The organism is Cupriavidus sp. 10L43_2, assembly GCF_056395265.1.
Genome location: NZ_JBFTJE010000019.1, coordinates 1 through 56785 on the forward strand (window position 1 = coordinate 1; position 56785 = coordinate 56785).

The 56785-nt window shown below is 69.1% G+C and carries 50 protein-coding genes and 1 pseudogene (1 of these 51 cut by a window edge); 17 read left to right on the forward strand and 34 right to left on the reverse strand.

The window, feature by feature from the left end:
• Together AC1DEL_RS22495 and AC1DEL_RS22500 are read right to left on the reverse strand one after the other, a co-directional pair.
• Positions 1–198: pseudogene (locus AC1DEL_RS22495) on the reverse strand (DUF3108 domain-containing protein); the annotation flags it as partial.
• 40 nt (positions 199–238) lie between these two features.
• Complete coding sequence (locus tag AC1DEL_RS22500) at positions 239–1111, reverse strand: IclR family transcriptional regulator (RefSeq protein WP_092291291.1); 873 nt, start codon at positions 1109–1111, stop codon at positions 239–241.
• Positions 1112–1225: 114 nt separating this feature from the next.
• On the opposite strand from AC1DEL_RS22500, the gene AC1DEL_RS22505 reads away from it, so the two are divergent.
• The 6 genes from AC1DEL_RS22505 to rfaE2 all read left to right on the forward strand — a co-directional run bounded on the left by AC1DEL_RS22505 (position 1226) and on the right by rfaE2 (position 6949).
• Complete coding sequence (locus AC1DEL_RS22505) at positions 1226–2206, forward strand: fumarylacetoacetate hydrolase family protein (RefSeq protein WP_092291289.1); 981 nt, start codon at positions 1226–1228, stop codon at positions 2204–2206.
• A gap of 88 nt (positions 2207–2294) precedes the next feature.
• Entirely contained in the window at positions 2295–3134 is an 840-nt protein-coding gene (locus AC1DEL_RS22510) for an enoyl-CoA hydratase/isomerase family protein (protein ID WP_092291287.1), read from the forward strand.
• A 59-nt stretch (positions 3135–3193) separates the two neighbouring features.
• Positions 3194–4099, forward strand: a complete 906-nt coding sequence (locus AC1DEL_RS22515) for a PhaM family polyhydroxyalkanoate granule multifunctional regulatory protein (protein WP_477126249.1) — start codon at positions 3194–3196, stop codon at positions 4097–4099.
• A gap of 70 nt (positions 4100–4169) precedes the next feature.
• On the forward strand, positions 4170–5360 hold the full coding sequence (locus AC1DEL_RS22520; RefSeq protein WP_477126278.1) for a patatin-like phospholipase family protein: 1191 nt from the start codon (positions 4170–4172) through the stop codon (positions 5358–5360).
• 217 nt (positions 5361–5577) lie between these two features.
• Positions 5578–6432, forward strand: a complete 855-nt coding sequence (locus tag AC1DEL_RS22525) for a ferritin family protein (RefSeq protein WP_092291283.1) — start codon at positions 5578–5580, stop codon at positions 6430–6432.
• A gap of 22 nt (positions 6433–6454) precedes the next feature.
• Positions 6455–6949, forward strand: coding sequence for a D-glycero-beta-D-manno-heptose 1-phosphate adenylyltransferase (rfaE2, locus tag AC1DEL_RS22530; RefSeq protein WP_092291281.1), 495 nt, complete (start codon positions 6455–6457; stop codon positions 6947–6949).
• A 13-nt stretch (positions 6950–6962) separates the two neighbouring features.
• Here the strand turns inward: rfaE2 and AC1DEL_RS22535 are convergent, their stop codons facing one another.
• From AC1DEL_RS22535 to AC1DEL_RS22545, 3 genes are read right to left on the reverse strand one after another with little or no spacing between them, the layout of a single operon-like run.
• Complete coding sequence (locus AC1DEL_RS22535; protein WP_441591468.1) at positions 6963–7787, reverse strand: SPOR domain-containing protein; 825 nt, start codon at positions 7785–7787, stop codon at positions 6963–6965.
• A 45-nt stretch (positions 7788–7832) separates the two neighbouring features.
• A complete protein-coding gene (locus tag AC1DEL_RS22540) occupies positions 7833–8663 on the reverse strand; it encodes a type III pantothenate kinase (protein WP_092291277.1) in 831 nt (276 codons plus the stop codon).
• Positions 8660–9568 (reverse strand): biotin--[acetyl-CoA-carboxylase] ligase, encoded by a 909-nt coding sequence (locus AC1DEL_RS22545; RefSeq protein WP_092291275.1) that lies wholly within the window; start codon positions 9566–9568, stop codon positions 8660–8662. Before AC1DEL_RS22545 ends, AC1DEL_RS22540 begins: the two co-directional genes overlap by 4 nt.
• A gap of 198 nt (positions 9569–9766) precedes the next feature.
• Between AC1DEL_RS22545 and AC1DEL_RS22550 the strand changes: the two genes are divergently transcribed.
• Genes AC1DEL_RS22550 through AC1DEL_RS22570 form a run of 5 tightly spaced genes read left to right on the forward strand, consistent with a single transcriptional unit; the run spans position 9767 to position 14761 of the window.
• The gene (locus AC1DEL_RS22550; protein WP_092291273.1) at positions 9767–10897 is read left to right on the forward strand and encodes an MlaE family ABC transporter permease; all 1131 of its coding nucleotides are present in this window, start codon (positions 9767–9769) and stop codon (positions 10895–10897) included.
• Positions 10894–11736: an ABC transporter ATP-binding protein gene (locus AC1DEL_RS22555; RefSeq protein WP_092291271.1), complete on the forward strand. Its 843-nt coding sequence runs from the start codon at positions 10894–10896 to the stop codon at positions 11734–11736. Before AC1DEL_RS22550 ends, AC1DEL_RS22555 begins: the two co-directional genes overlap by 4 nt.
• Positions 11736–12677 (forward strand): MlaD family protein, encoded by a 942-nt coding sequence (locus AC1DEL_RS22560; RefSeq protein ID WP_177219855.1) that lies wholly within the window; start codon positions 11736–11738, stop codon positions 12675–12677. The genes AC1DEL_RS22555 and AC1DEL_RS22560 overlap by 1 nt, the downstream gene beginning before the upstream one ends.
• 50 nt (positions 12678–12727) lie before the next feature.
• On the forward strand, positions 12728–13429 hold the full coding sequence (locus AC1DEL_RS22565; RefSeq protein ID WP_092292083.1) for an ABC-type transport auxiliary lipoprotein family protein: 702 nt from the start codon (positions 12728–12730) through the stop codon (positions 13427–13429).
• A 21-nt stretch (positions 13430–13450) separates the two neighbouring features.
• Positions 13451–14761 (forward strand): VanZ family protein, encoded by a 1311-nt coding sequence (locus AC1DEL_RS22570; RefSeq protein ID WP_092291267.1) that lies wholly within the window; start codon positions 13451–13453, stop codon positions 14759–14761.
• A gap of 16 nt (positions 14762–14777) precedes the next feature.
• On the opposite strand, the gene pcp is transcribed toward AC1DEL_RS22570, so the two are convergent.
• The 9 genes from pcp to AC1DEL_RS22615 all read right to left on the reverse strand — a co-directional run bounded on the left by pcp (position 14778) and on the right by AC1DEL_RS22615 (position 22319).
• Positions 14778–15440 (reverse strand): pyroglutamyl-peptidase I, encoded by a 663-nt coding sequence (pcp, locus tag AC1DEL_RS22575; protein WP_092291265.1) that lies wholly within the window; start codon positions 15438–15440, stop codon positions 14778–14780.
• Positions 15441–15458: 18 nt separating this feature from the next.
• Positions 15459–16409 carry a DUF979 domain-containing protein gene (locus AC1DEL_RS22580; RefSeq protein WP_092291263.1) on the reverse strand — a complete coding sequence of 317 codons (951 nt, stop codon included), beginning with the start codon at positions 16407–16409 and terminating at the stop codon, positions 15459–15461.
• Between the two features lie 3 nt (positions 16410–16412).
• Positions 16413–17153 carry a DUF969 domain-containing protein gene (locus AC1DEL_RS22585; protein WP_092291261.1) on the reverse strand — a complete coding sequence of 247 codons (741 nt, stop codon included), beginning with the start codon at positions 17151–17153 and terminating at the stop codon, positions 16413–16415.
• A gap of 66 nt (positions 17154–17219) precedes the next feature.
• Positions 17220–17960: a 5-oxoprolinase subunit PxpA gene (pxpA, locus tag AC1DEL_RS22590; protein ID WP_092291258.1), complete on the reverse strand. Its 741-nt coding sequence runs from the start codon at positions 17958–17960 to the stop codon at positions 17220–17222.
• Positions 17961–17994: 34 nt separating this feature from the next.
• On the reverse strand, positions 17995–19014 hold the full coding sequence (locus tag AC1DEL_RS22595) for a 5-oxoprolinase subunit C family protein (protein ID WP_092291256.1): 1020 nt from the start codon (positions 19012–19014) through the stop codon (positions 17995–17997).
• Positions 19011–19661, reverse strand: a complete 651-nt coding sequence (gene pxpB / locus AC1DEL_RS22600; RefSeq protein ID WP_477159184.1) for a 5-oxoprolinase subunit PxpB — start codon at positions 19659–19661, stop codon at positions 19011–19013. The genes AC1DEL_RS22595 and pxpB overlap by 4 nt, the downstream gene beginning before the upstream one ends.
• 337 nt (positions 19662–19998) lie before the next feature.
• The gene (gene lipA / locus AC1DEL_RS22605) at positions 19999–20991 is read right to left on the reverse strand and encodes a lipoyl synthase (RefSeq protein ID WP_092291252.1); all 993 of its coding nucleotides are present in this window, start codon (positions 20989–20991) and stop codon (positions 19999–20001) included.
• Positions 20992–21073: 82 nt separating this feature from the next.
• Positions 21074–21832, reverse strand: coding sequence for a lipoyl(octanoyl) transferase LipB (gene lipB, locus AC1DEL_RS22610; protein ID WP_477126250.1), 759 nt, complete (start codon positions 21830–21832; stop codon positions 21074–21076).
• Positions 21833–21950: 118 nt separating this feature from the next.
• On the reverse strand, positions 21951–22319 hold the full coding sequence (locus AC1DEL_RS22615; RefSeq protein WP_092291248.1) for a DUF2917 domain-containing protein: 369 nt from the start codon (positions 22317–22319) through the stop codon (positions 21951–21953).
• A 195-nt stretch (positions 22320–22514) separates the two neighbouring features.
• On the opposite strand from AC1DEL_RS22615, the gene AC1DEL_RS22620 reads away from it, so the two are divergent.
• Positions 22515–23474, forward strand: a complete 960-nt coding sequence (locus AC1DEL_RS22620) for a transcriptional regulator GcvA (protein ID WP_092291246.1) — start codon at positions 22515–22517, stop codon at positions 23472–23474.
• A gap of 9 nt (positions 23475–23483) precedes the next feature.
• On the opposite strand, the gene AC1DEL_RS22625 is transcribed toward AC1DEL_RS22620, so the two are convergent.
• From AC1DEL_RS22625 to AC1DEL_RS22655, 7 genes are all read right to left on the reverse strand, one after another.
• On the reverse strand, positions 23484–24527 hold the full coding sequence (locus AC1DEL_RS22625) for a tyrosine recombinase XerC (protein WP_477112763.1): 1044 nt from the start codon (positions 24525–24527) through the stop codon (positions 23484–23486).
• Between the two features lies 1 nt (position 24528).
• Entirely contained in the window at positions 24529–25200 is a 672-nt protein-coding gene (locus tag AC1DEL_RS22630) for a DUF484 family protein (RefSeq protein ID WP_092291242.1), read from the reverse strand.
• A gap of 49 nt (positions 25201–25249) precedes the next feature.
• The gene (rodA, locus tag AC1DEL_RS22635; protein WP_092291240.1) at positions 25250–26392 is read right to left on the reverse strand and encodes a rod shape-determining protein RodA; all 1143 of its coding nucleotides are present in this window, start codon (positions 26390–26392) and stop codon (positions 25250–25252) included.
• 14 nt (positions 26393–26406) lie between these two features.
• Positions 26407–28782, reverse strand: a complete 2376-nt coding sequence (gene mrdA / locus AC1DEL_RS22640; protein WP_092291238.1) for a penicillin-binding protein 2 — start codon at positions 28780–28782, stop codon at positions 26407–26409.
• 85 nt (positions 28783–28867) lie between these two features.
• Positions 28868–29380, reverse strand: coding sequence for a rod shape-determining protein MreD (gene mreD / locus AC1DEL_RS22645; protein ID WP_092291236.1), 513 nt, complete (start codon positions 29378–29380; stop codon positions 28868–28870).
• Positions 29377–30348, reverse strand: coding sequence for a rod shape-determining protein MreC (gene mreC, locus AC1DEL_RS22650; RefSeq protein ID WP_092291234.1), 972 nt, complete (start codon positions 30346–30348; stop codon positions 29377–29379). The genes mreD and mreC overlap by 4 nt, the downstream gene beginning before the upstream one ends.
• Positions 30349–30475: 127 nt before the next feature.
• Positions 30476–31519, reverse strand: coding sequence for a rod shape-determining protein (locus AC1DEL_RS22655; RefSeq protein ID WP_011296266.1), 1044 nt, complete (start codon positions 31517–31519; stop codon positions 30476–30478).
• A gap of 767 nt (positions 31520–32286) precedes the next feature.
• Between AC1DEL_RS22655 and gatC the strand changes: the two genes are divergently transcribed.
• The 5 genes from gatC to gatB all read left to right on the forward strand — a co-directional run bounded on the left by gatC (position 32287) and on the right by gatB (position 37236).
• Positions 32287–32586, forward strand: a complete 300-nt coding sequence (gene gatC / locus AC1DEL_RS22660) for an Asp-tRNA(Asn)/Glu-tRNA(Gln) amidotransferase subunit GatC (protein WP_092291232.1) — start codon at positions 32287–32289, stop codon at positions 32584–32586.
• A 66-nt stretch (positions 32587–32652) separates the two neighbouring features.
• On the forward strand, positions 32653–34152 hold the full coding sequence (gatA, locus tag AC1DEL_RS22665; RefSeq protein WP_092291230.1) for an Asp-tRNA(Asn)/Glu-tRNA(Gln) amidotransferase subunit GatA: 1500 nt from the start codon (positions 32653–32655) through the stop codon (positions 34150–34152).
• A complete protein-coding gene (locus AC1DEL_RS22670) occupies positions 34152–34616 on the forward strand; it encodes a hypothetical protein (RefSeq protein WP_092291228.1) in 465 nt (154 codons plus the stop codon). Before gatA ends, AC1DEL_RS22670 begins: the two co-directional genes overlap by 1 nt.
• 76 nt (positions 34617–34692) lie before the next feature.
• On the forward strand, positions 34693–35721 hold the full coding sequence (locus tag AC1DEL_RS22675; RefSeq protein ID WP_177219854.1) for a dienelactone hydrolase family protein: 1029 nt from the start codon (positions 34693–34695) through the stop codon (positions 35719–35721).
• A gap of 60 nt (positions 35722–35781) precedes the next feature.
• Complete coding sequence (gatB, locus tag AC1DEL_RS22680; protein WP_092291224.1) at positions 35782–37236, forward strand: Asp-tRNA(Asn)/Glu-tRNA(Gln) amidotransferase subunit GatB; 1455 nt, start codon at positions 35782–35784, stop codon at positions 37234–37236.
• A 98-nt stretch (positions 37237–37334) separates the two neighbouring features.
• Here gatB and AC1DEL_RS22685 read toward each other — a convergent pair whose 3' ends face one another.
• The 13 genes from AC1DEL_RS22685 to kdpA form a co-directional block, all read right to left on the reverse strand.
• Complete coding sequence (locus AC1DEL_RS22685; protein WP_477126251.1) at positions 37335–38453, reverse strand: hypothetical protein; 1119 nt, start codon at positions 38451–38453, stop codon at positions 37335–37337.
• A gap of 123 nt (positions 38454–38576) precedes the next feature.
• Positions 38577–39470 carry a hypothetical protein gene (locus AC1DEL_RS22690; protein ID WP_092291220.1) on the reverse strand — a complete coding sequence of 298 codons (894 nt, stop codon included), beginning with the start codon at positions 39468–39470 and terminating at the stop codon, positions 38577–38579.
• A 145-nt stretch (positions 39471–39615) separates the two neighbouring features.
• Positions 39616–40491: a hypothetical protein gene (locus AC1DEL_RS22695; RefSeq protein ID WP_441591489.1), complete on the reverse strand. Its 876-nt coding sequence runs from the start codon at positions 40489–40491 to the stop codon at positions 39616–39618.
• 103 nt (positions 40492–40594) lie between these two features.
• Entirely contained in the window at positions 40595–41461 is an 867-nt protein-coding gene (locus AC1DEL_RS22700; RefSeq protein WP_441591491.1) for a hypothetical protein, read from the reverse strand.
• Positions 41462–41595: 134 nt separating this feature from the next.
• Positions 41596–42546, reverse strand: coding sequence for a transglutaminase family protein (locus AC1DEL_RS22705; RefSeq protein ID WP_477112767.1), 951 nt, complete (start codon positions 42544–42546; stop codon positions 41596–41598).
• On the reverse strand, positions 42543–45179 hold the full coding sequence (locus AC1DEL_RS22710) for a circularly permuted type 2 ATP-grasp protein (protein WP_441591494.1): 2637 nt from the start codon (positions 45177–45179) through the stop codon (positions 42543–42545). The genes AC1DEL_RS22705 and AC1DEL_RS22710 overlap by 4 nt, the downstream gene beginning before the upstream one ends.
• 30 nt (positions 45180–45209) lie before the next feature.
• A complete protein-coding gene (locus tag AC1DEL_RS22715; RefSeq protein ID WP_477126252.1) occupies positions 45210–48749 on the reverse strand; it encodes a transglutaminase family protein in 3540 nt (1179 codons plus the stop codon).
• 152 nt (positions 48750–48901) lie between these two features.
• A complete protein-coding gene (locus AC1DEL_RS22720) occupies positions 48902–49591 on the reverse strand; it encodes a tetratricopeptide repeat protein (protein ID WP_369823465.1) in 690 nt (229 codons plus the stop codon).
• Positions 49592–49771: 180 nt separating this feature from the next.
• Positions 49772–50467: a two-component system response regulator KdpE gene (gene kdpE, locus AC1DEL_RS22725; protein ID WP_092291206.1), complete on the reverse strand. Its 696-nt coding sequence runs from the start codon at positions 50465–50467 to the stop codon at positions 49772–49774.
• Between the two features lie 5 nt (positions 50468–50472).
• Positions 50473–53358, reverse strand: coding sequence for a DUF4118 domain-containing protein (locus AC1DEL_RS22730; protein ID WP_477126253.1), 2886 nt, complete (start codon positions 53356–53358; stop codon positions 50473–50475).
• A 67-nt stretch (positions 53359–53425) separates the two neighbouring features.
• On the reverse strand, positions 53426–54061 hold the full coding sequence (gene kdpC, locus AC1DEL_RS22735; RefSeq protein WP_441591499.1) for a potassium-transporting ATPase subunit KdpC: 636 nt from the start codon (positions 54059–54061) through the stop codon (positions 53426–53428).
• Between the two features lie 25 nt (positions 54062–54086).
• Entirely contained in the window at positions 54087–56267 is a 2181-nt protein-coding gene (kdpB, locus tag AC1DEL_RS22740) for a potassium-transporting ATPase subunit KdpB (protein ID WP_092291202.1), read from the reverse strand.
• Between the two features lie 14 nt (positions 56268–56281).
• Positions 56282–56785, reverse strand: the final stretch of a protein-coding gene (gene kdpA / locus AC1DEL_RS22745; protein WP_441644158.1) for a potassium-transporting ATPase subunit KdpA. The gene runs 1323 nt beyond the window's last position; only the last 504 of its 1827 coding nucleotides appear in the window; its start codon lies off the right edge, out of view; it ends in the stop codon at positions 56282–56284.

The window sequence follows — 56785 nt, forward strand, 5'->3', positions numbered from 1 at the left end:
CTGCGGGGCAGGCTGGGTCTTGGGCACCGGGCGGGGCCGGGGGCGCGGGGCCGGGGCAGGCGGCGCGGGCGGCGGCAGCAGCACCGCCTCCATCGATGGCGGAATGCTGATCTCGGGCAAGCCCGGCAACGGCATGCGCAGCAGCCCGAGCAGCACCAGCAGGTGCGCAATCACCACGCACACCACGACCGCGATCACCGCGACCCAGCGCCGCCTGAGTCGCCTGCGTGGCTTCGTGCTATCGCGAGGGGTGGCCGGCGGGTCCGGCCGAGTGGCTTGCGCCAAGGTATCCGAGTTCCGAAGAGATCTGTCGGGCGATGTCCCGCACGCGGCGGTCCACCGAACCGCCCCATTCTGCATCGAATACGCGCTGCGCGCCGAGCACAATCAGCGCCATCGACAAATGCCCGTTGGCATCGAACACCGGCAGCGAGATCGCGTTGATGCCCGGCAGCACGCCGCCGCGCGTGCGCGCCGCGCCCTGGGCGCGCACTTCGGCGCAGATCGCGTCGTAGTCGGCCAGCGAGGCGGGCATGTCCGGCAGCGGCGTGGCGCCGCGCGTGGCGAATTCCCGTTCGATCAGCGGCAGCGTCTGGCGCCGCGACAGGTAGGCGCCATACAGCCGCCCCGTGGCCGAGTTCAGCATCGGCATGACATCGCCCAGCCGCAGGCTCACGCTGACCGGATGGCTCGATTCTTCCCAATGGACGATGGTCGGCCCGTGGTTGCCCCACACGGCGATGCCGACGGTCTGGTCGATCTCGTCGCGCAACTGGGACAGCACCGGCCGCGCCTTGCGCACCGGATCGAGCCGGTTCAGCCCCGCCAGACCCAGTTGCAGCGCGAACGGCCCGAGGTCGTAGCGCCCGCTCACGGCGTCCTGCGCCACCGCGCCAAGGCGCTGGAAGCTCACCAGGTACCGGTGGGCCTTGGCCGGCGGCATGTCGGCGGCGGCGGCCAGGTCGCGCAGCATCATCGCGCGCGGCGAGGCCGCCAGCGCCTGGAGCAGCCGGAAGCCGACCTCGATCGACTGGATACCCGCGCGCTTGCCATCGTCCTCATTGGAAGGATCGGCGGCGTCATCGAGGCGGGAATCGTCGGGTGCGGTCATGCGGGGCGAAGGTGGAAGCGGCGTTGCCGGCCATTCTATACGGCAGCCGGCGGCCCGGCGCCCCGGGTCCGGTAGACTACCGGCCACCGCACATCGACGATTGCCCGCACCCCCATGAAACTCGCAACCCTGAAGGACGGTTCGCGCGACGGCCAGCTCGTGGTCGTCTCCCGCGACCTCAAGACCGCGCACTTCGCCACCGACATCGCCGGCACGCTGCAGCGCGCGCTCGACGACTGGGCTTTCCACGCCCCCCAGCTCCAGGACCTCTACGATGCCCTGAACGCCGGCCGCGCCCGCCACCCGTTCCCGTTCCAGCCGAAGGACTGCATGGCGCCGCTGCCGCGCGCCTACCAGTGGGCCGACGGCTCGGCCTACGTCAACCATGTGGAACTGGTGCGCAAGGCGCGGGGCGCCGAGATGCCGCCCGAGTTCTGGACCGATCCGCTGATGTACCAGGGCGGCTCGGACGACTTCCTCGGCCCGCAGGACGACATCGTCTGCGCCAGCGAGGCGTTCGGCATCGACTTCGAGGCCGAGGTGGCCGTGATTACCGGCGACGTGCGCATGGGCGCCACGCCCGAGCAGGCCGGCGAAGGCATCCGCCTGGTGATGCTGGCCAACGATGTCTCGCTGCGCAACCTGATTCCGGCCGAACTGGGCAAGGGCTTCGGCTTCTTCCAGAGCAAGCCGGCCACGGCGTTCTCGCCGGTGGCCATCACGCCGGACGAACTGGGCGAAGCCTGGCACGACCGCAAGGTGCACCGGCCGCTGACCGTGCACTGGAACAGCAAGAAGGTGGGCGCGCCCGACTGCGGCACCGACATGGTGTTCGACTTCGGCCAGCTCATCGCGCACATCTGCAAGACGCGGAACGTGCGCGCGGGCAGCATCGTCGGCTCCGGCACCATCTCGAACGTGGACCGCAGCAAGGGCTACTGCTGCATCGCCGAGCAACGCATGATCGAGACCATCGAGGGCGGCCAGCCGGTCACCGCGTTCATGAAATATGGCGATGCGGTGCGCATCGAGATGCTCGACGCCCAGGGCCAGTCGATCTTCGGCGCCATCGACCAGCTCGTGGCGCCGCGCTGACGCGCAATGTGCCTATAATTGTCCGACCGACCGGTCGGACAATTGATCCCATGCCGGCGGAACCCTCCCTTGCCACGGAAGCCGCCCCATGACCGCAGAGACCCCCGAGACCCCGGACACCACCCTCTCCCCGCGCCTGGCGCGCTACGCGTCGCTGACGCTGCGCCGCCACGGCCCCGTGCTCGAGGTCATCATGGGCGCGGCGCAGTCCGCCAACCAGAAGCTGGCCACCGCCGACGCCGGCATGCACCGCGAGCTGGCCGAGATCTGGCGCGACATTTCCGCCGATCCGGACATCCGCGTCGCCATCATCCGGGGCGAAGGGCGCGGCTTCTCGGCTGGCGGCGACCTGTCCCTGGTCGAGGAGATGGCCAACGACTTCGCCACCCGCACGCGGGTCTGGCACGAAGCGCGCGACCTGGTCTACAACGTCATCAATTGCGACAAACCCATCGTCTCGGCCATGCACGGCCCGGCCGTGGGCGCCGGGCTGGTGGCGGGGCTGCTGGCCGACATCTCGATTGCCGCCAAGACCGCGCGGATCGTCGACGGCCATACCCGGCTCGGGGTGGCGGCGGGCGATCACGCCGCCATCGTGTGGCCGTTGCTGTGCGGAATGGCCAAGGCCAAGTACTATCTGATGCTGTGCGAGTCGCTCAGCGGCGAGGAGGCCGAGCGCATTGGCCTGGTATCGCTGGCAGTGGACGAAGACCAGCTGGTGGCCAAGGCGTTCGAGGTGGCGAACCGGCTCGCGACGGGGTCCCAGACGGCCATCCGCTGGACCAAGTACGCGCTGAACAACTGGCTGCGCATGGCCGGCCCGGCGTTCGATACCTCGCTGGCACTCGAATTCATGGGCTTTGGCGGCCCCGACGTACATGAAGGCATGGCGAGCCTGCGCCAGAAGCGGCCGCCTGAATTCCAGTAACCGGCCAGCCAAGGTGGAATGATCGGCCCTGGCGGCCCCCCCACGGAGAGCGCGCGACCATGTTCGGACAGATCCCCGATTTCACCAATGGCTTCGAATTCCTGCGCCGCATCTGGAGCGCCGGCGGCAGCCTGCCGGGCGGCGGCATGATGCCCGGCCTGAGCGCGATGACCCCGCCGATGGACCTCGACGAGGTCGACAAGCGCATCCACGACCTGAAGGCTGTGGAAGGCTGGCTGCAACTGAACGCGAGCCTGCTGCGCACCACCATCCAGGGGCTGGAGGTACAGCGCGCCACGCTGGTGGCCTTGCAAACCTTCGGCAACTCGCTCTCCCCGGAAGCCATGCAGACCGCGATGGAGAACGTGGCGCGCGCGGCCAACGCGCCGAGCACCTCGCCGCCGCACCCGTTCCGTCCGTCCCCCGCCTCCGAGACCGCCTCCGAGACCGTCTCCGAAGCGGAAGCCGACGCGGCCAATGCCGAGGACGACGAGGACTTCGACGCGCCGCCTGAAGTGACCGCCGGAGCTGCCGAGGGCGAGGAACCCGAAGCCGCCCCATCGCCCGAATCCGCCGGTCCCGCCCCACTGCCGCCCAACGCGAGCCTGTGGTGGGACCTGCTCCAGCAACAGTTCAGCCAGATCGCAGGCAGCGCGACGGCGGCCACCGCAGCGCCGTTCGGCAACCTGGGCGGATTCGGCGCGATGGGTGGCATGGGTGGGACGGCCGCCCCGGGCGCGGAGGGCGTGGCGCCCGCCGCACGGGACAATCCCGCCCCGAACGGCAAGGCAAGCCCGAAGCCGGCGGCCAAGCGCGCGGCGGCGAAGAAGCCCGCCGCGAAGAAGGCTGCCACCAAGGCTGCGAAGCCCGCCACCAAGACGTCCGCCACGAAAAAGCCGTCGACCAAAAAGCCCGCCGCGAAGGCACCCGCCGCGCCGGGCACCCCCAAGGACAGCGTCGAGTGAGCCGCCTGTGAGCGTCAAGCACGCCGACCCGGCCCTCCGCGCCAGCCAGCGCCAGCGCACGGCGCTGGTCATGATGGGCGGCGGCGCGCGGGCGGCCTACCAGGCCGGCGTACTGGCCGGCATCGCCCGCATCGCCACGCGGCATGGGCTCGGGCATTGCCCGTTGCCGTTCGGCATCGTCACCGGCACCTCGGCCGGGGCGATCAACGGCGCCGGCATGGCGGTGGGCGCCGCGGACTTCCAGGCCGCCACCGACCGCCTCGCCGCGCTCTGGCACGGCATTCATGCCGATGACGTCTATCGCACCGGCGTGCTGGGCGTGGGCGCCTCGGGCGCGCGCTGGCTCTCGTCGCTGGCGTTCGGCTGGATCACGCGCCAGGCCCCGCGCGCGCTGTTCGACAGCGCCCCGCTCGACAGCTTCCTGACCGAGTTGTTCGAACCCGGCCGCGTGCAGGCCAGCCTGGACGCCGGCGTGCTCCAGGCCTTCGCCGTGACCGCGCTGTCGTACAGCACCGGCCGCCATGTCACGTTCTACCAGTCGCACCGGCGCATCCACCCATGGCAGCGCAACCAGCGGCTGGCCGTGGAAGCGCCGATCGGCGTGGACCACCTGCTCGCTTCCTCGTCGATTCCGTTCCTGTTCCCGGCCGTGCCGCTCGAGATCGAGGGCCATCACGAGTGGTTCGGCGACGGCACGATGCGCCAGATGTCGCCGCTCTCGCCGGCCATCCACCTCGGCGCGTCGCGCATCCTGGCCATCGGCGCGGCGTCGCGCCCGCGGCCGGGCTGGTTCGATACCGTGCCGGCCGGCGGCTATCCGTCGCTCGCGCAGGTGGGCGGGCAGGCGCTGGCCAGCATCTTCCTCGATGGCCTGCAGGCCGACATCGAGCGGCTGATGCACATCAACCGGCTGCTCGCGCGCATGCCCGAGGCTGCCGGCGACACCGACGGCTGGCGCCCGGTGGAAGTCATGACGATTTCTCCGAGCGAACCGATCGAGTCCATCGCCGCCCAGCATGTGCACCGGCTGCCGCGCACGGTGCGCGCGATGCTCGCCCCGCTCGGCGGTACCGAGGCGCGCGGCGCCGCGTTCGCGAGCTACCTGCTGTTCGAGCCCGAATTCACCCAGGCCCTGCTGGCGCTGGGCGAGCGCGATGCCGCAGCGGAGGCGGACGGCATCGCGGCCTTCCTCTATGGCGTGGTGCCCGAAACCGGCCACGCCACCGCGCGCGCCACCGATCCCGCGCTGACGCCCTACTAGCCCCCTGAGCAGCCGTCCCGGCGTCGCTTTTCGGCCTCTCAGGTCGCAATTCGTCCACTTTCCTGGGGCCAGCCCCGCTGGTTCCTCAGCCGGCACAGCGCAAGAAAAGGGCAACGTCTGTTGCAATCCCTAGTAATCGCACTAAAAAGGAACTAGAGAAAAGATTCGAGAATAATTCCCATCTGGTAGAATCCGCCCGTAATTTCAAAGGCTTACCATGCTCTACCCCGAACTGTTCAAATCATTGGAATCGGTCCGCTGGCACATGGACAAGGACATCCCCTGGGATTCCTTCGACCCCAGCCTGYTGACGGACGACCAGGCGAAGACCATCCGCATGAATGCCATCACCGAATGGTCCGCCCTGCCGGCCACGGAGATGTTCCTGCGCGATAACCGCCACGATTCCGACTTTTCGGCGTTCATGAGCATCTGGTTCTTCGAGGAACAGAAGCACTCGCTGGTGCTGATGGAGTACCTGCGCCGCTTCCGCCCGGACCTCGTGCCGACGGAAGAAGAACTGCATGCCGTGCGCTTCGAGTTCGATCCGGCCCCGCCGCTGGAGACACTCATGCTGCACTTCTGCGGCGAGATTCGCCTGAACCACTGGTATCGCCGTGCTGCCGAATGGCACACCGAGCCGGTGATCAAGCACATCTACCGCACGCTGTCGCAGGACGAAGCCCGCCATGGCGGCGCCTACCTGCGCTATATGAAGAAGTACCTGGCGCAGTTCGGCGACTCCGCGCGCGCCGCCTTCGCCAAGATCGGCGTGCTGATGGCTTCGGCCCGCCGCACGGAAAAGCCGCTCCACCCGACCAACCTGCACGTGAACAAGGCGTTGTTCCCCAACGACACCGTGCAGTCCCGCCTGCCGGACCCGGACTGGCTCGAGCACTGGCTCGACGAGCAGATCCGCTTCGACGAAGTGTGGGAAAAGAAGGTGATCGAGCGCATCCTGCACAACATGTCGCTGCTGTTCGAACGCACGTTCGACACCGTGCAGGAACTGAACCGCTACCGCAAGGAACTGAACGCCAGCCTCGTGGCAGCAGGCCAGCAACCGGCCTGATCCCCGCGACCCACGCCGTTCAATGACCGCTCCCGCTTTCGAATCGAAGCTCGTTCCCGCTGACGACGCGGCCGCGCTGCGCGCCGCCGTGGCCGCCCTGCCGCGCCCGCTGGTCTTCACCAACGGCGTGTTCGACATCATGCACCGTGGCCACGCCACCTACCTCGCGCAGGCGCGCGAGCTGGGCGCGGCGCTGATCGTGGGCGTGAATAGCGACGGTTCGGTGAAGATGCTGGGCAAGGGCGATGACCGCCCGCTGAACCATGAGTCGGACCGCATGGCGCTGCTCGCAGCGCTGACCTCGGTCGATCTGGTGGCGATGTTCCGCGAAAAGACGCCAGTGGAGCTGATCCGCCTGGTGCGCCCCGACATCTATGTGAAGGGCGGCGACTACGACATCGACACCCTCGAGGAAACCCGCCTCGTCCGTAGCTGGGGCGGCCAGGCCTACGCCATCCCCTTCCTGCACGACCGCTCCACCACCAAGCTGCTGACCAAGGTGCGCCAGCAGGGCTGATCAGCCTCGCTGTTCAACCTTCGGCGCCCGATCCGGGCTGTTTCGCGCCGCGCGCCTGCGTGCCGGCCCGGCACGCCTGGAGCGACTCCGCGCCATACCGCAGGCGCACTTCATCCATCCTTGCCCGCACCGCATCGTCCGAGGACGTCACGCGCAGCCATTGGCGCGAGACCGGCCGCGGCGCGTCCGTAATCAGCGCCGTGCGCACGCCCTGGGCGCGCAGGGATTCGAGGAAGCGGTCGGCGCGCTCGCGCTCCCGGAACAGCCCCAGCGACACGGTATAAGACGCCGACGACGCCTCATCGTCCTCGTTGCTCACCACGGACACATCGGTCACCTTGCGGCGCTTCAGCTCCGCCAGCTTGCGGTCGGCGTTCTCGCGCGTGGGCTGGGCCGGCAGGTGGACCCACCAGCGCACCTGTTCGGTCCGTTCGAACTGCTGCACCGGCAGCGAAGCCCCGGCGGCGATGGCGGCGAGGTCTTCACGCGCCCGCGCCACGGTCTGGGCCGAGAAACCGCCGATCTCGAAGCAGGCATCGGCGCGCGGGGCCGGCTGGGCCACGGCCAGCGAGACCGTGCCGGCGGGGGTGGGCGTCAGCGCGCCGCGCGGGGAGCCTGCCGGAGCGCCCGGGGCCGGGCGTACGGTGGCGGTATCGGCAGGCGGCTCAAGCCGCATCCGCTCGCCGCGCACCTGCTGGGACACCCGCTGCGGCTCGCGCGGGCTTTCCATCCAGCCAGCCAGCGGGTCCGGGCCGAACCCGCCCAGCACGGCGGCCAGCAGCAGCGCGTTGACGAGCAGCAGGATCAGCAGCAGGGCGGTCGGGCCTTTCTGGGACATGGAAGACGATTCGGTTGGGCGATGCAGGATCGCCTGGCGGCTGCCTCAGGCCCCGGTGGCCATCGCGTGCAGTCCAAGCAGCACGAGATTATCGTGCATCTCGAACGGCATCGCGAGTGCGCCGGAGAGCGCCTGTCGCGCCCCGCCCGAAAGCAGGCAGCGCACCGGCCCGCGTTCGGCCAGCGCCCGCCAGGAGCGCTCCACGGCGCCAGCCTGGGCGGCCAGACAGCCGGCGGCAATGGCGTCGTGAGTGTTGTCAGCGCCCAACGCTCGCACCGCCCGCGCGGCGCCCGCGCCGGTGTCGAGCACGTCGAGCGCCGGCAGTTGGGCCGTGTTGCGGGCCAGCGAGCCGAGCATCAGCGCCACCCCGGGCAGGATCAGCCCGCCCTCGAAGCGTGCCCCGCCATCGGCCTGCGTGGTGACGATGTCCAGCGTGGTGGCCGTGCCGGCCGTGACGATCAGCAGCGTCTCGCCGGGCAGCCAGCGATGCGCGCCGATGCTGCCGACCCAGCGGTCCACACCCAGTTGCGTGGGTTCGCGGTAGCCGTTGGCGAGGTCGCCGTGGGCGGCCGTGGTGCGTACCCATTGCAGCGTGGGGGCGGCCCCGAAGGCGTCGGCCAGCGTCGCCGCCACTGCCTTGCCAATCGCCGCCCCGGCCACATTGGCGATCCAGACCGACGGCACGCCGCCATCCGCCAGCCCCCGCCATGTGCCGACCAGCGCCGCCAGTTCCGCCGGCGCGGCGTGCGTGGCGGCGCCCGCGTGGCGCCACGGGGTGGGCAGGGTGCCGGCCGGCGCGGTCGCGTCGGTGTCGTCCGTGCTCCACGCCCACTTGAGCCGGGTATTGCCGATATCTATCAGCAGGCGCGCGCTCATGCCGCCGCTCCGCGCAAGGACACCTCGCCGCTGGCGATCCGTTGCAGCCCGTCCGCCGTCTCCAGCAGCAGGTGGCCGTCGCCGTCCACACCCCGGGCGAGGCCCTCGGCCAGCAGCGTGCCGTCGTGCAGCAGGCGCACCGGCTCGTCGCGGAAGGCATCGCGCGCAGACCAGCGGGCCGCCATCGGCGCGAAGCCTTCGGCCAGGAACACGGCGCGCATCGCCGCCAGCCGGTTCAGCACGGCGCCGAGGATCTCGGTGGGATGGTGGGCGGGGTCGAAGCCCGGCAGCGCCTCGGCCACACCGGCCAGCGGGCGGCCCAGCGCGGCTTCCATACGGGCATCGCGCACCAGGTTCAGGCCGATGCCGATCACGGCCCAGAGCGCGCCGGGCCGCGCCGGCACCGATTCGATCAGGATGCCGGCCAGCTTGCGGCCGTCGATCTGAAGGTCATTGGGCCATTTCAGGCCCACGCGGGTGCCGAGCGCGGGGTTCACGTCCTCGAGCGCCTCCGCCAGCGCCAGTCCCACGGCCAGGCTCAGGCCACTCAGGCGGGCCGGCGGCAGCGCCAGCGGCATGGCCACCGAGAAGGTCAGCCCCGCCTGCCCCTGCCAGGGCCGGCCCTGACGGCCGCGCCCGGCGGTCTGGCGATAGGCCACGCGCACCTGCGCGCGCTCGTCCCCCTCCACCCAGCCCTCCACCCAGCCGGCGCTGCGGCAGGCCTGGGTCAGGTCGGCGTTGGTCGAGCCGGTTTCCTCCACCACCTCCACGGTCCAACCCCGTGCGGGGCCGGTGTCCAGCGCGGTGCGCAGCGCGCCGGCGTCGATGTGCCACGCGGGCAGCGCGGCGGCATCGTCGGCAAGGCTGGGAATGCTGGGGTGGGGGCGGTCGGGAGGCGCGGTCATGCGGGGCGGGTCAGGGTGGCTTGGGGCAGTTAGCCGCGATTGTAGCCGCGTCGCCCGATTTGGCCGGATTGGCCCGATCCCGTGGCTGTCGGACAGCCCTGCGTGGCCGTGTCAGAGGATGCCCGGTCGCCACGTCACGGCCGGTAGCATAGAATCGAGACTCCCCCATCACATCGCCGCCCCCCTTTGGATTCACCCTTGGATCGCCCATCGACGCCGGCCATCGAGATTTCGCGCCAGGACGGAGCCTGCAGCATCGCGCTGCAGGGGGACTGGACCGCACTCGCGCTCGCCGGCTGCCACGAAGCCCGTGGGCTGCGCGCGCAGTTGCACGAATTGACCGAGGCGCCCCAGCACGCCGCGTGGTCGCTGGCCGGGGTGAACCGGCTCGACCATATCGGCGCGCAACTGATCTGGCAGGCCTGGAACAGCAAGATGCCGGCGAACGTCGAACTCAACGACGGCCAGCGCCGCGTGTTCGACCGCATCGCCGCGCTGCGCCGCGACGGCTGGAAGAAGCGCATGGTGGATCGCTTCAACCCGGTCACCATCCTCGGCGCGAGCCTGCTGTCGTTCTTCGCCCAGTTCGCCATCGGGGTGACCATGCTCGGCCAGCTCACCTTCGACCTGCTGCGCTTCGCCCGCGCGCCGCACCGGGGGCCATGGCGCGAGATTTCGGCCAACGTCTATAACGTGGGATACAAGGCGCTGGGCATCACGGCGCTGGTGGGCTTCCTGATCGGCATCGTGCTGTCCTACCTGTCGGCCAACCAGCTGCGCACCTTCGGCGCCAGCACGTTCATCGTCAACATTCTGGGCATGGCCGTGATCCGCGAACTGGGGCCGGTGCTGGCCGCCATCCTGATTGCCGGGCGCTCCGGGTCCGCCATCACCGCGCAGATCGGCGTGATGCGCGTGACCGAGGAACTCGATGCGATGCGGGTGATGGGCATCTCGCACGGCTTCCGGCTGATCATGCCGCGCGTGATCGCGCTGGCCGTGGCCATGCCGCTGCTGGTGGCCTGGACCGACCTGATGGCGCTGCTCGGCGGCATGACCGCCGCCCAGTTCCAGCTTGGCATCAGCTACGCCTTCTTCCTGCGCCAGCTGCCCGAGGCGGTGCCGGTGGCCAACCTCTGGCTCGGGCTGGGCAAGGGCGTGGTGTTCGGCATGCTGATTGCGCTGACGGCCTGCCACTTCGGCCTGCGCATCCGGCCGAACACGCAGAGCCTGGGCGAAGGCACGACAGCCTCGGTGGTCACGTCGATCACCGTGGTCATCATCGCCGACGCCATCTTCGCCATCCTGTTCAAGGACGTAGGCCTATGAACCATCCGGCCAATCCCTCCCCGGCCCGCCGCGAGGCGATCATCGAGGTGCGCGACCTGGTCAAGCGCTACGGCGACAACGTCGTGCATGACCATCTCAACCTTGATGTCTATCGCGGCGAGGTGCTGTCCATCGTGGGCGGCTCCGGCACGGGCAAGACCGTGCTGCTGCGGCAGATCGTGGGGCTGGAGCGGCCCACGTCGGGGACCATCAAGGTCTTCGGCGAAAGCCCCGCCAAGCTCAAGCCGGCGCAGCTGCAGGCGCTGCGCAACCGCTGGGGGCTCCAGTTCCAGCGCGGGGCGCTGTTCTCGGCGTTGTCGGTCATCGACAACATCGCGCTGCCCATGCGCGAGCTGCGCGCGCTGCCGGACAACCTGATCTGCCAGGCCTCGCTGCTCAAGCTGCAACTGGTGGGGCTGTCCGCCAAGGACGCCGACAAGATGCCGGCCGACCTCTCCGGCGGCATGGTCAAGCGCGTGGCGCTGGCCCGCGCGCTGGCGCTGGAGCCGGAACTGGTGTTCCTTGACGAGCCCACGGCCGGCCTGGACCCGATGGCGTCCGACGACTACGTGGACCTGATCCGCGAACTGCGGCGCGAGCTGGGCCTGACCGTGGTGATGATCACCCACGACCTCGACACCCTGGTGGCACTGTCCGACCGCGTGGCCGTGCTGGCCGACCGCAAGGTGCTGGCCGCCGCCCCGATCCCCGAACTGGTGAAGGTGGACCACCCCTTCATCCGCGAATACTTCCTGGGCGACCGCGCCCAGCGCGCGTTGCAGGCCCTGCCGGCCCCGACCCGGCCCGACGCGCCGCGCCCCCCTTCCGGAGACACCTGATGGAAAACAAGTCAAACGCCTTCCTTGCCGGCGTTTTCACCATCGGACTGGCCGTGCTGGTGCTGTTCTCGCTGTTCTGGTTCAGTTCCGACCACGCGGTGCGCGTGCCGTACGACCTCATCACCCGCTCCACGGTGAACGGCCTCGGGCCGCAGGCCGATGTGAAGTATCGGGGGCTCGACGTGGGCAAGGTGGTGTCGATCAAGTTCGATCCGCAGGTGCCGGGGCAGATCATCGTGCGCATCAGCGTGAACCAGGACACGCCGATCACCCGCACGACCTACGCCACGCTGGGCTTCCAGGGCGTGACCGGGATCGCCTACGTGCAGCTCGATGACACCGCGCGCGAGGCCGGCAACGACAAGGCGTCGCCGCCGCTGCCCACCTCGGCGCGGGCGCCGGCGCGCATCGCCATGCGGCCGGGCTTCTTCGAGGAACTGGAGAAGCGTGGCGACTCGCTGCTGACGCAGACCGAGACGCTGATGTCCTCGCTCAACGAGATGTTCCAGACCACCAACCGCGACGAGCTGATGGCCGCCATCCGCTCCGTGCACAAGACGGCCGAGGATTACTCGAAGCTGTCCGCCTCGCTCCAGCCTGCCGCCGCCAAGCTGCCGCAGGCGGTGGATAACCTCAACGCCACGCTGGTCTCCACGCGGCGCCTGGCGGACGAGCTGGCCAGCCCCAACGGCACGGTCTTGCGCACGGTCAACGGCGTGGGCACCAACCTCCAGGGCGCGGCGGACTCGGTGCAGTCGGCCGCCGGCATCCTGAGCGAGGAAACCCTGCCGCAACTGAACGGCCTGGCGCGCGACGCCCGCCAGACCGCGCGCACCATCGACCGCGCCGCCGGCACCTTCAACGACCGGCCCAGCAGCGTGCTGTTCGGCGGCCCCTCGCCCACGCCGGGCCCGGGCGAAGCGGGGTTCAGCGCGCCATGATCATCGACCATCGCCCTGCCCTTCGCCCCAACTTCCACCGGGACTCCGCCATGACGCCTGTAGGACTCGTACGAATCGCCGCCCTTGCCGCACTGCTCGCACTGGGCGGATGCAGCGCGCTGTCGCCGGGGCCGTCCGCGCTGACCTATGACCTCGGGCCGATGGCCGGCACGCCGTCGCAGTCGCCCGCACCGCTGCCCAAGCTGCGCGTGGCCCAGACCGACGGCCCGGTATGGATGGACAACCAGTCGCTCTACTACCGCCTGCAATACTCGCAGGCGCAGCGGCTGCAGGCCTATGCCACGCAGCGCTGGGTCGATTCGCCACCCCGCCTGTTCGATGCGCGCCTGCGCGACGCGGTGTCCGGGCGCGGCGCGCTGACGTGGTTCGGCGATGGCTCGGTGCCGGCGCTCAAGGTGGACCTGCTCGCCTTCGAGCAGGTGTTCGACAGCGCCACCGCCAGCCGGGGCGTGGTGCGGGCGCGCGCCACCGTCTATCACAAGGGCCTGATCGGCCAGAAGACCTTCGTGGCCGAGCAGCCCGCCCCCAGCGCCGATGGCGCCGGCGGCGTCAAGGCGCTCTCCACCAGCAGCGACGCGGTGATCGCCGCCATCCTCGACTGGGCTGCCACGCTGCCGCTGGCCGCCGCCACGGCATCCGGCCCGGCCGCGCTGCCCGCCGCCAACCCGCCCGGCGCCAATGCGGTGCCGCTGCCGACGGCGCCGCCGTCACCGAATCCGCCCCGGCCGTAACGGCGGCCTGTATTCGCACGCATGACTCTGGTCGCGCCCCCGACATCTCCCCCGCCCCCGCCGCCGCAGCCACCGCAGCAGCCGCGCCAGCCGGAGCTGGACGGCTGGCTGCCGCGCCACTCGCCGCTCGCGCGCGTCGGCCTGATCTGCTTCACGCTGCTGGTGGCCTACGCCAGCCTCTATCCGTTCACGGGATGGGTCAATAACGGCATCTCGCCGCTGGCCTTCCTGACCGCGCCCAAGCCGCGCTACATCACCGAGTTCGACCTGATTACCAACGTGCTCGGCTATTGCCCGTTCGGGGCGCTGGTCGTGCTGGCGCTGCACCCGCGCATCTCGGGCGCGCGCGCCACGCTGATCGCGCTGGTGGCCGGCGCGCTGCTGTCGGCGGTCATGGAGGCGTTGCAGACCTGGCTGCCGAGCCGGATCTCGTCGAATATCGACCTGATCACCAACGCGCTCGGCGCGCTGCTGGGCGCGGCCATGGTGGCGCCGTTCACCAGCGCGCTGGTGGATCGCGGCACGCTTACGCGGCTGCGCATGGCGTGGTTCGAGCCCCATGCGAGCTTTGCGATCCTGCTGGTGCTGCTGTGGCCGTTCGCGCAGATCTTTCCGCAGGAGCACCTGTTCGGCATGGGCGGCATCGTGCGGGAATGGCTGACCGACCCCGATTCCTGGCCGATGGAGATCCTGCAGGGCTACTTCCCCGCCCTGCTCGATTGGCAGAACAACGTGGGACTGCGGCCCGACGACATGCAGGCCCAGCTGATGCTGGAAACCATGGTGACCGCGTGCAGCTGGATCGGCACGGGGCTGTTCGCCTCGCTGGCGATGCGGCGCACCGCGCCGATGCTGCGCATCCTGGCCGGGCTGCTCGCCTTCGCGCTGCTGCTCAAGGCCACCGTGGCCGAGTTGCAGTTCGCGGACGACAACACCTTCAACTGGCTGTCCGAGGGGGGCCGCTTCGCGCTGACCACGAGTTCGCTGGTGCTGGTGCTGCTGCTGCGCCTGCCACGCTGGCTGCGCGCGCTGCTGGCCATCGTGGCGCTGGCGGGGCTGGTGGTGCTGACCAACGTGCTGCCGGCGAATCCCTATGCGTGGATTTCGGAGCAAGGCTGGCGCATGGGACGTTTCGTGCACTTCAACAGCCTGGCCCAGTGGCTGGGCTGGCTGTGGCCGTTCGCGGCGTTCTTCTATGTGCTGTGGCGCGTGGAGCAGATGAGCATGCGCCGGCGGCTGCAGCGGCTGGCCCGGCGCCGTGCCACGGCGCGCGCCGTGGCGGCGGCGACGGACCGGCAGGTGGATGCCGGCCCGGGTCCGGGCCAGCCCTGATCCCAATCGAATCGATTTAGTGGAGCTGGCCGCCCTGCTCGCGGATATCCGCGTCGGTGGTCAGCGTGGTCTGCACCGCCACCCGCAGGCCGGCGATCAGCGTGTCCAGCGCCAGGCTCGGCGCGCCGGGATGCCGCGCCGCCTGTTCCGGCAGATAGGGAATGTGGATGAAGCCGCCGCGCGTGCCGGTCAGGCCGTGCCGCGCGATGCCATCCATCAGCCCGTAGAACACGTGGTTGCAGACAAAGGTGCCGGCAGTCTGCGACACCATCGCCGGCACGCCCGCCGCGCGCAGGTCGCGCACGATGGCCTTGATCGGCAGCGTGGCGAAGTAGGCGGCCGGGCCATCGGCGGCAATGGTCAGGTCGATCGGCTGCGCGCCGGCGTTGTCGGCGATGCGCGCATCGTCGACATTGATCGCCACGCGTTCGATCGACAATTCCGTGCGGCCACCAGCCTGGCCGACCGCAATCGCCACATCCGGCTTCACCGACGCCAGCAGCGCCGACATCGCCTCGATGGCCGCGCCGAACACGCACGGCAGCTGGCGGGCGACGATGATCGCATCGCCCACCTGCTGGCCGTCCAGCGCCCGCACCGCCTCCCATGACGGGTTGACCGGTTCCTTGTCGAACGGCTCGAAGCCGGTAAGTAATACGGTTCGCTGGGCGGTACGCATAGTGCGTGTCTCCATCAGTTACATCAGGAAGTACAGCAGGACGATATTGGCCGCCAGGATGGCCAGCGCCGACGGCACCTGCGCGCGGATGACCGCGTTCTTGTCGTCCAGCTCCAGCAGCGCTGCCGGGACGATGTTGAAGTTGGCCGCCATCGGCGTCATCAGCGTCCCGCAGTAGCCCGAGAACATGCCGATGGCCGCCATCACAGCCGGGTTGGCGCCGAACATGCCCACCAGGATGGGCACGCCCACGCCGCCGGTCATCACCGGGAACGCGGCAAACCCGTTGCCCATGATCACCGTGAACAGCGCCATGCCCACGCAGTACACCGCCACGGCCACCAGCTTGTAGTCCATGTTGATGTAGGCGGTGGCCAGGTGCGCCACGGCCTTGCCCACGCCGGCGTCCGCGAAGACCAGGCCCAGCATCGCCAGCATCTGCGGCAGCACCAGCGCCCAGCCCAGCGACTCGATCAGCCGGCGCGACTCGCGCATGCCTTGCGTCACGGTGTCACGCGTCAGCCAGCACACCACGGCCAGCGAAACCAGGCAGCCAATGCCGAGCGACACGAACGTCACGTTCTTCGGATCGAGCAGCGGCACGCCGGCCAGCTTCACGTCCTTGAACAGCACCGTGCCGATCACGGTCACCAGCGGAATCAGCAGCGCCGGGATGAACAGCTTGTTGCCCAGGCGCTTGGCGCTGGCGCGGCGCTCCGACTCGGGCAGCGTGCCGTGCTTGCCGTGGCCCACGCCGCCGAAGCCGGCGATCAGCGCCATCAGCACGGCGGCGATGCCGACGATGGCCGGCGGGATCTTGTCGCCAATCAGGAAGATGGCCGCGTACAGCGCCCAGAACAGGCCGGTGGACAGGCGACGCGGGTGCGTCTTGTCCGTGAACGTCATCAGGGCGGTAATCGCCAGCACGAAGCCGGCCAGCCAGTAGAGATAGTCGATGGATACGATCATGGCTTACTCCCCAACCTTGCCGGATGCGGCGGACGTGGCCGGCGTCCCCGCCGGCGTCTTGCCCAGTTCGCGCTCGAGCCAGCCGTCCAGCCGCTTCAGGCGCACCGCGTGGATCAGGAACGCGCAGATCGCGGTGGGAATGCCCCAGACGGCGATGTGCAGCGGCTCCACGTCGATGTTCGACGACAGCAGGAAGGTGTGCATCAGCGCGATGGCACCGAAGGCCACGAAGATGTCCTCGCCGAAGAACAGGCCCACGTTGTCGGTGGCGGCGCAGAAGGCCAGCACGCGCTGGCGCACCGGCTCGGGCAGGTGCCCGAAGCGGTTCTCGGCCGCACCTTCGGCCATCGGGGCCAGCAGCGGACGCACCATCTGCGGATGTCCGCCCAGGCTGGTCAGCCCCACGGCGGCGGTCAGCTCGCGCACGGCGAGGTAGACGATCAGCAGGCGGCCCACCGTGGCCGAGGCGATGCGCGAGATCCACGCCTGCGCGTGCTCCCGCAGGCCGTGGCGCTCGAGCAGGCCGATCACGGCCAGCGGCAGCAGGATGATCAGCGGCAGGTTGCGCGCCTTGACGAAGGCCGTGCCGATCGCGGTGAAGATCTGCATCAGCGGCATGGAAGCGGTCAGCCCCGTGACGATGGCGGCAAGCGCCACCACCAGCATGGGATTGAACCGCAGGACAAAGCCGATGACGATGACGCCGACCCCGAGCAGGGGCCAAAGATTGACAGCCGATTCCATGGGTAACACCAGATAGAAGGTGAAGCTAACGGTGGAGCAAAGCCAGCGCCGGCGGGCGGGCGCCCGTCAGGCACCAGCCCGGATGGCGATGCCTTCCGCGCCGAGCCGTTCCCGGATGCGGCGCGCGAAGGCAAGCGCGTGGGCGCCGTCGCCGTGCAGACACACGGTTTCGGCGCGGATCGGTACCCAGGTGCCGTCGATGGCGCGCACGCGTTGGTCGCGCACCATCGACAGGGTCTGGTCCAGGGCAACTTCCTCGTCGTCGTGCAGCGCGCCCGGCGTGCCGCGCTTGACCAGCGTGCCGTCGGGGTTGTAGCCACGGTCGGCGAACACTTCTTCCTTCACCTGCAGCCCGGCGTCGCGCGCCATGGTGATCATGCGGCTGTTGGCCAGGCCGAAGAAGACGAGGTCGGGGTTGTAGTCGCGCACGGCCCGTACGATGGCGGCGCAGAGTTTTTCATCGCGCACGGCCATGTTGTAGAGCGCGCCATGCGGCTTCACGTGGGCGAGCTGGCCGCCCTGGGCGCGCACGATGGCGTCGAGCGCGCCGATCTGGTACAGGACGTCGGCGTAGACGGCTTCCGGGTCGCGCTGCATCTCGGTGCGGCCGAAGTTCTCGCGGTCCGGGAAGCTCGGGTGCGCGCCAATCGCCACGTTGTTGGCGATGGCCCACTTCACGGTCTGGAGCATGGTGGCGGCATCGCCGGCGTGCCAGCCGCAGGCCACGTTGGCGGAGCTGATCAGTGCCAGCAGGGCTTCGTCGTTGCCGCAGCCTTCGCCCAGGTCGGCGTTCAGGTCGATTTGCATGGGGGTTCTCCTTGTACGGTGGGGTCCAGCCCGGTTACGCCACGAAGCGCGTGGTGGTGCGGCGGCGCGCGGCGATCTTCATGCCATCGCCCTGCCATTGCAGCGCCTGGTCGATCTGCCGCAGATAGCGGTCCAGCTCCGCCTGCGCGGCGGCGGCCTCGTCCAGCGTGGCCTGCACGAAGCGCACGGACGCGCCGAGCGGCACCTGCGCCAGCCGCCAGAGGTCGGCGCCGATCACGACGCCAATCTTCGGATAGCCGCCCGTGGTCTGCGCATCGCTCATCAGGGCGATGGGCTGGCCGGCCGGCGGCACCTGCATCACGCCCGGCACCACGCCGTGCGAGAGCAGGTCGCCGCTGCGCTCGGCGCGACGCGCCAGCGCGGGGCCCTGCAGGCGCAGGCCCATGCGGTTGCTCTGCGGCGTGATGGTCCAGTCGGACTGCCACAGCGCGGCCTGCGCGGCGGGTTCGAAATCGGGATATTCGGGGCCGGGCAGCATGCGGATGGCCCAGGCGTCGTCGATGCGGTTCACGGGCAGCGCCCAACCGGGTGCGGCCACGCCGAGCCAGTCGCGTTCCTCGTCCAGGCCCGGACGGCCGGCGGGCAGCTTGTCGCCTTCGCGCAGCACGCGGCCCTCGAAGCCGCCATAGCCGGACTTCAGATCCGTGCTACGGGAGTTCATGACCAGCGGCACATCGATGCCGCCCGCCACGCAGAGGTAGGTGCGGGTGCCACCGCGCGGGGACGGCAGCGTCAGGGTCTCGCCGCGATGCACATCGAAGGCATGCCAGCACCAGACCGGCACGCCGTCCAGGTTGGCGCCGCACTCGGCCCCGACCAGCGCCACGCGCATATCGACATGGAAGCGCATGGCCGCGCGGCCCAGCGTGAATTCGATGCCGGCGGCGCCGGCCGCGTTGCCGAGCAGCCGGTTGCCCACCTGGAGCGCCAGACTGTCCGCCGCGCCCGAGCGGCCCACCCCGAAGCGTCGGAAGCCCACCCGGCCGAGATCCTGCACGGACGCCTGCGCGCCGGGACGAATGATTTCGATCACGCCAGATACTCCTCGACGATGAAGCGCACGGTGTCACCCGGCGCGAACAGGGACGGCGGATCGCGGTCCGCCACGAAGAGCTGGGCGTCGGTATGGCCGATCAACTGCCAGCCGCCGGGCAGCACGGCCGGATAGATGCCGGTCTGCTCGCCGCCGATGCCCACGGCACCGGCCGGCACGGCCAGGCGCGGCTCGCGGCGGCGCGGCGTGGCCAGTTCGGGGACCATCCCGCCCATATAGGCGAAGCCGGGCTGGAAGCCAAGGAAATACACCACGTACTCGCCGGCCGCATGCCGGCGCACCACTTCCTGCGGCGTCATGCCCGTGTGCGCGGCCACATCGGCCAGATCGGGGCCGAACTCGCCGCCGTAGCGCACGGGAATCTCCACCAGCTTGYCGGTGGCGTTGCGCGTCTCGCCGGAGGCCCACGCCACCTTCAGATTGCGCTCCAGCGCGGCCACGTCGGCGGTGTCGTCGAACACCAGGGTGAGATTGTTCATGCCCGGCACCACGTCCACTACGCCGCGCCAGTCGGCGGCGCGCTCGGCCATGGCCCAGATGCGGCGCTGGACATCGAGCGAAGCGGGCGGCGCCACGCTATAGAGCAGCGCCTGCTCGGCCAGGCGATGGACGGTGCAATCGGGCATGTGGGGGCAACCTGTGAGGAAGAGGTCGGATGGCGTCGGACCGAATGTGACTCAGCCGTATTTCATCGACGATTTATCGATAAATTCATCATAACGAAACATGCCAACGCCCAGCACTCGGGGTTGTCCCTAGGATGTTATGCACCGTTAGCGACAAGATGTCGCCAAGACGGGGAATAAGTGCTTTTTGCTGCGCTTATTGTGAAAGGTGGTTGAAAGGCGGTGCGCAGACATTCAAGGCGCCGCTTGCCTGCCTGTCGGAACAATAGGCAATAAAAAAGGCCGGGAGCGTGTCCCGGCCTTCTTTGATCCTGCTACCTGCGTGCTTTGTTTTGCTTCAGGCAAACCCGGCCTGATGCGCCTGCTGGTCGGCGTGGTACGAGCTGCGCACCATGGCGCCCACGGCGGCGTGGGTGAAGCCCATCTTGTAGGCCTCTTCCTCGAACATCTTGAAGGTGTCCGGATGCACGTAGCGCATCACCGGCAGGTGATGGTTCGACGGCGCCAGATACTGGCCGATGGTCAGCATGTCGATATCGTGGGCGCGCATGTCGCGCATGACTTCGAGGATTTCCTCGTCAGTCTCGCCCAGGCCCACCATCAGGCCCGACTTGGTCGGCAGGTGCGGATTGCGGCGCTTGAACTCCTGCAGCAGCTTGAGCGAGTGCGCGTAGTCGGCGCCCGGACGCGCCTGCTTGTACAGGCGCGGCACGGTTTCCATGTTGTGGTTCATCACGTCGGGCGGGGCGGCCTGAAGCACGTCCAGCGCCTTGTCCAGACGGCCGCGGAAGTCAGGCACCAGCACCTCGATGCGGGTGGCCGGCGACAGCGCGCGGGTCTGCGAGATGCAATCCACGTAATGCTGGGCGCCGCCGTCACGCAGGTCGTCGCGGTCCACGCTGGTGATCACCACGTAGTTCAGCTTCAACTGGGCGATGGTGCGCGCCAGGTTGCCCGGCTCGTTCACGTCGAGCGGATCGGGGCGGCCATGGCCCACGTCGCAGAACGGGCAGCGGCGCGTGCACTTGTCGCCCATGATCATGAACGTCGCCGTGCCCTTGCCGAAGCACTCGCCGATGTTCGGGCAGCTCGCTTCCTCGCACACCGTGACGAGGTTGTTCGCGCGCAGGATGTCCTTGATCTCGTAGAAACGCGAGTTGCCGGTTGCCGCCTTCACGCGGATCCACTCCGGCTTCTTCAGCTTCTCGGCCGGCACGATCTTGATGGGGATGCGCGCGGTCTTGTCGGCCGACTTCTGCTTGCGGGTCGGATCGTACTCGGCAGGGGATTGCGGGGCTTCGCTGGACGTGGCGATCAGGGCGTCGCTCATACTGTTCTCCGCACGCTTGGCCGCGTGCATGTTTGGCTGTGGACTTGGCTGTGAATCGGGGCCGGGTACGCCATCGCTGTGCTCAGGCGGCCTCGGCGGCGGCATTCCCGCGCACCGGGGCACGCGCTTCGCGCGCCGCCAGCACCTCGCACAGGGCCGCCGCCAGGCGTCGCGCGATTTCGGGGTAGTGGGCCGCAGTGACGGCGCCGTTCGTGGCATTCGTCGTGGCACTCAGCGTCGATGGCGTTCCTCCGGCTTCGCCTGCCCCCGGCACGGTGGCGCCCGCGCTGGCCATGTCGACTGTTTCCAGTCCGGCATAGCCGCAGGGGTTGATGCGAAGGAACGGTGAGAGGTCCATCTGCACGTTGAGGCTGACGCCGTGATAGCTGCAGCCGTTGCGGATCTTGAGGCCGAGCGCGGCAATCTTGGCGCCCTGGTGCGGTCCGTCCGACAGGTAGATGCCGGGGGCGCCGGGCTTGCGTTCGGCTGCGAGATTATACGCCGCGAGCGTGTCCAGCACCGCCTGCTCGATATCGGTCACCAGCTCGCGCACCATCAGGTGGCGACGACGCAGGTCGAGCAGCAGGTAGGCCACGACCTGGCCCGGGCCGTGATAAGTGATCTGTCCGCCACGATCGATCTTGACGACGGGGATGGCGGCGTCGGGCGAGAGCAGGTGCGCGGGGTCCCCGGCCTGGCCGAGCGTGTAGACCGGCGGGTGCTCGACCAGCCAGATCTGGTCCGGCGTGTCGGGCGTGCGGGCCTCGGTATAGGCGCGCATGGCGTCGAAACAGGGCGCGTACGGCTCCAGACCCCGTTCGATGACTTGAATGGCATGCATGCCCGAGAGTGTAACGAAAAGGGCCGGCATCCGCCGGCCCCTGGTGGGCGACCCCGGTCATGGCGGGGTCTCGCATTCGGCCTCCCGGTCCGGCCTGGGCGGCCAGACCAGCCTCAGTTCAGGAGGCCGTGACCTGATCCTGGCCCGGTGTCCATTCGGTCCCTCGAACCAAACGCCTCACGGCGCGATACACGAGGTGTGGCAGGTCCGCCACGGTCGCCGCCGGGCGGCGTGCTTCCGCAATCAGCGCCAGCCTGACCGGGCGGGTCGCGCGCGAGTCCACGCTGATCACGATCTCGTCGCCGCGCCGGAGCAACAGGCTGCCGCCACAACGGAGCCAGTAATCCTCCGAGTCGTTCTCGCGGGTCACCCACACGTCCGTGGCTTTGGCGTCTTCCACAAAAAGACGCTGGGCAGCATGGAGCGAGAGGCTGGTGACTTCGCCAGGGACGAGGGTGAACACTGTCGTTGTGAGCAATGCTTTCATGATGGCTTTCTCCGTGTGCCGGGTGCCCGCTGACTGGTCAGATGCGCCGGAACTGGCCTGGATATTGGACCGGGCCAGTTAGGGGGCGCTGACAAGCGGTTCCGGTGCATTGCATTCTAGTGATTGCCCTAGCACTATCAAAACGATATATATTCTTGTGTCTTGTTAGCCAAACTCACATAGAGAACTCGCATCATGGTCTGGAGCGGCAGTTGGAATCCCGACAATGGACAGCGCTGGAAGCGCGATTTCCCGCGCCTGCCGGCGCTCTCCGCGCTGCGCGCCTTCGAGGCCGCCGCCCGCCACGAGAGCTTTTCCCGCGCGGCGGCGGAGTTGTTCGTCACCCATGGCGCCGTCAGCCACCAGGTCCGCGCGCTGGAGGAGGAACTGGGCCAGTTGCTGTTCGAGCGGCGCGGCAAGCGGGTGATGCTGACCGCCAACGGCCGGGTCTACGCCGAGCGCGTGCGCGACGCGCTGTTGCAGATCGCCGATGCCACGCGCGTGCTCCAGGCCGGCAACCGCGACAAGCGGCTGACCATCAGCACCATGCCGTCCTTCGCCGCGCGCTGGCTCACGCCGCGCATTGGCAGCTTTATCGAGCAGCATCCGGAGCTGGACGTGGAGCTGCTGTCCTCGAACTCGCTGGTCGACTTCGCCAATGAGGAAGTGGACATCGCGCTGCGCATGGGCAACGGCGACTACCCCGGCCTGTACGTGGAACGGCTGCTCGACGATGTGTTCTTTCCCGTGTGCAGCCCCGATTTCAACGGTGGCCGCCTGCCCGAGCAGCCGGCGCACATGGCCGGCATGCCGCTGCTGCGCGGCGAGGGCGATCCGTGGCAACCGTGGTTCGAAGCCGCCGGGCTGGACTGGCCGGAGCCGCGCAAGGGCCTGCTGCTGCAGGATTCCTCGCTGCTGCTGCAGGCCGCCGCCGAGGGCCAGGGCATCGCGCTGATCCGCTCCTCGCTGGCCTACAACGACCTGCTCTCCGGCCGCGTGGTGCGGCTGTTCGACGTGAGCATCGTCTGCCCGTGGCTGCTGTACTTCGTCAGCACGCAGGCCAGCCTGGAATTGCCTAAGGTGCAGGCGTTCCGCCAGTGGCTGCTGCCCGAGATGGAGCGCTTTCGCAACATTTTGTCGCAGTGGTCTGACTAGGCCAGCGCCCTACTTCTCGTCTTTGTCCGAAGGTTTCGCAGGTGCCGGCGTGGCAGTCTTTGCACGCCCCGCGCGCGGGTGGGCCTGGTCGTAGACCTTGGCCAGATGCTGGAAGTCGAGTGAGGTGTAGACCTGCGTCGTGGCGATGCTGGCGTGGCCGAGCATCTCCTGCACCGCGCGCAGGTCGCCTGACGATTGGAGCATATGCGTGGCGAATGAGTGGCGCAGCATGTGCGGATGCACGTGGGTCGGCACGCCGGCCGACAGCGCCTGCTTGCGGATGCGCGACTGCACGGTGGCCCCGGACAGCCGTTTGCCGCGCGTGCCGAGGAACAGCGCGTGGGCGTCCTCGGGCGCTGCGCCGGGGCGCAGCAGCGTGTCGCGCACGGCCAGCCACGCCCGCAGCGCCTCCATCGCCTTGCTGCCGACCGGCACCGAGCGCCGGCGCGAGCCCTTGCCGATCACGGTGACCTCGGCGCCCGCCAGGTCGATCCAGCCGATCGAGCGGTACGCGCCATCCTCGGTGTAGCGCAGGTCGAGCTGCACCAGCTCCGACAGCCGCAGCCCGCTCGAATAGAACAGTTCGAAGACCGCCTGGTCGCGCCGCGCCTCGGCCGAGTCGCCGGGGCGATGGGCGACCAGCGCCACCGCGTGCTCCACCGACAGCGCCTTGGGCAGCGGCTGGCCGCGCTTGGGCGCGCGCACCCCATCGACAGGATTCACCGCCACGCCATGGCCATGGCGCGCCGCCCACAGGTAGAAGCCGCGCCAGGCGGAAAGCGTGCGGGCGATGGTCCGCGCGGACAGGCCGCCGCCGTGCATGCGCGCGGCGAAGGACCGGATGTGATGGGTTTCGAGCGCCAGCAGCGCCACGCCCGGCGCGTGGCGCGCGGCGTGGGTCTGGAGCACGGAGAGGTCGTGGCCGTAGCTGGCCAGCGTGTGTTCGGCCAGCTTGCGGCCGGTGGCCAGCCAGTCGAGGTAGCGCACCACCAGCGGATCGGGCACCGGCTTGGGGTCCGGTGCCTCGCTATCCGATGGCGGGCGGCGGGACATGTCAGTCGCGCAGGCGGTTCAGCGCGGCGCCGGCGACTTCGCCGATCTGGCCCAGGTAGGCCGTGCCCATGCCTTCGTGGAAGCGGCGCGCATCGGGCGAGCCCAGCACCAGCAGGCCGAAGGTGGCGCCCAGCGCGTCTTCGTCCGGGCGGGTCGGCACGCGCAGCGCCACCATCGCCAGCGAGGCGATGTCGTCACGCTCGAGCAGCGCGGCGGCCTCGAAGCCGCTGTTCGGGCCGCAGTACGGCGCGCGCAGCCCTTCGGCGAACAGGCGCAGGTCGTCGCTGGCGCCCTGCGCCACTTCGATGTGCGTAAAGGCTTCGCCGACGTTCCACACGCGCAGCGCCACGGCCGGCACGTCGAACACCTGCTGCAGGCCGTCCTGCACCGTGTACGGCAGCGCGTGCGAGTCGGCCTCGGCCAGCAGGCGGAGCTGCCAGGCGTGCATGCGCTGCTGGGTGCGGTCGTTGTCGTGCCCGTGGCGGACCAGGTCGGCCAGCTTCAGCTCCAGCCCCTTGTTCTTCTCGCGCAGGATTTCCATCTGGCGCTCCTGCAGCGACACGGCGCGATGGCTATGCGGGCTGGTCAGCTGTACCGCGGCCAGCAGTTCGGCGTGTTCCTCGAAGAACTGCGGATTGCTCTGCAGCCAGGCGGCGACATCTTGGGCGTTCATAAGCTTCTACCGGAGTATTTTTCGGATGGCAGTGTAGCAAACGGCACTGCTAGGTCTGGATCAGCCGCTTCTGGCGCGAAATGCTCATCAGGATGCCGATCCCCATGCCCAGCGTCACCAGCGCCGTCCCGCCGTAACTGAGCAGCGGCAGCGGCACGCCCACCACGGGCAGGATCCCGCTCACCATGCCCATGTTCACGAAAGCGTAGGTGAAGAAGATCAGCGTGATGGAACCCGCCAGCAGCCGCGAGAACAGCGTCGGCGCATTGGCGGCAATATACAGCCCGCGGAAGATCAGCATCAGGTACAGCACCAGCAGCACCGCGTTGCCGATCAGGCCGAATTCCTCCGAGAACACCGCGAAGATGAAGTCGGTGTGCTTCTCGGGGATGAATTCCAGGTGGGTCTGGGTGCCCTTGAGCCAGCCCTTGCCGGTCACGCCGCCCGAACCGATGGCGATAATCGACTGGATGGTGTGGAAGCCCTTGCCGAGCGGGTCGGTGGTGGGGTCCAGCAGCGTGCAGACGCGGTGCTGCTGGTAGTCGTGCAGGACCGGCCAGTTCACGCCCGGGGCGCAGATCTGGCTTTCATACGAGATCAGCAGCGTGACCGCCACCACGCCGATGGCCAGCAGCGGCAGGATGATCTTCCAGGTCAGCCCGGCGAAATAGATCACATAGAGGCCGGCGGCCAGCACCAGCAGCGCCGTGCCAAGGTCAGGCTGCTTGGCGATCAGCCCCACCGGAATGCCGAGCATGACCAGCGCCACGACAAAGTCGAACCACTTGACCACGCCCTCGCGCTTCTGGAAGTACCACGCCAGCATCAGCGGCATCGAGATCTTCATGATCTCGGACGGCTGGATCACCATGCCCACGTTGAGCCAGCGCCGCGCGCCCTTGCGGATCAGGCCGAACATCGCCACGGCAATCAGCAGCGCCACGCCCACTGTATATAGGGGGACGGCGACCCGCATCAGCAGCTGGGTCGGCATGTAGGCAATCACCATCATCACTGCGTACGAGAGCAGGATGTTGCGCAGCTGGTCTTCCACGCGGCCCGGCATGTCGATGGCGGCCGAGTACAGCGCCACGATACCGGTGGCGAACAGCAGGAAGACGATCAGGGCCAGCGGCTTGTCGAAGCCCGTGAGGGCCGTCCGGATCACGGACACGACGCGGCGTTTATCCATGGTGCCCGTCTCCTTTACTCTGAAGCATTGTTACGGGGGGCGGGTGCCGTCGTGCTGACCGGCCGGACGCGTGGCTTGGCCGGCGCAGGCGCCGAGGCGGGTGCGGGGCGCGCGGCGGGTGCCGGGACCGGCACCGGAGCCGGCGCGGCCGGCTTGCTGTGGCCAAGCGCCTGGAGCATCCGTTCGTCGAGCGTGGCCACGGCCGAGGCCGGCGCGATGGCGGCCGGGTCAAGCTGGGCGGCGATCGATTCCGACGCGCCGCGCGCGCCGGCGCCCGATGCCACGGTGGCGCCGGAAGCCCCCGCCAGGGCTGCACTCGCCCCCGCAGCACTGGCATCCGCGCCCGAGGCCGCGCTCACCGGCGCATTGGCCATCACCGTGGCCGTCGCCACGTTCGCCGTCAGGCCGGTGGTGAACACGCTCGGCGTGTCCACCGGCGGCTTGCCGCCCGCGCGCTCGCGCTCGGCCGGCGGCGGCGCGTTGGCCTGCAACTCCTCGGGCCACTTGCCGAGCAGGTAGTAATCCATCACCTTCCGCGCGATCGGCGCCGCCACGGCCGCGCCGAAGCCGGCGTTCTCGACGATCAGCGCCAGCGCGATCTTCGGGTTGTCCGCCGGCGCGAACGCGGTATAGAGCGAGTGGTCGCGCTTTCGCTCGTCGATGGCATGGTGGTTGTACTTCTCGCCCTTGGCCAGCGTGTAGGTCTGCGCCGTGCCGGTCTTGCCGGCCGATTCGTAGGCCGCGCCCGCGAACACGCGCGCGGCAGTGCCCGAGTGCGTCACGGCCACCATGGCCTTCTTGATCACGTCGATATCGGCCTGCTTGAGCGGAATCCGATAGCTTTCCTTGGGCACGGTCAGCGTCCGCTGGCGCGAGACCGAATCCTCCACCGCCTTCACCAGGTGGGGCTTCATCGCCGCGCCATTGTTGACGATGATCGACACCGCATTGGCCAGTTGCAGGATCGTGAAGCTGTTGTAGCCCTGCCCGATGCCCAGCGAGATGGTCTCGCCGTCATACCACTTCTGCTGCTCGGGCTTGCGGTACGCCTTGCGCTTCCACTCGGTGGACGGCAGGATGCCGCGGCTTTCGCCCTCGATGTCGATACCCGTGATCTGGCCGAACCCGAGCGGCTTCATGAAGTCGTGGATGCCGTTGACGCCCATGTCGCGCGCCAGCGCGTAGTAATAGGTGTCGCAGGACTGCACGATGGACGCCTGCATGTCCACCCAGCCGTGGCCGCCCGGCTTGTCGTCGCGGAAGGTGTGGTTGCCCAGCGTGAAGAAGCCCGGATCGTGCATGCCCCAGGCGGCCGTGCGCTTGCCGATGGTCAGCGCCGCCAGCGCCATGAACGGCTTGTAGGTGGAGCCGGGCGGATAGGTGCCGCGCAGCGGGCGGTTCAGCAGCGGCTTGTCCGGCGAGCTGTTGAGTTCGTCCCAGGTCTTCGAGTCGATGCCTTCCACGAACAGGTTCGGGTCGTAGGTCGGCTTGGAGACGAAGGCCAGGATGTCGCCCGTGGCCGGCTCGATCGCCACCAGCGCACCGCGCCGGTCGCCAAACAGCTGCTCGGCCAGTTGCTGGAGGCGGATGTCCAGCGACAGGATCAGGTTGTTGCCCGGCGTGGCCGGCGAGGTGGACAGCGTGCGGATCGGCCGCCCGCCCGCGCTCACTTCCACTTCCTCGAAGCCGGTCAGCCCGTGCAGTTCGGCCTCGTAGCTCTGCTCCAGGCCGATCTTGCCGATGTAGTTGGTGCCCTTGTAGTTGTCGGCGTCCTTGCGCGGATCGTACTTAGCGCCCTCGGCGTCGTTGGCCTCGTCCATCGCATCGATCCGCTCCTGGTCGCGCTGCGAAATGCGCCCCAGGTAGCCAATCACGTGGCTGGCCGATTCGCCGAGCGGGTACTGGCGGAACAGCCGCGCGCGCACATCCACGCCGGGAAAACGGAAGCGCTGGGCGGAGAACTTGGCCACTTCCTCGTCGGAAAGCTGGCTGCGGATCGGCAGGCTTTCGAAGCTGCGCGACTCCTCCAGCAGCCGCTTGAAGCGGCGACGGTCACGCGGCTGGATATCGACAAGTGACGAAAGCGACTCAATCGTGTTGTCGAGGGTATCGGTCAGCTTCGACGGCGTGATTTCCAGCGTGTAGGCCGAATAGTTGCGCGCCAGGATCACGCCGTTGCGGTCCATGATGATGCCGCGATTGGGCTCGATCGGCGCCACCGAGATCCGGTTGTCCTCGGCCTTGGCCGAGTACTGGTCGTGCTTGTACCACTGCAGCCACAGGAAGCGGGTGAACAGCAGCCCGAAGCAGATCACCGTAAACAGGGCGGCAGCCGCCACGCGGATGCGGAAGCGGCCGATTTCCAGTTCGACGTTGCGGATTTCGGTCATGGCGGTACTGCGGCGGCGGGTTCGGCGTGGGCGGTGGCCCGGGCGGCTCTATATAGATAGATCCGACCCGGGAAGGCTGGATCGGCTAAATCGGTCGGGTTTCGTCGACGTCGTGCGAACGCCGCTGTGGCGCCAACAGCACACTGGTGGCCAGCGGCCACAGCAGCGCCTCGATGCAGGGCGCCAGCAGCAGTTGCCAGCCCGGCAGGGGCGCGCCCATGGCCAGGCGGATCACCACCGGCACAGCGTGGACGATAAACAGCAGCGGCAGCACGTGCAGCGCCTGGGTATAAACCGAGAACCACAGCACGCGGCGATGGATCGTGATGGCGAAGTAGGCCAGCAGCGTGTAGGCCATGGCGTGCTCGCCCAGCAGGCGGGCATCGTGCACATCCATCAGCAGGCCGAGCAGGAAGGCCACGCCCATGCCGACCTTGCGCGGCTGGTGGATGTTCCAGAACACCAGCACCAGCGCCACCATGTCCGGAATCCAGAGCGTGGTGCCCCACGGCATCAGGTTGAACAGGAAGGCGACGATGAACGTCACCGCGATGAACGCGGGGTTGACCGGGCGCAGCAGATACTGGGGATTGGTCACCGTGCGGGCTCCGTGGCAGCGGGTTTATCGCCGTTTTTCTCTGCCGATTTCTCGGCACCGGCGCGGGCCGCCGCCGAACGCGCACCGCGCTCGGCCTTCTGCGGCTTGTCCTCGTCCTGCGGACGCGGTCCCAGCCCGGACTCGTAACGCACCACCAGCAACTGTCGGTGCGAGCGCACGCCAGCCACCGGCTCGCAGTACACGCGCGAGAAGGCGGTATCGGCCTTGCGTTCGATATGGGAGATCTTCGCCACCGGCAGGCCGGGCGGATAGGTCCCGTCGAGGCCGGATGTGACGAGAAGGTCTCCTTGCTGGAGATCGGCCGAGGCCGCCATGAAGCGCAGGTCGAGCTGCCCGGCACGCGAGCCGCCAAAGGCCACGCTGCGCAGCCCGTTACGCACCACCTGGACCGGAATCGCCTGATCCTTGTCGGTCAGCAGCGTCACTTCGGACTGGAGCGGCGAGACCCGCGTGATCTGGCCGATCACGCCGCGTTCGTCGATCACCGGATAGCCGGCGCGCAGGCCCTGCACGCTGCCCCGGTCGATCACGATGCGCTGGCTGTACGGGTCGCGGGCGTCATAGAGGATCTCCGCCGCCACCACCGGCGTGGCCGATTGCTGGGTCAGATTCAGCAGCTTGCGCAGCTGGTTGTTCTCGGCCTCGAGCTGGGCCTGGCGCACGGCGGCGCTGGCCTGCTCCACGGCGCTGCGGCGCAGCTCGCGGTTCTCGTTGGCCAGCGTGACGGACGACTGGGCATAGTCAAAGACGCCGCGCAGCGCATCGCGCGGCACCAGGACCGCGCGTTCCACCGGCATCAGCACGGTGGCGGCAACCTGGCGCGCGACGCGCATGGCGTCGAAGCGGGCATCGACCACGAGCAGCGTCAGCGCGATGGTCACGAAAATGACCAGCCGCGCCACGGCGGACGTGCCTTGCTTGAAGAGCGGCGGTGGGGAGTAATCCATTTACCCGTGCGCAGGCGAAGTCATCCCGCCGGGGGCGGCGGGAAGGGGCGGAAATCTCGTGGCGCACGCGCCGGCGCAGCCTGCTGGGGCCGGCATGCCGCGTGTCGCCACGTTGCGGTTCCTGTTCTTACTCGTACGAGAAGATGCTGCCGAGCTTGTCCATGCGCTCGAGCGCCATGCCGGAGCCGCGCACCACGCAGGTCAGCGGGTCTTCGGCCACCAGCACCGGCAGGCCGGTTTCCTCGGCCAGCAGGCGGTCCAGGTCGCGCAGCAGCGCGCCGCCACCGGTCAGCATCATGCCGCGCTCGGCGATGTCGGCACCCAGTTCCGGGGGCGTCTGCTCGAGGGCGATCTTCACGGCGGACACGATCTGGTTCAGCGGATCGGTCAGGGCTTCGAGGATTTCGTTCGACGAGACCGTGAATGCACGCGGAATGCCTTCGGACAGGTTGCGGCCCTTGACTTCCATCTCGCGCACTTCGGACCCCGGGAATGCCGAGCCGATTTCCTTCTTGATGGCTTCGGCGGTCTGTTCGCCGATCAGCATGCCGTAGTTGCGGCGGATGTAGTTGACGATGGCTTCGTCGAACTTGTCACCGCCCACGCGCACCGAACCCTTGTAGACCATGCCGCCCAGCGAGATGATGCCCACCTCGGTGGTACCGCCGCCGATGTCCACCACCATCGAGCCCGACGGCTCCGACACCGGCAGCCCGGCGCCGATCGCGGCCGACATCGGCTCCTCGATCAGGTACACCTGGCTGGCGCCGGCGCCCAGCGCCGATTCGCGGATGGCACGGCGTTCCACCTGGGTGGAGCCGCACGGCACGCAGATGATGATCCGGGGGCTCGGGCGCAGCAGCTTCGAGTCATGGACCATCTTGATGAACTGCTTGAGCATCTGCTCGGTCACGGTGAAGTCGGCAATCACGCCGTCCTTCATCGGGCGGATGGCCTCGATATTGCCCGGCACCTTGCCCAGCATCTGCTTGGCTTCCTTGCCGACCGCCTGGATCGTCTTCTTGGCGTTGGGGCCGCCTTCCTGACGGATGGCCACGACCGACGGCTCGTCCAGGACGATGCCCTTGTCGCGCATATAGATCAGGGTGTTGGCGGTGCCCAGGTCGATGGCCAGGTCGTTGGAGAAATAGCTGCGGAGAAATCCGAACATCAGGAATCCTGTCTTTTGTTGGTTCGCGAGTATGCGAAACGGCCGGCGCCGTCTTCGGCCCGGCCAGGTATACGTTTGCAAGGGTGATGGTTCACGGTTCCCCCGGTGCGCTGCGGCCCGTACCGGCAAGCCGGTACGCCCCGGTGCCGACGGCGAGGGGCGCATGCCCGCCCGGTCATCGGCGATCCGCAACCGGCGCAACCTGCACGCCGGACCTACGGGAACCTTTGATTAGACTCTGCGCGAAAGTTCGCCGCCAGATGCGCCGGACAGGTCGGAAAATCGCCTGACGATGGCAGAAGCCTAATCGGAGGAACCTGATTGTGAAGTGTGAAACTGCGATGAAAACCAGCCGTTAATCGCGGACTCGCCGCCGGGCCGTGCCTTTATCGTTCGCCAATCGTTTCCTGCTCTGTTGCAGTCCTGCGACGCTCGCGCGCCGCATGCCCCGGGCGGCTGCCCTGCCCGGCACTCATGGTACGTGCCAGCAGTGGCGACGGCATCACCGGCGCAGCCGCCGGCGTGACCCGTGACCTGCCTGGAACCCCCCGTTTGGCGCGCCATGTGAAGTCCGCGTTGCGGGAGGCCTGCAGCGCGTAATGATACCTTATAATCCACGCTGTTTCGGGGCGTCAGCGCCCGGAAAAACTTGTAACGAAACGATCCCGGGGGCGCCCCCGGACCCCGCTCCGGGCGTCCTGCCCGCCACCCGACCGCAACATCCCCAGTCCGATGGACTGAACCCGGCGCCCGCGCCGCATCACGCCATGGCTCTCGCACTCTCCGACGTCAAGCGCATCGCGCACCTGGCCCGCATCGAAACCAGCGATGCCGAGGCCGCGCAGACGCTCGCCCAACTGAACAACTTCTTCTCGCTGGTGGAGCAGATGCAGGCGGTGGACACCACCGGCATCGAGCCGCTGGCGCACCCGCTCTCCGCCGTGCGCGACATCGCCCAGCGCCTGCGCGAGGATGCCGTGACCGAGACCGACCGCCGCGAAGACTACCAGCGCCCGGCCCCGGCCACCGAACGCGGCCTCTACCTGGTGCCGAAGGTCATCGAGTGACGCCCGGGCCCACCCGCCCGGCCCGCCGCCGCCGCCCCTGACCGCCACCGCAGACACCAGACCGACATGTCCTTTTCCGCTGATTCCGTGACTTCCCTGCGCCAGATCGCCGATGCCCTGGCGGCGCGCACCGTCTCCGCCGAGGAACTCGCACGCGACTACCTCGCCCGCATCGAGGCCGCGCGCGACCTGAACGCCTTCGTCGACGTCAACGCCGACCTCACCCTGGACCAGGCCCGTGCCGCCGATGCGCGCCGCGCCCAGGGCCAGGCCACGCCGCTGACCGGCGTGCCCATCGCCCACAAGGACGTCTTCGTGACGCGCGGCTGGGCCTCCACGGCCGGCTCGAAGATGCTGGCCGGCTACCAGAGCCCGTTCGACGCCACCGTGGTGGAGCGCCTCGCCGCCGCCGGCATGGTCACGCTGGGCAAGACCAACATGGACGAATTCGCGATGGGTTCGTCGAACGAGAACTCGTATTTCGGCATCGTGCGCAACCCGTGGGACAAGCAGCGCGTGCCGGGCGGCTCCTCGGGCGGTTCCGCCGCCGCGGTGGCCGCAGGGCTGGCCCCGGCCGCCACCGGCACCGACACCGGCGGCTCGATCCGCCAGCCGGCGTCGTTCTCGGGCATCACTGGCATCAAGCCGACCTACGGCCGCGTCTCGCGCTACGGCATGATCGCGTTCGCTTCGTCGCTCGACCAGGGCGGCCCGATGGCGCGCTCGGCCGAGGACTGCGCGCTGCTGCTCAACGCCATGGCCGGTTTCGATCCGAAGGATTCCACCAGCCTCACGCCCGCCCAGGGCGGCGTGGACGAGGACTTCACGCGCCATCTGGGCCAGCCGCGCGCCGGCGCCAGCGCCGACCAACCGCTGGCCGGCCTGCGCATCGGCCTGCCGCGCGAGTACTTTGGCGCGGGCCTGTCCGCCGACGTGGAAGCCGCCGTGCGCGGCGCGCTGGCCGAGTACGAGAAGCTCGGCGCGACGCTGGTCGACGTGACCCTGCCCAAGACCGAGCTGTCGATCCCGGTGTACTACGTGATTGCACCGGCCGAGGCGTCGAGCAACCTGTCGCGCTTCGACGGCGTGCGCTACGGCCACCGCGCGGCCGAGTACAGCGACCTGCTCGACATGTACAAGAAGTCCCGCGCCGAAGGCTTCGGCGCCGAGGTCAAGCGCCGCATCATGGTGGGCACCTACGTGCTGTCGCACGGTTATTACGACGCCTATTACCTGCAGGCGCAGAAGATCCGCCGCATCATCGCCGACGATTTCCAGCGCGCCTTCAGCCAGTGCGACGTGATCATGGGCCCGGTGGCGCCCACGGTGGCCTGGAAGCTCGGCGAGAAGACCGCCGACCCGGTGCAGATGTACCTGGCCGACATCTTCACGCTCTCCACCAGCCTCGCCGGCCTGCCCGGCATGAGCGTGCCCTGCGGCACTGGGCAGGACAACATGCCCGTCGGCCTGCAGCTCATCGGCAACTATTTCGACGAAGCGCGCCTGCTGCAGGTGGCCCATGCGTTCCAGCAGGCCACCGACTGGCACCTGCGCCGCCCGGCCTGATGACGATGCACGACAAGCGCCTGCTACGCCTCTTTGCCGCGATGGCCCTCGCCGTGGTGCTGGCCGGCTGCTCGCTGCCGTTCGGCGGGCGCTCCACGCCCATCGCCGCGCGGGACATCGACCTGAACGGCGACTGCCGCCGCACCGAGGAAGACGGTTTCCGCGAGGACGCCCAGCTACGCGTGGTGGACAACGCCGTGCAGCAGTTGCAGTGGAAGCTGTGGGTCGGCAAGCGCGGCTCGTGCAGCTTCAATCTGGCCGACTTCCGACAGGTGCGCAAAACGCCACATATCGAACTGCGCGCCAACGATGGCAGCGCCTGCAAGCTGATGGTCTGGCAGGACCCGCGCCGCGTGACGCTGGCGCACGCAAGCTGCCAGTCGCACTGCACGCCCGGCATCTATGAAGAAGCGTGGCCGGTGATGTTCGAGCCGGACTCGGGCGCCTGCGCCCGCACGCGATAACGTAACTATCATGCCGCCACGCCGCCCACGCTCATCCTTCGCCGCCGGGGTTCTGCCCGGGGTTCTGCCCGGCGTTATGCCTCGGGCGCGGCGCTGGCTGCGCGCGGGTTTTGCGATGATGACGGTGGCGGCGGTGCCGGCCTGGAGCACGGTCTCGGCGCCGCAAGCGCCGATTTCGGCCTCCAGTGCGCCTGCTGTGGCGGCTTCTGTGGCGGCCTCGGCAGCCACCTCCACGTCGGCCGCCCCGGCGCCCATCGTCCAGCGCGTACGGCTGGCGGGCGATGCCGGCATGCCGACGCTCCCCGCCTACTGGTTCCTGCCCCGGGACAGCGGCCAGCCAAGGTCGCAGCCGCTGCCGGTGGTCGTGGCGCTGCACGGCTGCGGTGGGCTTGAAGACACGCATCGCGTGGCACGGCGCACCGGCTCCATCGACGAAATCCTCGACCCGGCCGGCGCCCTGCAGGCCCGCTACCGCGAGTACGCCCACTGGCTGACCGAGCGCGGCTACGCCGTGCTGATGCCGGACAGCTTCGGCCCGCGCGGCCGCATCACCAGCGGCTGCGGCGACACGCCGGACGCGCGCGGCATCGACGACAAGACGCGCCGCGCCGACGCCCTGGCCGCGCTGCGCTGGGTGGCCCGCCAGCCCGGCGTCGACCCGCGCCGCATCGTGCTGCTGGGCTGGTCGAACGGCGCGCAGGCGGTGCTGGCCGCCATCGACGCCAGCCGCCCGTGGCCGGCCGGCACGCCTGCCGTGGAGCGCGCCGTGGCCTTCTACCCGGCCTGCAAGCGCGTGGTGCGGCAGCACAATTTCAAGCTGCGCGCGCCGGTGCTGATGATGATTGGCGGCGCGGACGACTGGACCCCGGCCACGCGCTGCGCGATGCTCCAGAACGCGGTGCTGGCCCGCCAGCCCGATGCGCGCTTCCGGCTGGAGATCTACCCGGGCGCCTATCATGGCTTCGACGGCACCAGCGAGCTGCACGGCCGGCGCGACGCCTCCCGGCGCACCCCGGGCGGCGATACCGCCAGCGGCGGCGACGCCCTGGCGCGTGTGGCCGCGCTCGCCCAACTCGATTCGTGGCTGTTGAACCCCGCGCCCTGAAAAACGCCGGGTCCGGCCTGATATAGAACAGAACAGAAGACTTAAACCAGGAATACCGCCATGCAATGGGAAGTGGTGATCGGCCTGGAGACGCATACGCAGCTCTCCACCGCCTCGAAGATTTTTTCCGGCACCTCCACCGCGTTCGGGGCCGAACCCAACACGCAGGCCTCGCCCGTGGATCTGGCGCTGCCGGGCGTGCTGCCCGTGCTGAACAAGGGCGCCGTCGAGCGCGCCATCGAGTTCGGGCTGTCCATCGGCGCCCATATCGCGCCGCGCAGCATCTTCGCGCGCAAGAACTACTTCTACCCTGACCTGCCGAAGGGTTACCAGATCAGCCAGTACGAGATCCCGGTCGTCCAGGGCGGCACCATCACGATCCAGGTGGAAGGACGGCAGGGCGTCTACGAGAAGACCGTGAACCTGACCCGCGCCCACCTTGAGGAGGATGCGGGCAAGTCGCTGCACGAGGACTTCGCCAACATGACCGGCATCGACCTGAACCGCGCCGGCACGCCGCTGCTGGAGATCGTGACGGAGCCAGACATGCGCAGCTCGGCCGAGGCCGTGGCCTATGCCAAGGCATTGCACTCGCTCGTGGTGTGGCTCGGCATCTGCGACGGCAACATGCAGGAAGGCAGCTTCCGGTGCGACGCCAACGTCTCGGTGCGCCCAGTCGGCCAGAAGGAATTCGGCACCCGCCGCGAAATCAAGAACCTGAACTCGTTCCGCTTCCTGCAGCAGGCGATCGACTACGAAGTGCAGTGGCAGATCAACGAGATCGAGGACGGCCGCAAGATCGTCCAGGCCACCGTGCTGTTCGACCCGGACACCGGCGAGACGCGCGCGATGCGCACCAAGGAAGACGCGCACGACTACCGCTACTTCCCCGATCCGGACCTGATGCCGCTCGAGATCGACAGCGAGTGGGTCGAGCGCGTGCGCGCCGGCCTGCCCGAGCTGCCGGCGGCGATGCAGGCGCGCTTCGTCTCGCAATACGGCCTCTCGGCCTACGATGCGAGCACGCTCACGGCCACCAAGTCCCTCGCCGCGTACTTCGAGGCTGTGGTGACCGAAGCCGGCGTGGCCAGCGCCAAGCCGGCGGCCAACTGGCTGATGGGCGACGTGGCGTCGCAACTGAACCGCGAAGGCATGGCCATCGACGACGCCCCGGTGCGCCCGGCGCAACTGGCCAGGCTGCTGGCGCGCATCGCCGACGGCACGGTGTCCAACAACACAGCCAAGAAGGACGTCTTCCCGGCGATGTGGGCCGGCGAGTCCGGCGGCGACGCCGACGCGATCATCGCCGCCAAGGGTCTCAAGCAGATGTCCGATACCGGCGAACTCGAGAAGATCATCGACGACGTGCTGGCCGCCAACGCCAAGTCGGTCGAAGAGTTCCGCGCCGGCAAGGAAAAGGCCTTCAACGCACTGGTCGGCCAGGCCATGAAGGCCACCAAGGGCAAGGCCAACCCGGCCCAGGTCAACGAACTGCTCAAGAAGAAGCTCGGCTGACCCGCCCTCGGCGCCATCCGAGCCATCTGGCGAAAAAAGCCGGCCCGCGCAAGCGGCCGGCTTTTTTGTTGGACGCCCCTAAGCACCCCTAAGCACCCCTAAGCGCCCCGCAGCGCCCGCTCCAGCGCCACGATGCGCGCCTCGAGGTCGTGCAGGCGGCGCTCGCGCGAGGCGAGGGCTTCCCGCATCTGGGCGATGGGCGCGCTCAGTTGCCCCACGGTGGCCGCGTCGGTCGGCGCGGTGCCCGGCGCGACGTTGATGATCTGGCGCTGCAGGGTGTCGGTGCCGACCGAGACCGTCAGGTCGCGGTCGCAGTACGAGGCCGTGCCGAGCGCCACGCCGTGCGCTGCCGCCGCGCGGCTGCCGTGCCCGAGCGCCACCGCGAACTCGGTGCTGGCGACGGCGTCGGTGCCCACGGCGACCGCGCCGGTATTGGTGGCCTGCGCCATCGGCCCCACGGCGATGGCCGTCGCGCCGGAGGCTTCCGATCGCTGGCCCAGCGCCACGCTTTTGTGGCCGGATGCCACCGCGGCCATCCCCACCGCCGTGGTGCCGCCCACCTGGAAGCTGTCCGCGCCGGACGCCACGGCATTGCCGCCGATGGCGACGCTCCACGCGTAGGCGGCCTGCGCTTTTTCGCCGATCGCGACCGAGCGGCTGCCATAGGCATAGGTATCGCAGCCCAGTGCGACCGAGCCGGCGTCCACGGGGTCCCGCGCGGCGACATCGGCACGGGCATTCAGGCCAATGGCCACGCCGGGCCCCGACTCGCTGACCGTCGCCCCTTGGCCCAGCACGACACTGCCGACCCCGGTGGCGACGGTATCCGCGCCGATGGCGATGGCGTTGCTGCCGGGTGCCGAGGCGGACGTCCCGCTGGCGTTCACCTGCACATACTTGAGGCCGGTCTTGCCCGAGGCGAGGTCATCCACCGTCTGCGACAGCGCGGCGATGTCCTGCGCATTGCCAGCGACGTCGGCCTCCGTGTCGGCCAGCTGGCTGCCCGTGATGGCGTCGCTGCTGCCCTGGCTCACCTCGCCGGGCCGGAGTCCTGTGACCAATGTCGATGGCAGCGTAGCGCGGCTCTTGCTCTTGTCGTCATAGGCCAGGTAGGGCGCACCGCCGCCGCCACCGCCACCGCCACCGCCACCGCCACCATTGCCGTTGGCGGACGATGGATGGTTCCCTGCTTCGGGCTCAGTCTGAGGAATTGCCATGAAGGGCTCCTGGAATCGGGTTGATCAGAACCACGGCAAGGGCGCATACACGGCCCGTGCCGTCGCCATGGTCGCTACCCGATCTCCGGAAGTACATGGATCCAAAGGCCGCCCGTCCCCCGACTACGAACGCCCCGCCGCCCGCTCCAGCGCCGCGATGCGCGCTTCGAGCTGGCGCAGCGTTGCGATGCGGGCCTCGAGGTTGCCCAGGCGCCGGGCCACTTTCGGGTTGACCTGCAGGGCCGCGTCCTTGAGTTGCGCGACGGTCACGGCGTCGTCGTCCTGCTCGCCCGGTAACACATGGGTGATGTAGCGGCCATTGTCCGCCGTGCCGACGGACACCGCGTATTCGCGGTCGCAGACGGAAGACGCGCCGAGCGCCACGCTGCCGTAGGCGCTCACCTCCGCATACTCGCCGATGGCGGTGGCGTGGTGGTTGTTGGCGATGGCGCCGCGCCCGATGCCGATCGTGCCGTAGCCGTACACGTTCGCGCTGGCTCCGATCGCCACGGCCGCCTGGCTTTGGGCGCTGGCGGCGGAGCCGACGGACACGCTCTGGTCGCCCCCCGCGAAGGCATCGGCGCCCACCGCCACGGCGGCGGAGGCAGCGGTGGCCTGGGCATCGCCGCCGATGGCGATGTTGTCCGTGTAGCCCGCATTGGCGTTGCCGCCGATCGCCACGGCCTTGTCGCCCCATGCCGTGGCGTCGCTGCCCAGTACCACCACGCCGTCGCCGGGCGAGTCCGCCCCGACCTGCGCCTGGGAGCCGATGACCACGCCCCGGCCCGCGGCGCCGAACACGGCGCCCTCGCCCACCACAACGCTCCCCGAGCCCGCCGCCACGGCGGAGGGTCCGATGGCCACGGCTTCCTGGCCACTGGCCTCGCTATCGGGACCCTTGCTGTTGGCGTGGAAGTACTTGGCGTTCTTGTCGTTCTTTCCGACTGCGCTCAGTGCCTGGAACTGTTCCCGGGTCAGGTACTGATTGCTTGCGATATCCGTCTGGGCGTTGCTCATCGAAGGTCTCCTGAAGTTGACGTTGGCCAGCGAGGCCATGTTTTCACGCCGTACTTCGGAAAACCATGGATCGGACAAACCCAGCCTAATCCATCGGCACCACGCTCACCTCCACCTCCACCTCCACCGTGTGCTCGCCCCCGTACTACCTGTGGCGCACCGCACGCTCCAGCACCGCGAGGCGCGCCTCGAGTTCAACCAGCTGCTGGTTTGCCTTGAAGAGCTGGCTGCCTGCCACCGCATCCGTGCTCTGCAGGCTCTGCACAGCGGGTCGCAACCCCGCAACTTTTACCGATTGCAGCGTAAGCCGGGTCTTGCTCCTGTCGTCGTAGAGCACCAACGCACTCTCCACTTCCCCGCGCGCATTCACGGACAGGCCCGCCTCCTTTAACTGGCCGACCGTGGCGGCATCATCATCCTCCTGCCCCGCCGCAACACGTGCGATGAAGCGACGGGTGCTGTCATTGCCGACAGATACTGTCTGCGCGCGATCAGTCGTGGAAGCGCAACCCAGTACCACACTCTGGGCGCCATTCACGGTCGCCTTCGCGCCGATGGCCACTGCTGAATCACTGTCAACGAGGGCCAGATCGCCGATAGCAATCCCCTTGTTACCACTGGCGCTCACCGTCGCCAGACACCCGGCCGCAACCGCTCCATAAGCGTTGGTATAGGCGTAATAGCCGATGGCAGTGGTGCATATGGCATATCCCTGGGCATACGCACCCACATACACCGAGCCCGGATAGTCCGCGCCGATTGTTCCCGCCGCGTGGCCGACAGCGACGCATTCCTCGGAATCCACCTCGGCGTGACTGGCAATCGCCACCGACTCTATGCCATTGGCCTGACTGTCCGGACCGGTGCTGTTGACTGCAAAATACGTAATACCGTCGTCTTGCAGCGCAATGGCGTCAACCCGTTCCCGTAGCGCATGGAACTGTTGCAGGGTGACATACTGGCCCGGGCGGTCCCTGTCCGAGGCGTTGGCCCTAGCCTGGACATCAGTCTGATTGCTCATTGCGTTCTCCATCAGCTGCCGCGACGGACAGCGCCCCATCCTGAGTAAGAATGCCGTGTGACCGCACCATGTGCTCAAGCCACCCGGGGCCATTCCTGCACGACTACCTGTCGCGCACCGCACGCTCCAGCGCCGCGAGGCGCGCCTCGAGTTCGACCAGCCGCTGATTTGCCTTGAAGAGCTGGCTGCCCGTTACCGCTTCTGTGCTCTGCGCGCTCAGTTCAGCGGGACGCAATCCCGACACTCTTACCAACGGCAGCGTCAGCCTCGTCTTGTTCCTGTCGTCGTACAGCACCAGCGCACGCTCCACTTCGCCGCGCGCATTCACGGGCAGGCCAGCCTCCTTCAACTGGCCGATTGTGGCGACATCATCATCCTCCTGCCCCGCCGCAACACGGGCGATGAAGCGGAGCGCGCTGTCATTGCCTACGGACACCGTCTGCGCGCGATCGGTCGTGGAACCAGCGCCTATCGCCACACTCTGCTCGCCGCTCGCCGTGGCACTCGCGCCGATGGCCAATGCTGAATCACCGGCAACGATGGCTGTGTTGCCGATACTGATCCCCTTGTTAGCAACGGGGTCCACTATCGCGGCAGACCCGATCGCAACCGCTCCATAAGCCTGAGCGAGCGTGTCAAAGCCTATGGAGGTGCTGCACGTTTCGCTGGCTGAGGAATACGCCCCCACACACACCGAGCCCTGGCCAGATCCGGTAGCCAGGTAGCCGACTGCAACAGATTCTTCGGAATTTGCGGAGGCACCGCTGGCAATCGCCACCGACTCGCTGCCATTGGCCTGACTATCCGCGCCGGTGCTGTTGACTGTGAAATACATAATGCCGTCGTCTGTCAGCGCAATGGCGTCAACCCGTTTCCGTAGCGCATTGAATTGTTGCTGGGTGACATACTCACCCTGCAAGGCCCTCCCCGGAAGATTTCGCCTTGCTTCGATCGCGGTGCGATGGGTCATTGCAGTTCTCCGAAAGGTGCCGTTGGTGGACGGCGCGCATCATGGCGCCACAACGTCCAGGACGCCACCATGTTCCGCGGTCCCTCTCCTGAAGTACATGGATCCCCGGATAGATGATGCGCGGGCGCCGCCGATCACTCCACCGGCACCACGCTCACCTCCACCTCCACCGTGTGCTCGCCCCCGCCCACGATGACGCCGTGCAGCAGGGGCACGTCGCTGTAGTCGCGCGCGATGGCCAGGGTGACGTGGCGGGTGTCGGCCAGCATGGCGTTGGTCGGGTCGAGATCGACCCAGCCGTTCCCGGGGCACCAGACGCCGGCCCAGGCGTGCGAGGCATCGGCGCCCAGCAGGCGCGGCTCGCCCGGCGGCGGGTCGGTGCGGAGATAGCCGCTGACATAGCGCCCGGGCAGCCCGAGCGAGCGCAGGCAGCCGATCATCACCTGGGCGAAGTCCTGGCACACGCCGCTGCGCAGCGCGAAGGCCTCCAGCGCGGGCGTGTGGACCTCGGTGATCTCGGCGTGATACTCGAAATCGGCGTGGATGCGGTGCATCAGGTCGATGGCGCCAGCCACCACGCTCACCCCGGGCGTAAAGCTGCGCCGGGCGTAGTCGCGCAGGTCCGCGTGCAGCGCCACATTGGGCGAGGCGAAGACGAACTCGGCCTCGGGATCGAACGGCTGGCCGGCGCGGTAGCGCAGCCGTTGCGCGGCCTTCTCCCACGGCGGGCTGCGGGCCGGGTCGAGCGTGGCCCAGCGCGGCGTCAGCGTGACCGTGCTGGCCGTGGTCAGCCGCATGGTCTCGTGCGGCACGTCGAGCATGAAATGAAGCACGTTGTTGCCGAAGGCATCGGTGCGCACGTGATGGTGCGAGGGCTGCGGATCGATGTCGGTGCAGTGCGCGCTCACGGCCTGCCACGGGTAGGACGGCGGCGTGACCACGGCGCGCTGCTGCGCGTGCTCCACGGGCCAGGCGTATTGGTAGGTGGTGACGTGGTGCACGCTCAGGGTGGCCGGGGCGTCGGCCTCCGGCGTCGGCGCCGGGGTGGCCGGCGGCTTGGCGGCGGGCACGGGATGCACGCTCATGGCAGGTCCGTTTCCGGCGCCACGCCGGCATGGCTGAAGTACCGGCCGCCGATTTCATCGGACAGCTTGGCCATGCGCGCGCCGAGCTGGTCGCACAGCGCGGCCAGCGTGGCATGGCGGCCCTCGTCATCGGTGGCGCACAGCACCGTGCGCGACGGCAGCGCGCTGGCCGGCGGCAGCAGTTCCGCCAGCGGTACGCGGGCCTGGCCCGTGGCGCCGGTCGGCAACTGCACCAGCTTCTCGCGCAGGCGGTCCAGCACGCCGTAGAGGCCGCGCGGGTTGGTGGCGTCCAGCACGAGCAGGTCCACCAGCGCCGGCACGTCGGTCCGGCCCGGGAACAGCGAGCGGTAGGTCAGCGTGCTGTCGAACAGGTGCAGCAGCAGGTCGAAGCCACTGCGCGAGCGCAGCGCGCCACTGCGCTCGGCCACCTCCAGGAACAGCGCCAGCGTGGAGACGCGCTCGATATGACGGCCGATGAACACCAGCCGCCACGCTTCGTCGCGCGACATGCGGTCGCCCTGCGCGCCGCTGATCGCCCCGAGCTGCATCGACAGTTGCTCGAGCGCGACCAGCACCCGGGAGCGGTCGTACGAGCCCTCGCCGCTGGCCGAGCCGGCCGGGCACGCGGCGGCGGCCATCGCGTCATGGAAGTCGTTGCGGGCGGCCAGGATGGTGCGCCAGTGGTCGTTCGAGAGCCGGTTGCGGATCTCGTTGGCGGCGCGGGCGTGACTGGCCAGCGTCTGCACCACGCCGGCGCTCCCGCTGGCATCGGCCAGCGCGGACACCAGGCTGCGCTCGAACACCCGCAGCGACGCCTGCGGCGACGGCGTCTGGGCCGGCACCAGGCCGAACCACTGCGCCAATTGGCTGATCATGTTCAGCGTGCCGTCGTCGGTTTCATCGTTCGATTCGATCGATCCGAGGATCTGCCGGCACAGGCGCACGGTGTTCTCGGCGCGCTCCGCGTAGCGGCCGGCCCAGTACAGGTTCTCGGCGGCGCGGCTGGAGACGGCCAGCGGGCGCGAGGCGGGCGCCCCCGCCAGCCCGCTGCGCGCGGCCAGTGGCACGGCGCCCGAGGTCTGGCTGGAGAGCACCCAGGTGTCGGCGCTGGTGCCGCCCAGCTGCATCGACACCGCCTCCAGCCGGGGCGGCGCCAGTCGCATGAATCCGCCCGGCATGACCTGCCAGCCGCCGTTGCCATCGGCGATGGCGAACACGCGCAGCATGGACGCCCGCGAGCCAATCCGCCCGCCACCGCGCCCGTCCGGCTCCCAGCACGGCGTGTGCGAAAGCGGCAGCGGCGCCTGCAGCGTGTAGCGGTCCGGCGTCTCGGCGATGCGCGCGCGCCAGTCTTCCAGCGGCTGCAGCCCGCGCTCCATGCCCAGGCGCGGCTCGCCCGGCACGCGCGGATAGGTCGGCATGACGAAGGCCTCGGTCAGCGTCGACATGGCCTCGTCCTGCGCGGCGGCCTCGCCGCACCACCAGCTCGACACCGCAGGCAGGATCAGCGTCTCCCCGAGCAACGCGCGGGCGATGCCCGGCAGGAAGCCGTGGATCGCCGGCGACTCCAGGAAACCCGCGCCCGGCACGTTCGACACCATCACGTTGCCCGCCCGCATCGCCTCCAGCAGCCCCGGCACGCCGATGGTGGAGTCGCTGCGCAGCTCCAGCGGGTCGCAGAACACGTCGTCCAGCCGGCGCAGGATCACGTCCACGCGCTCCAGCCCGCCGAACGTCTTCAGGTAGACCATGTCGTTGCGCACGGTCAGGTCCTTGCCTTCCACCAGCGTGATGCCGAGGTAGCGCGCCAGGAAGGTGTGCTCGAAGTAGGTCTCGTTGAACGGCCCCGGCGACAGCAGCACGATGTGCAGCCCGCCGCTCGACGGCAGCGACGTGCCTTCATCCGCCCCCGCCACCAGCGGCGCGTGGGCCAGCGTGGAGATCAGCTGGGCGAAGGCCGGCGGCAGGCGCCGCACGCGCATCTCGCGGAAGGCATCGGCGAACTGGCCCGAGATGATCAGCCGGTTCTCCAGCGCATAGCCCATGCCCGACGGGGTTTCCGTGCGATGGGCGATGACGGTCCAGCCATCGTCGGTATGGACGAGGTCGATCGCCATGGTCTGGAGGAAGCTGCCGCCGGGCGGCTGGTAGCCCTTGAGGGGCCGCATGTAGCCGGGATGGCCGTAGACCAGCCCCGGCGGCAGCAGGCCGCGCGTGAGCAGTGTCTGGGGGCCGTAGATGTCGGCCATGATGGCGTTGGCGAGCGTGGCGCGCTGGGCTGCGCCGGCCTCGATCACAGCCCAGTCCTCCTCGGCGATCAGGAACGGCAGCAATTCGAGTTGCCACGCCCGCGCGCCGCCGCCCTGGTCGGCATAGACGTTATAGGTCACGCCGTTGTCGCGGATCTGGCGCGCCACTGCCGCCGCGCGCGCCGCCAGCGCGTCCGGGCTCAGGTTGCCCAGGTCGCCCTGCTCGCCCAGTTCCGAGAAGAAGCGCGCCCAGGGCGCGCGCAGCGTGCCGTCCGGCAGGCGCAGCTCGTCCAGATGGCCGGACGGCACGGGCAGGGCCAGCCGGCTCGCCATGGCAGCCGGGCTGTCCGATCCGTCGAGGGGAAGCGACGACTGCAAGGGCACGGGGAGGGGTCTCCGGGGGAGGGTGTCGGGCTAGATCTGCCGCAAATCGAGCGTAAAGGGAAATTCGAGGCTGCGTTCCACCGGCGGCGCCACGGACCGCCCCGGCGTATGGCCGATGGTGAAGAAACGGGCCAGCCGCCGGCTTTCGGCCTCGTAGGCGTTCACCGGGAATGTCTGGTAATTACGGCCGCCGGGGTGGGAAACATGATACTGACATCCCCCTACGCTGCGATCCATCCACGTATCCACCACGTCGAAGGTCAGCGGGGCATGGGAGCCGATGGTCGGATGCAGCGACGACGGCGGCGCCCAGGCGCGGTAGCGCACGCCGGCCACGTACTCGCCGGCGCGGCCGGTGGGCTGGAGCGGGATGGTCCGGCCGTTCACCGTCACCACATGGCGGGTCTCGTTCATGCCGAGCACGCGCACCTCCAGCCGCTCCACCGACGAATCGACATAGCGCACCGTGCCGCCCGCCGCGCCCTCCTCGCCCATCACGTGCCACGGCTCCAGCGCCGCGCGCAGTTGCAGCGAGAGCCCGGCCGCCTCGGCCTCCACCTCGCCCACGCGCGGGAAGCGGAACTCGAAGTGCGGCGCAAACCACGCGGACTCGAACACGAAGCCGGCGCTGCGCATCTCGGCCAGCACGTCCTCCAGATCCATCTGCACGAAGGTGCCGAGCATGAAGCGGTCGTGCAGCGCCGTGCCCCAGCGCGTGAGCCGCGCGGTATAGGGCGTGCGCCAGAAACGGGCGACCATCGCCCGCAGCAGCAGTTGCTGCACCAGGCTCATGCGTGCGTGCGGCGGCATTTCGAAGGCGCGCAGCTCCAGCAGGCCGAGCCGGCCCGTGGCGCCATCGGGGGAATAGAGCTTGTCGATGCAGAACTCGGATCGATGCGTATTACCCGTCACATCGGCAAGCAGGTTGCGCAGTGCCCGGTCGATCAGCCATGGCGGGGTGTAGCCATCGCCGGCGCCTTCGTGCAGCGCCACCTGCCGACGCAGTTCCGCGAAGGCGATCTCCAGTTCGTAGAGCTGGTCGTTACGGGCCTCGTCCACGCGCGGCGCCTGGCTGGTCGGGCCGATGAACAGGCCCGAGAACAGGTAGGACAGCGCGGGATGGTTGTGCCAGTAGGCGATCAGGCTGGCCAGCACGTCAGGCCGGCGCAGGAAGGGGCTGTCCGCCGGCGTGGCACCGCCGAGCACGAAGTGGTTGCCGCCGCCGGTGCCGGTGTGGCGCCCATCGAGCATGAACTTGTCGGTGGAAAGGTGCGTCTCGTGCGCGGCCTGGTAGAGGAACTCGGTGTGATCCACCAGTTCCGCCCAGTTGCTGGCCGGATGGATGTTGACCTCGATCACGCCCGGGTCCGGGGTGACCTGGAGCAGCTTCAGGCGCGGATCGCGCGGCGGCGGGTAGCCTTCCATCACGATCTTCATGCCGAGCTCGGCCGCCGTGGCTTCCACCTCGGCCACCAGCGCGAGGTAGTCCTCGAGCACGGTCAGCGGCGGCATGAAGACATAGAGGATGCCGCGCTTGTCGCCCATCGCCTTCAACTCGACGGCCGGGCCGGCCGCGCGGCTGGGATGGCGCACTTCCACGCAGAGCGCGGTACGGATGATGTCCACCGCCGACTCGCCAAGCGCGGGCGGGCGGGTGAAGGCCGGGGCCAGGCCCGCTGCGTCGGCCGTGGCGACCGGTGCGGGTGCTGGCTCCGCTGGTGTTGCGGGCCCGGACGGTGCCGGGGCGACGGCCTCGCCGCGCGCCTGGGCGCGCCGAACCGCCATGGCGGCCGGACCCAGCCCGGTCGGTTCGAGCGACAGCCCGCCGGCCGGCGCCGGCAACTGGCTGCGCAGCGGTGTAGTGGCCGGCAGCGGGGCGCGCGGGGCGAAGGGGTCCTGATCGAACTGCCACGGGTAGTCGGCCTCGGACACCCACGGCAGGGCGTCGAGCGGCAGCCGGTAACCCATCGGCGAATCGCCGGGCAGCAGATACATGCGGTCATCGCGCAGGAACCACGGGCCGGTAATCCATGCGGCGTCATTGCGCGACGGCGGCTCCTGCGTGGCGCGGGCCAGCGGCAGCACGTAGCCGGTGACGCGCGACAGGCCGCCTTCGAACACCCGGCGCAGGCGGGCGCGCTCCATGGCGTCTTCCAGCCGCGCCTCGTGCGGATCGACGTTGACCGGCAGGCTGCGCTCGCGCCACAGGTAGTACCAGACGTCCTCGTAGCCGGGCAGGATGAAATGCGAAGCCAGGCCGAGCCGGGCGGTCAGGGTTTCCATGAAGCGCCGGGCGTCGGCGTCAGTGTAGGCGTCCGGCTCGCGCTCATCGGCGAACAGCGCCGGGTTCTCCCAGCACGGCACGCCATCGGCACGCCAGCAAATCGACAGCGCCCAGCGCGGCAACTGCTCGCCCGGATACCACTTGCCCTGGCCGAAGTGCAGGAAGCCACCCTCGCCATATTGCGCGCGCAGCTTCTGCACCAGTTCGGTGGCCAGCCCGCGCTTGGTGGGGCCGAGCGCGTCGGTGTTCCATTCGGCGCCCTCGCGGTCGCGCGCAGCGACGAAGGTGGGCTCCCCGCCCATCGTCAGGCGCACGTCCATCTGCTCCAGCGTCCGGTCGACGGCTGCGCCGGCCGCATCGACGGCCATCCATTGCGCCTCGGTATAGGGCTTGGTCACGCGCGGGGACTCATAGATGCGCGTGATCGACATATGGTGTTCGAAGGAGACCTCGCACTCGTCCACCGCCCCGCTCACCGGCGAGGCGCCGCTGGGCTCCGGCGTGCAGGCTAGCGGGATGTGGCCCTCCCCGGCCAGCAGCCCGGAGGTGGGGTCCAGCCCGATCCAGCCGGCGCCGGGCAGGTAGACCTCGCACCAGGCATGGAGGTCGGTGAAATCGGTCTCGGCGCCTACCGGGCCATCGACGGCCTTCACGTCGGGCGTCAGCTGCAGCAGGTAACCCGATACGAAACGCGCCGCCAGCCCAAGATGGCGCAGCGTCTGCACCAATAGCCAGCCGGTGTCCCGGCACGAGCCGGAGGCGTTCTCCAGCGTGGTCTCGGGCGTCTGCACGCCCGGCTCCATGCGGATCAGGTAGCGGATGTCGTGCTGGAGGCGCTGGTTCAGGGCCACCAGGAAGTCCAGCGTGGCGGTGGGCGTCCGGTCGATGCTGGCCACGAAGGCCGCCAGGCGGGGGGTCAGCTCGCCGCGCACCAGATAGGGGGCGAGGTCGTGCCCGAGGCTGGCGTCGTAGTCGAACGGGAATGTCTCGGCCGATGGCTCCAGGAAGAAATCGAACGGGTTGTAGACAGCCATTTCCGCCACGAGGTCCACCGTGACCTTGAAGCTGGTGGTCTTCTCGGGGATGACCAGGCGGGCGAGGTAGTTGGAAAACGGGTCCTGCTGCCAGTTCACGAAGTGCTGCGCGGGCTCGATGCGCAGGGAATAGGACAGGATCGGGGTCCGGCAATGCGGCGCGGGGCGCAGCCGCACGACTTGCGGTGACAGATTCACCGGGCGGTCGTAGCGGTAATGCGTGACATGGTTCAGCGCAACGTGCGTAGCCACTACAACCTCCCAGGGGTGCGGTGAATCGTCAGTAATGCGTCAGTGAATCGTCCAGATGGGCATCGGCCGGATGGAATGCAGCAAGCAAGACTTGTACCGAGCCCTATCGGCAGACCGCGCCGTGGCCCCGACGAGGTGGCGCGCGCGGCGCTTCACATCGACCCGCCACTCTTGGCGCGCAGGCCTTCCTCCAGCAGCGACCGCAGCTTGGCCAGCGCGCCGGGGTCCCCGCCTGCCGCCGCGCGGGCGTACCAGATCTTGGCCTGCTCGATGTCCTTGTCCACCACGCCGGGCTCGCCCCGCTCGTAATAGCTGCCGACGATGTACTGCGCGCCACCGTCGCCGGCTGTGGCCGCCCGGCTGTACCAGGTGAACGCCTTGCCGTAGTCGCGCGCCACGCCCCGCCCGGTGAAGTAGTTGGTGGCCAGCGCCATCTGCGCCTGCACATGCCCGCCCTGCGCCGCGCGCTCATACCAGCGATTGGCCTCCACGAGCGACTTCGGCACCAACTCGCCGCGCTCGTTCAGATCGCCCAATGTGAACTGCGCATGTGTCATCTGGTTGTCAGCCGCCTTGCGCAGCCAGACCAGCGCCTCCTGCGGCTTGGGCGACGTGCCCTCGCCACGCAACAGCATCATCGCGTAGTTGAACTGCGCCAGCCGGTTGCCCTTCTGCGCCGCCGCGGCAAACCCCTGCAGCGCGGCATCGAACTGCCCAGCCTCGTAAGCGGTCACCGCATCGCGCGTCTGCGCCTGCGCGGGCGCCGGCGGCTCGGTGGCGGCCCGCATCGGTGCGGCATGGGCCACGGACAGCACGCAGGCCAGAAATGCCATGCACGCCATGACAGCGGCTGCGGCCTGGCGAATCGGGACAAGGGAGGCAGACATGACGTGACTCCGGCGAGCAGGGGTCGGACGGAACGGGGCGCTACCAATTCAGTGTAGCGGACGACGCTTCGACCGGCTCGCCAGAATGCGAGTCGTCTTATGTACGTGGATTGGACGGCACAGAAGACTGGGGGATCACGCCGCGAAGCGGTAGCCGACGCCGACCTCGGTCAGCAGGTGGGCTGGCTGGGCGGGGTCGGATTCGAGTTTGTGGCGCAAGTGGCCCATGTACACGCGCAGGTAGTGGCTGCTCTCGGCGTGCGACGGGCCCCAGACCTCGCGCAGCAGTTCGCGGTGGGTCATCACCTTGCCGCGGTGGGCGATCAGCACCGCCAGCAGCCGGTATTCGATGGGGGTCAGGTGCACGGGCGCCTCGGCGCGCGTGACGAGGCGGTTGGCCAGGTCCACCTGCACGTCGCCGAAGGCGATGGTCGGCGTGCCCTGCGGATTGGCGCGCGCGTGGCGGCGCAGCAGCACGCGCACGCGCGCCACCAGTTCGCCCACGCCGAAGGGCTTGGTCAGGTAGTCGTCCGCGCCCGCGTCGAGCGCGGCGATCTTGTCGGCCTCCTCGGTGCGCGCGGATAGCACCAGCACCGGCACCTGCGTCCATGTACGCATCTCGCGGATCAGCGTCATGCCGTCGCCGTCGGGCAGGCCGAGATCGAGGATCACCACGTCTGGCTGGCGCGTGCCGGCATCGATCAGCCCACGCTTGAGCGTCTCCGCCTCGTGCACGGTGCAGCCCTCGGCCTGCAGCGATTCCCGCACGAAGCGCCGGATATGGGGCTCGTCCTCCACCAGCAGGACGGTCGGCGAATAGTCGAATGGCATCTCGTTCAGGGTTCCGTCCTGGCGACCTGGTTCAGGTCGCTCAGATCATTGAGGTCGTTGAGGTCATGCAGGGTTTCCGGCTCGATGTCCGGCGGATTGCCGCGCGGCAGCGCGAGCGTGAAGCGCGCGCCATGCGGCGCCGCGCCGTGCACCGGCTCCACCCAGATGCGGCCGTCGTGCGCCTGCAGGATGGCGTCGCACACCGCCAGGCCCAGCCCCACGCCTGCCGTGGCGGACTCGTGCGCGCCGCGCGTGAATTTCTCGAAGATGCGGCGCTCCTGCCCAACCGGCACGCCGGGGCCGTCGTCCTCGACGAACACCTGCACCATCTCGCCGGCCACGGCGCCGCCGATGCGCACCGTCGTGCCCGGCGGCGTGTACTTGGCAGCGTTCTCCAGCAGGTTGCAGAGCACGCGCTCCACCAGCACGGCGTCGCACTCGACCAGCGGCAGCGCCGCCAGCCCCGACACCTGCACCGGGTGCCCCGCCAGCGCCTCGCGCATCGCCGCCAGCGCCGCGCCCACCAGTTCTTCCATCGACTGCCAGCCGCGCGTCAGCGACACGTCGTGCCGCTGCAGCCGCGCCATGTCGAGCAGATTCACCACCATCGTCCGCATGCGGTGGGCCTGGACGCGCATGGCGTCCACGGTGGCCGCCACATCGGCCGGCAGCGGCGCCCGCGCGAGCGACTCGGCCATGCCGATCAGCCCGGTCAGCGGCGTGCGCAGGTCGTGCGACACCGCTGCCAGCAGCGAACTGCGCAGCTGCTCGGATTCGATCGACACCAGCGCCTGCTGCGCCACCTCCACATAGTGCAGCCGCTCGATGGCGATGGCGATCAGCGTGGCGAACACATCGGCCTGGCGGCGCAGCGCGGGGTCGGCCAGCGCGCCCCAATCGTGCGGCTCCACGGCCAGCACGCCGCGCGTCTGCATCGGCGCCTTCAGCGGCAGGTACAGCACGGTGCTGCCCGGCAGCGTGTGGGTGCCGGTGCCGGCCGCTTCGCCATGGTCGAACACCCACTGGGCCAGCACGGTGTCGATGGCTTCGCCCTTGGTGGTCCGACCTTCTTTCGGACTTGTCTCATTGGGATCCGCCACCGGAAGCAGCCGGCCCGATGCGGAGACGAGGAAGAACGACGCGTGGGCGTCGAACGCGGCACGCAGGAAGCGTCCGCCAATCTCGACGATCTGCTGCGTGGTCAGCGCCGCCGACAGCTCGCGCGCCAGTTCGTAGAGCGTGCGCGCGTCGGTCTCGCGCCGCACCGCCACGCTCGCCTGCTCGCGCAGGCCGGCAGTGAGCTGGCCGATGACCAATCCCACCGTCAGCAGCACGACGAAGGTCAGCAAATACTGCACGTCGCTGACGGCGAACGAGAGCCGGGGCGGCACGAAGAAGAAATCGAACGCCCCTACCGACAGCACCGACGCCAGCGCCGCCGGCCCCCGCCCATGGCGCAGCGCCACGCCCACCACGGCGGCCAGGAACAGCATGGCGATGTTGACGATGTCGAACCAGGGCTGGGCGAACGTGGACAACAGCGTAGCCCCGGCGCACCAGGCCACCGACCAGACATAGTCGAGGCGGCGCGTACCCGATTCGGCGACGTTTTCCTCGGACATCGCCCCTGCCGGCAGGCCCTGCGTGGCCGGCAGCGGCGCCGCGCGTGTGGTGTCGGCCGCCACGCGGATCACGTCGATTTCAGGGCAGCCGGCCGCCAGCGCATCGGCGAAGGTCTGGCGGCCGATCAACCGGTTGCCGGCGCCCAGCACCGGCGACAACGCGCGCCCCAGCAGCATGCGGCCCTGTTCGAGCCATCCGCCTTCATGCTGCCAGTCGGTGCGCGCGCGGCCCACCAGCACCTTGGTGAGATTGTGGCGGCGCACGTAGCCGGTGACCGCGCGCACCATATCGTGTCCGGCCAGCGTCTCGGTGCGGGCGCCCAGTTCCTCGGCCAGCCGCATTGCCGCGCGCACGCGGGTGCGCACCTCGGTGGACAGCGGCACCAGCCGGGGCGTGGCAATCGTCACCACGTGCCAGTCGCAGTCGAGCTGGCTGGCCAGCCGGCGCGCGCTGCGCACCACCTGCTCGGCGTCGTCGCCGGTGCCGATACAGGCCACCAGCGCCTCGCGCGTCCGCCAGACCGGTTCGATCGACTGGGCGTCGCGATAGGCGCGCACGTCGTCATCGACACGATCCGCCGTGCGCCGCAGCGCCAGCTCGCGCAGCGCGATCAGGTTGCCCTTGCGGAAGAAATTGCGCGCGGCGTGGCGGGCCTGCTCGGGCAGGTAGACCTTGCCCTCGCGCAGCCGGCGCAGCAGTTCGTCGGCGGGCAGGTCCACCAGGACGACGTCATCGGCGTCATCGAACACGGCATCGGGCACGGTCTCCCAGACCCGCACGCCCGTGATGCCGCCCACGGCCTGGTTCAGGCTCTCCAGATGCTGCACGTTGACCGTGGTCCAGACGTCGATGCCGGCGGCCAGCAGTTCGGCGATGTCCTGCCAGCGCTTGGGATGCCGGCTGCCGGCGGCGTTGGTGTGGGCCAGTTCGTCCACCAGCACCAGCGCGGGATGGCGCGCGAGCACGCCATCGAGATCGAATTCCTTGAGGATGCGGTCGCGGTAGGGCATCTCGCGCAGCGGCACGCTGTCCAGCCCGGCGACCAGCGCCTCGGTTTCGGCGCGGCCGTGGGTCTCCACGACGCCCACCACCACATCCACCCCCTGCGTGCGCAGCGCGCGGGCGGCGGTGAGCATCGCAAATGTCTTGCCCACGCCGGCCGAGGCGCCGAAGTAGACCCGCAGCTTGCCGCGCCCGGCGCGCGCGCCCTCCTCCTGCATGCGTTGCAGCAGGGCGTCGGGGTCCGGGCGGTTGTCGGCGAGGGTCATGGTAGAGGGGGCGGTGGGACGGATTCTGCCACGGGGCCGGCGGCCGTGGGCTGGCGCATCCATTCCATCAGGCGCCCCGCTTCACCCCATCCAGCGCAAGGTTCAGCTTCAGCACATTCACCCCGGGCTCGCCGAACACGGCCAGCCCCGGGCCTTCCGTGTTCGCCGAGATCAGGGCCTCCACCTGCGCCACCGACAGCCCGCGCAGACGCGCCACGCGCGCCGCCTGGTAGCGGGCCGCCGCCGGGCTGATGTGCGGATCGAGGCCGCTGCCCGAGGCCGTTACCAGATCCACCGGCACCGGCGCCTTGTTGTCGGGGTCGGCGGCCTGCAGCGCCTCGATGCGCGCCCGCGCCGCGTCCGTCAGCGCCGGGTTGCTCGGCCCGAGGTTCGAGCCCACCGACGCCGCCGCGTTGTACGGCATCGGCGCCGTGGCCGACAGGCGGCCCCAGAAGTACTTCGGCTCGGAGAACGGCTGGCCGATCAGCGCCGAGCCGACCACCTTCCCATCCTTCTCGATCAGCGAGCCGGCGGCCTCGTGCGGGAACACCGCCCGGGCGATGCCGGTCACCGCGCCGGGGTACAGCAGCCCGGTCACCACCGCCAGGCCGACGAAGATCGTCAGCGCCGGCCGAAGCAGCCCCGGCTGGCGCGGTACGTTGTTTGCGGCGGCGCCCATGGCGGCCTTGGTTTGCGTAGTCATGCGTATTTCTCCTAGACGACTCGGCTCAGACCCAGCCGAACATCGTCAGCAACAGATCGATCAGCTTGATCCCCGCGAACGGCACGATGATGCCGCCCAGCCCGTAGATCAGCAGGTTCCGGCGCAGCAGCACGGCCGCGCCGAGCGGGCGGTAGACCACGCCGCGCAGTGCCAGCGGAATCAGGGCGACGATGATCAGCGCGTTGAAGATCACCGCCGACAGGATCGCGGACGCCGGCGTGGCCAGCCCCATCACGTTCAGCAGGTTGAGCTGCGGATACGTGGTGGCGAAGGCGGCCGGAATGATCGCGAAGTACTTGGCCACGTCGTTGGCCACGCTGAACGTGGTCAGCGAGCCGCGCGTCATCAGCATCTGCTTGCCGATCTCGACGATCTCGATCAGCTTGGTCGGATTGCTGTCCAGGTCGACCATGTTGCCGGCCTCGCGCGCTGCCTGCGTGCCGCTGTTCATGGCCACGGCCACGTCGGCCTGGGCCAGCGCCGGGGCGTCGTTGGTGCCGTCGCCGGTCATGGCGACGAGGCGGCCCTCGCGCTGGTACTCGCGGATCAGCGCCAGCTTGGCTTCGGGGGTGGCTTCGGCCAGGAAGTCGTCCACGCCGGCTTCCGCCGCGATCGACGCCGCCGTGAGGCGGTTATCGCCGGTGATCATCACCGTGCGGATGCCCATCCGGCGCAGTTCGCCAAAGCGCTCGCGGATACCGGTCTTGACGATGTCCTTGAGTTCGACCACGCCGAGCACGCGCACGCTGTCCTCGGTGCCTTCGGCGATCGCCTCCGCCACCACCAGCGGCGTGCTGCCGGCGCGCGCCACATCGTCCACGGCCTGCATCACGGCATCGGGGAACTTGCCGGCGCGGTCGGCCACGTAGCGGCGTACCGCATCGGCGGCGCCCTTGCGCACGCTGCGCACCCGCGCGCCGTGGGTGACGTCCACGCCACTCATGCGGGTCTGGGCGGTGAAGGGAACGAACACGGGGGCGTCCAGGCCCTTGCCGCCCATTTCGGGGACGGTGGCGTCGGGCTGCTGGCGGGCCAGCGCCACGATGCTGCGGCCTTCCGGCGTCTCATCGGCCAGCGACGACAGCCACGCAGCCTCAGCCAACTGGCGCGGGGTCACGCCCGGTGCGCAGATAAAGCGCGCGGCCTGGCGGTTGCCGTGCGTGATCGTGCCGGTCTTGTCGAGCAGTAGCACGTCCACATCGCCAGCAGCTTCCACGGCCCGGCCGGACGTGGCGATCACATTCGCCTCCATCATCCGGCTCATGCCGGCCACGCCGATGGCGGACAGCAGGCCGCCAATGGTGGTCGGGATCAGGCACACCAGCAGGGCCACCAGCACCGTCACCGAGACCGGCACGCCGGCCTTGGCCACCATCACGCTATATAGAGAGAACGGTTGCAGCGTGGCCGTGGCCAGCAGCAGGACCAGCGTCAGGCCCACCAGCAGGATGGTCAGCGCCAGCTCGTTGGGGGTCTTCTGGCGCTTGGCGCCTTCGACCATGCCGATCATGCGATCGATAAAGCTCTCGCCGGGGTTGGCCGTGATGCGCACGACGATCCAGTCGGACAGCACGCGCGTGCCGCCCGTGACCGACGAGAAATCGCCGCCCGACTCGCGGATCACCGGCGCGGACTCGCCCGTGATGGCGGACTCGTCGACCGAGGCCACGCCTTCGATCACGTCGCCGTCGCCGGGGATCATGTCGCCGGCCTGGACCAGCACCACATCGCCCCGACGCAGGTCCGTGGCGATGCGCGCCTCGGTGGCGCCGTCGGCCCGGATGTTGGTCCGGCCCGGGCGCAGCACGCGTGCCGTCACCGTGGTCTTCAGCCCCCGCAGCGCGGCAGCCTGCTGCTTGCTGCGGCCTTCGGCCATGGCTTCGGCGAAGTTGGCGAACAGCACCGTGAACCACAGCCAGATCGAGATGGCCAGGATGAAGCCGGCCGATTCCCCACCCTGCACGGGGCTGAACAGCGCGCGCAGGAACAGGATCGACGTGAGCACGCTGCCCGCGTAGACCACGAACATCACCGGATTGCGCAACTGGGCGCGCGGCGACAGTTTCCTGAAGGCGTCGACGATGGCCGGCTTGACCAGCTCGGGCGCGAACATGCCGCCCCGGGCCGGAACCTGACGCGGGGTACGCGCCACCGAAGTGCGCGTCACCGTAGTGTCTTGCTGCATACGATTCTCCACGATTACCGGGCCACCGCCTGAGTGGCGGCCGGGATGTGCTGCAACTGCTCGGCCACCGGGCCCAGCGCCAGCGCCGGCACATAGGTCAGCGCGCCTACCAGCAGGACCGAGCCCACCAGCAGCACCACGAACAGCGGGCCGTGCGTCGGCATGGTGCCGGCGGTAGGCGGGGTGCGGCGCTTGGCGGCCAGCGAGCCGGCCATCGCCAGTACCGGCACGATGATCCAGAAGCGGCCGAACCACATTGCCGCGGCGAGCAGCCCGTTATAGAACGGCGTGTTGGCGGAGAGGCCCGCGAACGCGCTGCCGTTGTTGTTCGCCGCCGACGAGAGGGCATAGAGGATTTCCGAGAAACCGTGCGTGCCGGGGTTGAACACCCCCGCGCGGCCGGCCTCGGTCATGACCGCGATGCCCGTACCCACGAGCACCAGCAGTGGCGTGACGAGGATCGCCACGGCGGTCATCTTCATCTCGTAGGCTTCGATCTTCTTGCCGAGGTATTCCGG

What these genes read in the sequence shown, in the direction of transcription:
- AC1DEL_RS22625 (WP_477112763.1), bottom strand. Translation starts at nt 24,527, where the DNA reads ATGTCCCGCCGCCCGCCATCGGATAGCGAGGCACCGGACCCCAAGCCG.
- AC1DEL_RS22675 (WP_177219854.1), top strand. Translation starts at nt 34,693, where the DNA reads ATGCCTCGGGCGCGGCGCTGGCTGCGCGCGGGTTTTGCGATGATGACG.
- AC1DEL_RS22700 (WP_441591491.1), bottom strand. Translation starts at nt 41,461, where the DNA reads ATGACCCATCGCACCGCGATCGAAGCAAGGCGAAATCTTCCGGGGAGG.
- AC1DEL_RS22500 (WP_092291291.1), bottom strand. Translation starts at nt 1,111, where the DNA reads ATGACCGCACCCGACGATTCCCGCCTCGATGACGCCGCCGATCCTTCC.
- pxpA (WP_092291258.1), bottom strand. Translation starts at nt 17,960, where the DNA reads ATGCAAATCGACCTGAACGCCGACCTGGGCGAAGGCTGCGGCAACGAC.
- AC1DEL_RS22535 (WP_441591468.1), bottom strand. Translation starts at nt 7,787, where the DNA reads ATGTCCCAGAAAGGCCCGACCGCCCTGCTGCTGATCCTGCTGCTCGTC.
- gatB (WP_092291224.1), top strand. Translation starts at nt 35,782, where the DNA reads ATGCAATGGGAAGTGGTGATCGGCCTGGAGACGCATACGCAGCTCTCC.
- gatC (WP_092291232.1), top strand. Translation starts at nt 32,287, where the DNA reads ATGGCTCTCGCACTCTCCGACGTCAAGCGCATCGCGCACCTGGCCCGC.
- lipB (WP_477126250.1), bottom strand. Translation starts at nt 21,832, where the DNA reads ATGCATGCCATTCAAGTCATCGAACGGGGTCTGGAGCCGTACGCGCCC.
- AC1DEL_RS22540 (WP_092291277.1), bottom strand. Translation starts at nt 8,663, where the DNA reads ATGAGCGCGCGCCTGCTGATAGATATCGGCAATACCCGGCTCAAGTGG.
- kdpB (WP_092291202.1), bottom strand. Translation starts at nt 56,267, where the DNA reads ATGCAGCAAGACACTACGGTGACGCGCACTTCGGTGGCGCGTACCCCG.
- AC1DEL_RS22720 (WP_369823465.1), bottom strand. Translation starts at nt 49,591, where the DNA reads ATGGCGTGCATGGCATTTCTGGCCTGCGTGCTGTCCGTGGCCCATGCC.
- rfaE2 (WP_092291281.1), top strand. Translation starts at nt 6,455, where the DNA reads ATGACCGCTCCCGCTTTCGAATCGAAGCTCGTTCCCGCTGACGACGCG.
- AC1DEL_RS22670 (WP_092291228.1), top strand. Translation starts at nt 34,152, where the DNA reads ATGACGATGCACGACAAGCGCCTGCTACGCCTCTTTGCCGCGATGGCC.
- rodA (WP_092291240.1), bottom strand. Translation starts at nt 26,392, where the DNA reads ATGGATAAACGCCGCGTCGTGTCCGTGATCCGGACGGCCCTCACGGGC.
- AC1DEL_RS22515 (WP_477126249.1), top strand. Translation starts at nt 3,194, where the DNA reads ATGTTCGGACAGATCCCCGATTTCACCAATGGCTTCGAATTCCTGCGC.
- AC1DEL_RS22520 (WP_477126278.1), top strand. Translation starts at nt 4,170, where the DNA reads ATGATGGGCGGCGGCGCGCGGGCGGCCTACCAGGCCGGCGTACTGGCC.
- AC1DEL_RS22615 (WP_092291248.1), bottom strand. Translation starts at nt 22,319, where the DNA reads ATGAAAGCATTGCTCACAACGACAGTGTTCACCCTCGTCCCTGGCGAA.
- AC1DEL_RS22705 (WP_477112767.1), bottom strand. Translation starts at nt 42,546, where the DNA reads ATGAGCGTGCATCCCGTGCCCGCCGCCAAGCCGCCGGCCACCCCGGCG.
- AC1DEL_RS22555 (WP_092291271.1), top strand. Translation starts at nt 10,894, where the DNA reads ATGAACCATCCGGCCAATCCCTCCCCGGCCCGCCGCGAGGCGATCATC.
- AC1DEL_RS22690 (WP_092291220.1), bottom strand. Translation starts at nt 39,470, where the DNA reads ATGAGCAACGCCCAGACGGATATCGCAAGCAATCAGTACCTGACCCGG.
- lipA (WP_092291252.1), bottom strand. Translation starts at nt 20,991, where the DNA reads ATGAGCGACGCCCTGATCGCCACGTCCAGCGAAGCCCCGCAATCCCCT.
- AC1DEL_RS22510 (WP_092291287.1), top strand. Translation starts at nt 2,295, where the DNA reads ATGACCGCAGAGACCCCCGAGACCCCGGACACCACCCTCTCCCCGCGC.
- AC1DEL_RS22695 (WP_441591489.1), bottom strand. Translation starts at nt 40,491, where the DNA reads ATGAGCAATCAGACTGATGTCCAGGCTAGGGCCAACGCCTCGGACAGG.
- mrdA (WP_092291238.1), bottom strand. Translation starts at nt 28,782, where the DNA reads ATGACCGAAATCCGCAACGTCGAACTGGAAATCGGCCGCTTCCGCATC.
- AC1DEL_RS22585 (WP_092291261.1), bottom strand. Translation starts at nt 17,153, where the DNA reads ATGGAATCGGCTGTCAATCTTTGGCCCCTGCTCGGGGTCGGCGTCATC.
- AC1DEL_RS22580 (WP_092291263.1), bottom strand. Translation starts at nt 16,409, where the DNA reads ATGATCGTATCCATCGACTATCTCTACTGGCTGGCCGGCTTCGTGCTG.
- gatA (WP_092291230.1), top strand. Translation starts at nt 32,653, where the DNA reads ATGTCCTTTTCCGCTGATTCCGTGACTTCCCTGCGCCAGATCGCCGAT.
- kdpE (WP_092291206.1), bottom strand. Translation starts at nt 50,467, where the DNA reads ATGCCATTCGACTATTCGCCGACCGTCCTGCTGGTGGAGGACGAGCCC.
- AC1DEL_RS22655 (WP_011296266.1), bottom strand. Translation starts at nt 31,519, where the DNA reads ATGTTCGGATTTCTCCGCAGCTATTTCTCCAACGACCTGGCCATCGAC.
- mreC (WP_092291234.1), bottom strand. Translation starts at nt 30,348, where the DNA reads ATGGATTACTCCCCACCGCCGCTCTTCAAGCAAGGCACGTCCGCCGTG.
- pcp (WP_092291265.1), bottom strand. Translation starts at nt 15,440, where the DNA reads ATGCGTACCGCCCAGCGAACCGTATTACTTACCGGCTTCGAGCCGTTC.
- kdpC (WP_441591499.1), bottom strand. Translation starts at nt 54,061, where the DNA reads ATGACTACGCAAACCAAGGCCGCCATGGGCGCCGCCGCAAACAACGTA.
- AC1DEL_RS22545 (WP_092291275.1), bottom strand. Translation starts at nt 9,568, where the DNA reads ATGACCGCGCCTCCCGACCGCCCCCACCCCAGCATTCCCAGCCTTGCC.
- AC1DEL_RS22620 (WP_092291246.1), top strand. Translation starts at nt 22,515, where the DNA reads ATGGTCTGGAGCGGCAGTTGGAATCCCGACAATGGACAGCGCTGGAAG.
- AC1DEL_RS22560 (WP_177219855.1), top strand. Translation starts at nt 11,736, where the DNA reads ATGGAAAACAAGTCAAACGCCTTCCTTGCCGGCGTTTTCACCATCGGA.
- AC1DEL_RS22505 (WP_092291289.1), top strand. Translation starts at nt 1,226, where the DNA reads ATGAAACTCGCAACCCTGAAGGACGGTTCGCGCGACGGCCAGCTCGTG.
- AC1DEL_RS22685 (WP_477126251.1), bottom strand. Translation starts at nt 38,453, where the DNA reads ATGGCAATTCCTCAGACTGAGCCCGAAGCAGGGAACCATCCATCGTCC.
- AC1DEL_RS22565 (WP_092292083.1), top strand. Translation starts at nt 12,728, where the DNA reads ATGACGCCTGTAGGACTCGTACGAATCGCCGCCCTTGCCGCACTGCTC.
- AC1DEL_RS22730 (WP_477126253.1), bottom strand. Translation starts at nt 53,358, where the DNA reads ATGACCCTCGCCGACAACCGCCCGGACCCCGACGCCCTGCTGCAACGC.
- AC1DEL_RS22570 (WP_092291267.1), top strand. Translation starts at nt 13,451, where the DNA reads ATGACTCTGGTCGCGCCCCCGACATCTCCCCCGCCCCCGCCGCCGCAG.
- AC1DEL_RS22630 (WP_092291242.1), bottom strand. Translation starts at nt 25,200, where the DNA reads ATGAACGCCCAAGATGTCGCCGCCTGGCTGCAGAGCAATCCGCAGTTC.